The 54,755-nt window shown below is 71.9% G+C and carries 58 protein-coding genes and 1 tRNA gene (1 of these 59 running past the window's edge); 26 read left to right on the top strand and 33 right to left on the bottom strand.

Annotated features, from left to right (window positions below; genetic code table 11):
- The 3 genes in view from CLV70_RS29670 to CLV70_RS29660 are tightly spaced (each overlapping or abutting the next) and all read left to right on the top strand, a layout consistent with a single transcriptional unit that may run on beyond the window.
- Window positions 1–647 carry the 3' portion of a DODA-type extradiol aromatic ring-opening family dioxygenase gene (locus tag CLV70_RS29670; protein ID WP_106129918.1) on the top strand. The gene continues 220 nt to the left of window position 1, outside the view, so only the last 647 of its 867 coding nucleotides appear in the window; the start codon falls outside the window, past its left edge; it ends in the stop codon at window positions 645–647.
- The gene (locus tag CLV70_RS29665; protein ID WP_106129917.1) at window positions 644–1,003 is read left to right on the top strand and encodes a hypothetical protein; all 360 of its coding nucleotides are present in this window, start codon (window positions 644–646) and stop codon (window positions 1,001–1,003) included. The genes CLV70_RS29670 and CLV70_RS29665 overlap by 4 nt, the downstream gene beginning before the upstream one ends.
- On the top strand, window positions 1,003–1,947 hold the full coding sequence (locus CLV70_RS29660; RefSeq protein ID WP_106129916.1) for a quinone oxidoreductase family protein: 945 nt from the start codon (window positions 1,003–1,005) through the stop codon (window positions 1,945–1,947). Before CLV70_RS29665 ends, CLV70_RS29660 begins: the two co-directional genes overlap by 1 nt.
- A 3-nt stretch (window positions 1,948–1,950) precedes the next feature.
- On the opposite strand, the gene CLV70_RS29655 is transcribed toward CLV70_RS29660, so the two are convergent.
- A complete protein-coding gene (locus tag CLV70_RS29655; RefSeq protein ID WP_106129915.1) occupies window positions 1,951–2,319 on the bottom strand; it encodes a YybH family protein in 369 nt (122 codons plus the stop codon).
- 70 nt (window positions 2,320–2,389) lie between these two features.
- On the opposite strand from CLV70_RS29655, the gene CLV70_RS29650 reads away from it, so the two are divergent.
- Window positions 2,390–3,265 carry a LysR family transcriptional regulator gene (locus CLV70_RS29650; RefSeq protein WP_106129914.1) on the top strand — a complete coding sequence of 292 codons (876 nt, stop codon included), beginning with the start codon at window positions 2,390–2,392 and terminating at the stop codon, window positions 3,263–3,265.
- On the opposite strand, the gene CLV70_RS29645 is transcribed toward CLV70_RS29650, so the two are convergent.
- The 11 genes from CLV70_RS29645 to CLV70_RS29595 all read right to left on the bottom strand — a co-directional run bounded on the left by CLV70_RS29645 (window position 3,260) and on the right by CLV70_RS29595 (window position 10,167).
- Window positions 3,260–3,829, bottom strand: coding sequence for a hypothetical protein (locus CLV70_RS29645; RefSeq protein ID WP_106129913.1), 570 nt, complete (start codon window positions 3,827–3,829; stop codon window positions 3,260–3,262). The genes CLV70_RS29650 and CLV70_RS29645 overlap by 6 nt on opposite strands.
- Window positions 3,830–3,871: 42 nt before the next feature.
- Window positions 3,872–4,210 (bottom strand): VOC family protein, encoded by a 339-nt coding sequence (locus CLV70_RS29640; RefSeq protein ID WP_106129912.1) that lies wholly within the window; start codon window positions 4,208–4,210, stop codon window positions 3,872–3,874.
- Between the two features lies 1 nt (window position 4,211).
- Window positions 4,212–4,514 (bottom strand): GNAT family N-acetyltransferase, encoded by a 303-nt coding sequence (locus CLV70_RS29635; RefSeq protein WP_106129911.1) that lies wholly within the window; start codon window positions 4,512–4,514, stop codon window positions 4,212–4,214.
- 37 nt (window positions 4,515–4,551) lie between these two features.
- Window positions 4,552–5,154: a hypothetical protein gene (locus CLV70_RS29630; protein ID WP_106129910.1), complete on the bottom strand. Its 603-nt coding sequence runs from the start codon at window positions 5,152–5,154 to the stop codon at window positions 4,552–4,554.
- Window positions 5,151–6,491: a hypothetical protein gene (locus CLV70_RS29625; RefSeq protein ID WP_106129909.1), complete on the bottom strand. Its 1,341-nt coding sequence runs from the start codon at window positions 6,489–6,491 to the stop codon at window positions 5,151–5,153. The genes CLV70_RS29630 and CLV70_RS29625 overlap by 4 nt, the downstream gene beginning before the upstream one ends.
- A complete protein-coding gene (locus CLV70_RS29620) occupies window positions 6,488–7,288 on the bottom strand; it encodes an ABC transporter ATP-binding protein (RefSeq protein WP_106129994.1) in 801 nt (266 codons plus the stop codon). Before CLV70_RS29620 ends, CLV70_RS29625 begins: the two co-directional genes overlap by 4 nt.
- Window positions 7,289–7,324: 36 nt before the next feature.
- Window positions 7,325–8,125, bottom strand: coding sequence for an anti-sigma factor family protein (locus tag CLV70_RS29615; protein ID WP_106129908.1), 801 nt, complete (start codon window positions 8,123–8,125; stop codon window positions 7,325–7,327).
- A complete protein-coding gene (locus CLV70_RS29610; protein WP_106129907.1) occupies window positions 8,122–8,673 on the bottom strand; it encodes an RNA polymerase sigma factor in 552 nt (183 codons plus the stop codon). The genes CLV70_RS29615 and CLV70_RS29610 overlap by 4 nt, the downstream gene beginning before the upstream one ends.
- 83 nt (window positions 8,674–8,756) lie before the next feature.
- Window positions 8,757–8,829, bottom strand: a tRNA-Arg gene (locus CLV70_RS29605).
- A gap of 28 nt (window positions 8,830–8,857) precedes the next feature.
- Window positions 8,858–9,502 carry a hypothetical protein gene (locus CLV70_RS29600; protein WP_146164202.1) on the bottom strand — a complete coding sequence of 215 codons (645 nt, stop codon included), beginning with the start codon at window positions 9,500–9,502 and terminating at the stop codon, window positions 8,858–8,860.
- Between the two features lie 32 nt (window positions 9,503–9,534).
- Window positions 9,535–10,167: a TetR/AcrR family transcriptional regulator gene (locus CLV70_RS29595; RefSeq protein WP_106129905.1), complete on the bottom strand. Its 633-nt coding sequence runs from the start codon at window positions 10,165–10,167 to the stop codon at window positions 9,535–9,537.
- Between the two features lie 53 nt (window positions 10,168–10,220).
- Between CLV70_RS29595 and CLV70_RS29590 the strand changes: the two genes are divergently transcribed.
- The gene (locus tag CLV70_RS29590; RefSeq protein WP_106129904.1) at window positions 10,221–11,138 is read left to right on the top strand and encodes an ABC transporter ATP-binding protein; all 918 of its coding nucleotides are present in this window, start codon (window positions 10,221–10,223) and stop codon (window positions 11,136–11,138) included.
- Complete coding sequence (locus CLV70_RS29585; protein ID WP_106129903.1) at window positions 11,135–11,893, top strand: ABC transporter permease; 759 nt, start codon at window positions 11,135–11,137, stop codon at window positions 11,891–11,893. The genes CLV70_RS29590 and CLV70_RS29585 overlap by 4 nt, the downstream gene beginning before the upstream one ends.
- 4 nt (window positions 11,894–11,897) lie before the next feature.
- On the opposite strand, the gene CLV70_RS29580 is transcribed toward CLV70_RS29585, so the two are convergent.
- The 5 genes from CLV70_RS29580 to CLV70_RS29560 form a co-directional block, all read right to left on the bottom strand.
- Window positions 11,898–13,793, bottom strand: a complete 1,896-nt coding sequence (locus CLV70_RS29580; RefSeq protein WP_106129902.1) for a DUF2075 domain-containing protein — start codon at window positions 13,791–13,793, stop codon at window positions 11,898–11,900.
- Window positions 13,794–13,909: 116 nt separating this feature from the next.
- A complete protein-coding gene (locus CLV70_RS29575; RefSeq protein ID WP_425440242.1) occupies window positions 13,910–14,278 on the bottom strand; it encodes a nucleotide pyrophosphohydrolase in 369 nt (122 codons plus the stop codon).
- Window positions 14,279–14,314: 36 nt separating this feature from the next.
- Window positions 14,315–14,770: a hypothetical protein gene (locus tag CLV70_RS29570; protein WP_245908539.1), complete on the bottom strand. Its 456-nt coding sequence runs from the start codon at window positions 14,768–14,770 to the stop codon at window positions 14,315–14,317.
- Window positions 14,767–15,360, bottom strand: coding sequence for a hypothetical protein (locus CLV70_RS29565; RefSeq protein WP_106129901.1), 594 nt, complete (start codon window positions 15,358–15,360; stop codon window positions 14,767–14,769). Before CLV70_RS29565 ends, CLV70_RS29570 begins: the two co-directional genes overlap by 4 nt.
- Before the next feature lie 285 nt (window positions 15,361–15,645).
- Window positions 15,646–16,182, bottom strand: coding sequence for a hypothetical protein (locus tag CLV70_RS29560; RefSeq protein WP_106129900.1), 537 nt, complete (start codon window positions 16,180–16,182; stop codon window positions 15,646–15,648).
- A 291-nt stretch (window positions 16,183–16,473) separates the two neighbouring features.
- On the opposite strand from CLV70_RS29560, the gene CLV70_RS41320 reads away from it, so the two are divergent.
- Window positions 16,474–16,854 carry a hypothetical protein gene (locus tag CLV70_RS41320; RefSeq protein WP_245908538.1) on the top strand — a complete coding sequence of 127 codons (381 nt, stop codon included), beginning with the start codon at window positions 16,474–16,476 and terminating at the stop codon, window positions 16,852–16,854.
- Complete coding sequence (locus CLV70_RS29550; RefSeq protein ID WP_245908537.1) at window positions 16,746–18,671, top strand: carbohydrate-binding protein; 1,926 nt, start codon at window positions 16,746–16,748, stop codon at window positions 18,669–18,671. The genes CLV70_RS41320 and CLV70_RS29550 overlap by 109 nt, the downstream gene beginning before the upstream one ends.
- On the opposite strand, the gene CLV70_RS39870 is transcribed toward CLV70_RS29550, so the two are convergent.
- From CLV70_RS39870 to CLV70_RS29540, 3 genes are read right to left on the bottom strand one after another with little or no spacing between them, the layout of a single operon-like run.
- Complete coding sequence (locus tag CLV70_RS39870; RefSeq protein WP_158277850.1) at window positions 18,668–18,835, bottom strand: hypothetical protein; 168 nt, start codon at window positions 18,833–18,835, stop codon at window positions 18,668–18,670. The genes CLV70_RS29550 and CLV70_RS39870 overlap by 4 nt on opposite strands.
- Window positions 18,835–19,932: a helix-turn-helix transcriptional regulator gene (locus CLV70_RS29545; RefSeq protein ID WP_245908536.1), complete on the bottom strand. Its 1,098-nt coding sequence runs from the start codon at window positions 19,930–19,932 to the stop codon at window positions 18,835–18,837. Before CLV70_RS29545 ends, CLV70_RS39870 begins: the two co-directional genes overlap by 1 nt.
- Before the next feature lie 23 nt (window positions 19,933–19,955).
- The gene (locus tag CLV70_RS29540; RefSeq protein ID WP_106129899.1) at window positions 19,956–20,189 is read right to left on the bottom strand and encodes a helix-turn-helix domain-containing protein; all 234 of its coding nucleotides are present in this window, start codon (window positions 20,187–20,189) and stop codon (window positions 19,956–19,958) included.
- Between the two features lie 383 nt (window positions 20,190–20,572).
- Between CLV70_RS29540 and CLV70_RS29535 the strand changes: the two genes are divergently transcribed.
- Window positions 20,573–21,391: a M15 family metallopeptidase gene (locus CLV70_RS29535; RefSeq protein WP_245908535.1), complete on the top strand. Its 819-nt coding sequence runs from the start codon at window positions 20,573–20,575 to the stop codon at window positions 21,389–21,391.
- Here the strand turns inward: CLV70_RS29535 and CLV70_RS29530 are convergent.
- Together CLV70_RS29530 and CLV70_RS29525 are read right to left on the bottom strand one after the other, a co-directional pair.
- Entirely contained in the window at window positions 21,378–21,887 is a 510-nt protein-coding gene (locus tag CLV70_RS29530) for a class I SAM-dependent methyltransferase (RefSeq protein WP_106129989.1), read from the bottom strand. The two genes, CLV70_RS29535 and CLV70_RS29530, sit on opposite strands and share 14 nt — an antisense overlap.
- Before the next feature lie 141 nt (window positions 21,888–22,028).
- On the bottom strand, window positions 22,029–23,471 hold the full coding sequence (locus CLV70_RS29525; protein ID WP_106129898.1) for an LVIVD repeat-containing protein: 1,443 nt from the start codon (window positions 23,469–23,471) through the stop codon (window positions 22,029–22,031).
- 125 nt (window positions 23,472–23,596) lie between these two features.
- Here CLV70_RS29525 and CLV70_RS29520 point away from each other — a divergent pair, with 125 nt between their 5' ends.
- From CLV70_RS29520 to CLV70_RS29505, 4 genes are all read left to right on the top strand, one after another.
- A complete protein-coding gene (locus tag CLV70_RS29520) occupies window positions 23,597–24,265 on the top strand; it encodes a DUF305 domain-containing protein (protein WP_106129897.1) in 669 nt (222 codons plus the stop codon).
- Between the two features lie 78 nt (window positions 24,266–24,343).
- On the top strand, window positions 24,344–24,721 hold the full coding sequence (locus CLV70_RS29515) for a hypothetical protein (protein ID WP_146164201.1): 378 nt from the start codon (window positions 24,344–24,346) through the stop codon (window positions 24,719–24,721).
- 81 nt (window positions 24,722–24,802) lie between these two features.
- On the top strand, window positions 24,803–26,050 hold the full coding sequence (locus CLV70_RS29510) for a hypothetical protein (RefSeq protein ID WP_106129895.1): 1,248 nt from the start codon (window positions 24,803–24,805) through the stop codon (window positions 26,048–26,050).
- Between the two features lie 5 nt (window positions 26,051–26,055).
- Window positions 26,056–26,952, top strand: coding sequence for an ATP-grasp domain-containing protein (locus CLV70_RS29505; protein ID WP_106129894.1), 897 nt, complete (start codon window positions 26,056–26,058; stop codon window positions 26,950–26,952).
- 15 nt (window positions 26,953–26,967) lie between these two features.
- On the opposite strand, the gene CLV70_RS29500 is transcribed toward CLV70_RS29505, so the two are convergent.
- Window positions 26,968–27,702, bottom strand: coding sequence for an SDR family oxidoreductase (locus tag CLV70_RS29500; protein WP_106129893.1), 735 nt, complete (start codon window positions 27,700–27,702; stop codon window positions 26,968–26,970).
- Between the two features lie 104 nt (window positions 27,703–27,806).
- Between CLV70_RS29500 and CLV70_RS29495 the strand changes: the two genes are divergently transcribed.
- Window positions 27,807–28,481 carry a TetR/AcrR family transcriptional regulator gene (locus CLV70_RS29495; protein ID WP_106129892.1) on the top strand — a complete coding sequence of 225 codons (675 nt, stop codon included), beginning with the start codon at window positions 27,807–27,809 and terminating at the stop codon, window positions 28,479–28,481.
- Here CLV70_RS29495 and CLV70_RS29490 read toward each other — a convergent pair.
- From CLV70_RS29490 to CLV70_RS29475, 4 genes are all read right to left on the bottom strand, one after another.
- Window positions 28,471–29,631 carry a Gfo/Idh/MocA family protein gene (locus CLV70_RS29490; protein ID WP_106129891.1) on the bottom strand — a complete coding sequence of 387 codons (1,161 nt, stop codon included), beginning with the start codon at window positions 29,629–29,631 and terminating at the stop codon, window positions 28,471–28,473. The two genes, CLV70_RS29495 and CLV70_RS29490, sit on opposite strands and share 11 nt — an antisense overlap.
- Before the next feature lie 63 nt (window positions 29,632–29,694).
- Window positions 29,695–31,701: a glycosyl hydrolase family 28-related protein gene (locus tag CLV70_RS29485; RefSeq protein ID WP_106129890.1), complete on the bottom strand. Its 2,007-nt coding sequence runs from the start codon at window positions 31,699–31,701 to the stop codon at window positions 29,695–29,697.
- Between the two features lie 123 nt (window positions 31,702–31,824).
- Window positions 31,825–32,730, bottom strand: coding sequence for an LLM class flavin-dependent oxidoreductase (locus CLV70_RS29480; RefSeq protein ID WP_106129889.1), 906 nt, complete (start codon window positions 32,728–32,730; stop codon window positions 31,825–31,827).
- Window positions 32,727–34,913 carry an LLM class flavin-dependent oxidoreductase gene (locus tag CLV70_RS29475; protein WP_106129888.1) on the bottom strand — a complete coding sequence of 729 codons (2,187 nt, stop codon included), beginning with the start codon at window positions 34,911–34,913 and terminating at the stop codon, window positions 32,727–32,729. The genes CLV70_RS29480 and CLV70_RS29475 overlap by 4 nt, the downstream gene beginning before the upstream one ends.
- Window positions 34,914–35,001: 88 nt before the next feature.
- Here CLV70_RS29475 and CLV70_RS29470 point away from each other — a divergent pair, with 88 nt between their 5' ends.
- Window positions 35,002–35,445, top strand: coding sequence for a MarR family winged helix-turn-helix transcriptional regulator (locus CLV70_RS29470; RefSeq protein WP_106129887.1), 444 nt, complete (start codon window positions 35,002–35,004; stop codon window positions 35,443–35,445).
- Here the strand turns inward: CLV70_RS29470 and ileS are convergent.
- The 3 genes from ileS to CLV70_RS29455 form a co-directional block, all read right to left on the bottom strand.
- Window positions 35,414–38,548, bottom strand: a complete 3,135-nt coding sequence (gene ileS / locus CLV70_RS29465) for an isoleucine--tRNA ligase (protein WP_106129886.1) — start codon at window positions 38,546–38,548, stop codon at window positions 35,414–35,416. The genes CLV70_RS29470 and ileS overlap by 32 nt on opposite strands.
- 297 nt (window positions 38,549–38,845) lie before the next feature.
- Entirely contained in the window at window positions 38,846–39,466 is a 621-nt protein-coding gene (locus CLV70_RS29460; RefSeq protein WP_106129885.1) for an L-threonylcarbamoyladenylate synthase, read from the bottom strand.
- A gap of 99 nt (window positions 39,467–39,565) precedes the next feature.
- On the bottom strand, window positions 39,566–40,426 hold the full coding sequence (locus tag CLV70_RS29455; protein WP_146164199.1) for a DMT family protein: 861 nt from the start codon (window positions 40,424–40,426) through the stop codon (window positions 39,566–39,568).
- A 209-nt stretch (window positions 40,427–40,635) separates the two neighbouring features.
- Between CLV70_RS29455 and CLV70_RS29450 the strand changes: the two genes are divergently transcribed.
- Entirely contained in the window at window positions 40,636–41,379 is a 744-nt protein-coding gene (locus CLV70_RS29450; protein WP_106129988.1) for an alanyl-tRNA editing protein, read from the top strand.
- 11 nt (window positions 41,380–41,390) lie between these two features.
- Here CLV70_RS29450 and CLV70_RS40535 read toward each other — a convergent pair whose 3' ends face one another.
- Together CLV70_RS40535 and CLV70_RS29440 are read right to left on the bottom strand one after the other, a co-directional pair.
- A complete protein-coding gene (locus CLV70_RS40535) occupies window positions 41,391–43,148 on the bottom strand; it encodes a hypothetical protein (RefSeq protein ID WP_211303935.1) in 1,758 nt (585 codons plus the stop codon).
- A complete protein-coding gene (locus tag CLV70_RS29440) occupies window positions 43,148–44,188 on the bottom strand; it encodes an NAD-dependent epimerase/dehydratase family protein (RefSeq protein ID WP_245908534.1) in 1,041 nt (346 codons plus the stop codon). The genes CLV70_RS40535 and CLV70_RS29440 overlap by 1 nt, the downstream gene beginning before the upstream one ends.
- Window positions 44,189–44,321: 133 nt before the next feature.
- On the opposite strand from CLV70_RS29440, the gene CLV70_RS29435 reads away from it, so the two are divergent.
- The 9 genes from CLV70_RS29435 to CLV70_RS39270 all read left to right on the top strand — a co-directional run bounded on the left by CLV70_RS29435 (window position 44,322) and on the right by CLV70_RS39270 (window position 52,579).
- Entirely contained in the window at window positions 44,322–44,981 is a 660-nt protein-coding gene (locus tag CLV70_RS29435) for a glycosyltransferase family 2 protein (RefSeq protein ID WP_106129882.1), read from the top strand.
- Complete coding sequence (locus CLV70_RS29430) at window positions 44,978–45,592, top strand: TIGR04282 family arsenosugar biosynthesis glycosyltransferase (protein ID WP_106129881.1); 615 nt, start codon at window positions 44,978–44,980, stop codon at window positions 45,590–45,592. The genes CLV70_RS29435 and CLV70_RS29430 overlap by 4 nt, the downstream gene beginning before the upstream one ends.
- Window positions 45,589–46,239 (top strand): methyltransferase domain-containing protein, encoded by a 651-nt coding sequence (locus tag CLV70_RS29425; RefSeq protein WP_106129880.1) that lies wholly within the window; start codon window positions 45,589–45,591, stop codon window positions 46,237–46,239. The genes CLV70_RS29430 and CLV70_RS29425 overlap by 4 nt, the downstream gene beginning before the upstream one ends.
- Window positions 46,212–47,528, top strand: a complete 1,317-nt coding sequence (locus CLV70_RS29420) for a molybdopterin-dependent oxidoreductase (protein WP_106129879.1) — start codon at window positions 46,212–46,214, stop codon at window positions 47,526–47,528. The genes CLV70_RS29425 and CLV70_RS29420 overlap by 28 nt, the downstream gene beginning before the upstream one ends.
- Before the next feature lie 50 nt (window positions 47,529–47,578).
- Window positions 47,579–48,016 carry a hypothetical protein gene (locus CLV70_RS29415; RefSeq protein WP_146164198.1) on the top strand — a complete coding sequence of 146 codons (438 nt, stop codon included), beginning with the start codon at window positions 47,579–47,581 and terminating at the stop codon, window positions 48,014–48,016.
- 17 nt (window positions 48,017–48,033) lie between these two features.
- On the top strand, window positions 48,034–48,750 hold the full coding sequence (locus CLV70_RS29410; protein WP_245908533.1) for a response regulator transcription factor: 717 nt from the start codon (window positions 48,034–48,036) through the stop codon (window positions 48,748–48,750).
- Window positions 48,743–49,852: a sensor histidine kinase gene (locus CLV70_RS29405; protein WP_106129876.1), complete on the top strand. Its 1,110-nt coding sequence runs from the start codon at window positions 48,743–48,745 to the stop codon at window positions 49,850–49,852. The genes CLV70_RS29410 and CLV70_RS29405 overlap by 8 nt, the downstream gene beginning before the upstream one ends.
- A 287-nt stretch (window positions 49,853–50,139) precedes the next feature.
- Window positions 50,140–50,634: a hypothetical protein gene (locus CLV70_RS29400; RefSeq protein WP_106129875.1), complete on the top strand. Its 495-nt coding sequence runs from the start codon at window positions 50,140–50,142 to the stop codon at window positions 50,632–50,634.
- A 301-nt stretch (window positions 50,635–50,935) separates the two neighbouring features.
- Window positions 50,936–52,579, top strand: a complete 1,644-nt coding sequence (locus CLV70_RS39270; RefSeq protein WP_146164197.1) for an MAB_1171c family putative transporter — start codon at window positions 50,936–50,938, stop codon at window positions 52,577–52,579.
- Between the two features lie 88 nt (window positions 52,580–52,667).
- On the opposite strand, the gene CLV70_RS29390 is transcribed toward CLV70_RS39270, so the two are convergent.
- A complete protein-coding gene (locus CLV70_RS29390) occupies window positions 52,668–53,087 on the bottom strand; it encodes a helix-turn-helix domain-containing protein (RefSeq protein ID WP_106129874.1) in 420 nt (139 codons plus the stop codon).
- Between the two features lie 283 nt (window positions 53,088–53,370).
- Between CLV70_RS29390 and CLV70_RS29385 the strand changes: the two genes are divergently transcribed.
- Window positions 53,371–54,648, top strand: coding sequence for a cytochrome P450 (locus tag CLV70_RS29385; protein ID WP_245908532.1), 1,278 nt, complete (start codon window positions 53,371–53,373; stop codon window positions 54,646–54,648).
- Window positions 54,649–54,755: the final 107 nt, after the last annotated feature.

The raw sequence follows: 54,755 nt of genomic DNA, 5'->3' as shown, positions 1-54,755 counted from the left end.
TCGGCAAGGCGCCCTTCTACGACGCCAACTGGTACAACGAGGAGCGCGAGTTCGGCCTGCCGAAAATGCTGCTCAAGGGCCAGGAGGACCTGTCCGCGCACATCCTGCGGGCCGGCCTGGACGAAGGCTTCGACCTGGCATTCAGCAACGAGCTGCGGATCGACCACAGCGTGACCTGCCCGATCATCACGCTGCGGCCCGAGGCGGACCTGCCGATCGTGCCGATCTACACCAACATCTTCGCCCCGCCGCTGCCCCAGCCGAAGCGCTTCGTGCAGCTCGGCCAGGCGATCCGGGAGATCGTCGAGTCGTGGCCCAGCCACCTGCGCGTGGCGATCATCGGCACCGGCCACCTCTCCCTGGAGCTGGGCGGCCCCCGGCAGTTCGGCCCGCACGGTCCCGACCCCGAGTTCGACCGGAAGGCCGTCGAGTGGATCGCCACCGGCGACCTGGACCGCTGCCTCGCCGAGGTGACCCTGGACAGCCTGCACTCCCCCGGCAACGCGACCCACGGCTTCATGGACTTCATGCTGATGATGGGCGTCGCCGGCGCCGGCCGGAAGGCCGACTACGTGGACAGCCTCGACCTGTTCCACACCATGGAGGCGTACTTCACCTGGTACCCGAACGGAGTGCCGACAGCATGAGCAAATACCTCGTGGACAAGTTCCTGTTCACCATCGACCGCGACCCCGAGCTCGTCGAGCGCTACCGCGAGCAGCCCCGCGAGACCGTGGAGTGGTGGGAGGCCGAGCGCGCCAACGCGGTGCTCAACTGCCACGCCGGCGAGGCCTCGACCTGGCTGCGTTTCACCGAGGAGGAGCGGGACGCGCTGGCCAACCACGACCACGTCGCCCTCTTCGCGCTCGGTGCGCACCCGTTCCTGACGCTGACCCTGTTCATCGCGATGTTCGAGCGCGATCACGGGCCGCTGGAATACCAGAAGGCGTTCGGCGCGCGGCTCGCCCACTTCCAGATGCCGTACCCGGACATCGCGACCTGATGCGCGCCGCGCTGCTCCACGAGTGCGGCGCGGCGCCGGCCGTCGGGGAACGCCCGCTGCCCGTGCCGGGCGACGACCAGCTCCGGGTACGGGTGACAGCCGCGTCCATCACCCCCCTCGACCTGCTCTGCGCCACCGGCACGTCCTACTTCGGCCGGCCGGCGACCCCGTACGTGCCGGGCGTGCAGGGCGTCGGCGTCCGCGACGACGGGGTGGCCGTGTGGTTCCCGACCAGCGCGGGCATGCGCCCGGGCGACGGCAGCCTGGCCGAGTACGCGACCGTCCGCGCCGCCGACACGGTCGTGCTGCCGCCCGGCCTGGACCACGGGCTGATCGCGGCGCTCGGCCTGTCGGCGGTCGCCGCGCACCTGGCGCTGACCTGGCGGGGCTCCTTGCAGGCCGGGGAGCAGGTGCTCGTCCTCGGTGCGGGCGGGGTGGTCGGGCAGGCCGCCGTGCAACTCGCCCTGCTCTGCGGCGCGCGGCGGGTGGTGGCGGCCGCCCGTTCGCCGCAGGCCCGGGCCCGCGCGGCGCGGGCGGGTGCGGCCGCGGTCGTACCGTTGACGGACGGTCAGGGGGTCGCCGAGCTGGCGGCGGACCTGCGGGCGGCCACGGACGGACCGGTCGATCTCGTGCTCGATCCGCTCTTCGGCGTGCCCGCGGCGGCGGCGCTGCGCACGCTGCGGCCGGGCGGGCGCCTGGTCAACCTGGGCAGTTCGGCCGGCGAGACCGCGCCGCTGGACTCGGCGACGCTGCGGGGCGGCTCGTTGCAAATCCTCGGCTACACCAACAACTCGCTCACCCCCGCGCAGCGAGCCGCGTCGCTCGAGCTGGTCGCCGCCCACGCGGCCGCGGGCCGGCTCACGGTCGACCACGAGACCGTACGCCTCGACGACATCGCCGCCGCCTGGTCCCGCCGCGACCGCCGGATGGTCGTCACCTTCTGAGGGTCAGCCCCGCTCCGGGTGGATGAACTCGGGCTGGTCGAGCACCCGCAGCCAGGTGCCGTCCGGCTGCCGGCGGACGACCTGCGCGCGGGCCCCGGCGCCGTCCCTGGGCGGCGTCGAGGTCAGCGCCAGATCCCCGCTGACCAGTGTGGGTAGTGGCATCTCCGGTTCGAAACCGGGCAGATGGGGCAGCGCCTCGGCCCAGAGCCGTCGGATAGCCTCCCTCCCGACGGTCTGACGCCCCGGCGGGTACGCCATGACGGCGTCCTCCTCGTACAGCAACGACAGGCCCTCGGCGTCCTTCGCGTTCGCGCGCTCGACGAACAGGCGGGTCAGGTCCTCGGGCCGGCGTGCCTTCTCTCGTTCGGTCATGCCTCCACGGTTCCCCTGCCGGGGCGACAAGTCCAACAAATAGTTCTTGACCCAACTATGATCGGTGCTCATGGACCTGCGGCAGCTCGAATACTTCGTCGCCGTGGCCGAGGAAGCCAACTTCACCAAGGCCGCCGAGCGCGTGCACATCACCCAGTCCGGGGTCAGCGCCCAGATCAGGCAGTTCGAGAAGGAACTCGGCGCCGACCTGTTCGACCGCTCCTCGCGGATGGTCCGGCTCACCGCCGCGGGCGCCGCCGCGCTCCCGCACGCCCGGCAGGCCCTCGCCGCCGCCGAGGCGGTACGCCGGGCCGCCGACGAGGTCACCGGCCTGGTCCGCGGCCGGCTCCGGCTCGGCATGGTCACCGGTTGCACGGTCACGCCGCTGTTCGTGGCGCTGGCGTCGTTCCACCGGGCGTTCCCGCGGATCGAGGTGGCGCTCAGCGAGGCGAACTCCGACGTCCTGATGGAGGACGTGCGCGGCGGCCACGTCGACCTCGCCCTGGTCGGGGCGGCCGGCGGGCTGCCCGGGGACCTGTCCTCGCTCACCATCGTCAGCGAGGGGCTGGTCGCGCTGGTGCCCGCGGGGCATGCCCTGGCGGCGCGGGGCGAGGTGACGTTGCGGGGGCTGTGCGCGTACCCGATGGTCTGCCTGCCCCCGGGCACCGGGATCCGTGGCGTGCTCGACCAGGCCTGCGCCGCTCAGGGGCTGCGGCCGAAGGTCGCGTTGCAGGCGACGGCGCCGGGCGCGGTCGCCGGCCTCGCCGCCCGCGGGCTCGGGGTGGCGGTGCTGAGCGCCTCCATGGCCGGCGAGCACCCGGACCTCACCGCGGTCCCGGTCTCCGGCGTGGGGCTCTCCGCGCTGCTCGCCCTGGTCTGGCGCAAGGAGGAGAGCACGGTGCTGCGCGCGCTGCTGCCGCATTGCCGCCGCGCGTTCGGGCTATAGCAGGGCGCCGTCGCAGGCGGCCTTCACCTGGTCGTTCCACCTGGTGCCGTCCAGCACCGCGACGGTCGTGCGTTCCTGCTCGTCGTTCGTGCGCACGGCCAGCTCGACCGACAGCCGCCCGATGGGCAGCCCGCCGGCGCACCGGACCCGGATGTCGGCGTCGGCGTGCACCGACCGCCCGGGGCCGATCCACCGCTGCTTCTCGTCGGACCGGACGCTGAGCCCGTCCCGCACGAAGCTCATCCGGTGCACGTTCACCGGCAACGGACCCGCGTTGACCAGCGTGATCCCGCGGGTCAGCGACGCGTTCACCACCCGGCCACCGGTGACGACCCCGCCCACGCCGGCGTCGTTGGCCTCCGGCCCGGTGTCGGCGAGAACCACCACGGACACCTCGCTCTCGCGCGCCCGGTCCGCCTTCGACCGGACCCACACGGACGTCGCCGCGCTGCCCAGAAGGGCGCCCACCGCGAGCAGCGCGACCCCGGCCGCCACGGTGCCGGCGCGCCGGCGGGGAGGCTTCGACCGTACGGTGGCGGGCCGGTCCAGGTCGATGAGGCTCATGGCCCGTCAAACGCGGCGGCAACCGTTCGGTGATGGTGCGGCCTACGCCTCCACACAGAATTCGTTCCCCTCGGGATCCTGCATGACGGTGAGTTCGCCGTGCCGCTCGGCGACGGTGGCGCCCAGCGCGGCCAGCCGGGCCACCTCGTCCTCGACCGTGCCCGGGGCCCGCAGATCGAAATGCATGCGGTTCTTCGCCGTACGGGGCTCCGGGACGCGCTGGAACCACAGGTTCGGCCCGCCCCACCCGGGCGCCTCGACGAACGCCTTCTCGGGGGTGGACTCCTCGTCCACCTCACCGCCCAGCGCCGCGGCCCAGAACTCGGCCACGACCAGGGCGTCCCGGCAGTCGAACGTCACGCTCTTCACGTAGGTCGGCACGTCACTTGATCTTCCGCGTCGACCGGGCCACGAGCGGCTCGTACGCCGGGTGCTTGTCGAGCCACCCGCTGACGAACGGGCAGATCGGCACCACCGTCCGGCCCCTGTCCCGCGCGTCGTCCATGGCGGCACGGGCAAGCGCCGAGCCCGCCCCCTTACCCTCGAAGGCGGGCTCGACCCTGGTGTGCGTGTAGGCGACGACGGTGCCGGTCAGCTGGTAGGTGAGAACGCCGGCCAGTTCGCCGGTCTCGTCCCTTGCTTCGAACCGCTCCCGCTCGGGGACGTCGGTAACCGCGAACTCCACCCCACCATCCAACCACGGCCGGCCGGTCGTGGCCGGTCTACAGCTGGGCGGCTTCCGCCGGGGCCTTCCGGGCCGGTCCGGCCAGCCCGTACGCGATCAGCCCGGCCAGGGCCAGCACCCCGGCCATCACCGCCGAGGCCTTGCTCTGCGGCGCCTGGGACTGCCAGGTCAGCGCCTCGCCGAGCGCCCCGTCCTGCGGGAACAGGACGGCGGCCATCGTCCAGCCCAGCGGCAGGAACCAGGCGCGGGCCGCGCCGATCGTCGCGACGCCCAGGGCGGTCAGGCCCAGCAGCCCGCCCGCGTCGCGGATCACCATCTCGCCCGGGCCGAAGTGGGCCCCCGTCGCCAGGCTGAGCAGCGGCAGCACCGTGATGAGCAGGAACGCGCCCAGCAGGTGCGCCAGCCGGCGCGGCGGCCACCGCAGGGCGGCCGTGCTCTCCAGCGCGTCGTCCGGGCCCGCCAGGGTGGGGGTCACCGGGATGACCAGCAGCAGCACCGTCAGGACGACCATCTGGAAGCCCGCCTCGCGGGCGTCGGAGAAGATCGACCACAGCGCCCACATGAGCACCCCGCAGCCACCGGTCGCGGCCATCGCCATCGGGGCCCGCCGGGAACGCAGGTACAGCTCCAGCCACCTCATGGCTTGCCCGTGGAGAGGGAGTTCTCGCCGACCGCGCACTTCTGCGCCGCCTTGTGCAACGCCGCCACCCGCTTGTCCGCCTCGGCACGGGGGAGCTGACCCAGGTCCCGCCACAGCTCCTTGGCCTCGGCGACGTAGTCGACGTAGTCGCTGTCGGGCTCCACCGGCTCGCGTCCGATCAGCCAGTACGCGGCGGCCATCCGCTCCACCCCGATCGGGTTCTTCTCGCACCCGGGGGGACCCGAGAACGCCTCGGCGACGATGCTCGCCGCCAGGTTCTCCTTGTCCCGCACGTGGCCGTCGTTCCCGACCTCGAGGGTGAACAGGACGGTGTCCTTGTTCCACTGCGGATAGACGTCCGGCAGGTACGTGCTGGTGTCGTCGTGCACGCGGGTCGGCGCGTCCGGCAGCTTCGCCAGCACCGTCAGTGCCTCCTTCGCCGCCGGGGTCACCTCGGACAGCAACCCCGAGTGGATCCGGCTCACGCAGACCTGGGGTGCGTCCTCGGCGCAGACCAGCTCCTTGGCCACCGGGTCGGTCGCCCGGCTGATGACCCGGTCCGTGTGCGGCATGACCGTCATGGCCAGGGCACCGCCGAGCACCAACGGCAGCAGCGCGGCCACCCGGGCGGCCCGGCTGCTCAAGGTGACGAGCATCAGCCCGGCGAGCGCCAGGCCGATCAGCCAGATGGCCTGGGCCGCGCTGGCCCGGCCGGGAACGGCCTGGTAGTCCGTGGGCATGTTCATCTCGTAGATCGGCGAGAGCACCGTCGCGATCCACCCCTGGTGCTGCGGAAGGAAGGGCAGCCGCAGCATCATGGGAATCGTCAGCAGCAGCGCCAGACCCGCCACGCCCAGCGCCGGGGCGGTCGCCGGCGACGGCACCATGCGGCCGATCCCGAGCCCGACCCAGACGGCCCCGATCAGCGACAGGAGGCCGACGGCGGTGACGGCGAAGACCGACATGGGCAGGTAGCGGGCGGTGCCGATGATCCAGGCACCGCCGGCGACGCCCATCAGCAGGTAGCCGCACACCACGCCGATGGCGAGCGCGGCCAGCGTCGGCGCCGAACGCTGCGCCCGCGGCCGGGGGGTGCTGGCGAACAGCTCGGCGACCTTCGCCCGGTCCTCCCGGCGGGCCTGCCACGCGCCGGCGGCGAGCGCCAGCGGCCACAGCAGCCCCAGGTAGAGCCGCTGGCTCATGGCCAGTTGCAGCCATCCGGCCTCGAACTCGATCTCCTCGGCGAAGAAGAGCAGGAGGGTGCCGATCAGCATGGTGGCCAGACCGGCGCCGAGCGCGGCGGAGCGGCGCAGTTCGATGCCCAGGATGCGGCTCATCGGCCCTCCCCCGCCCGGTGCCGGCGCAGCAGTGCCGAGTAGCCCCGCTCGGCCGGGCTGTCGCCCGCGTCGCCCTGGCCGCCCTGCCTGGTCAGATCGTCCGGGGTGCCCTGGTAGACCAGCTTGCCCTCGTTCATCAGCACCACGTCGGTGCACGCGGCCACCACGTCCTCGACCAGATGCGTGGAGACCAGGACGCAGCTGTCCACGCCCAGGTCGCGCAGCAGCTCGCGGAAGTCCAGGCGCTGTTCCGGGTCGAGGCCGACGGTGGGCTCGTCCAGCAGCAGCACCGCCGGGTCGTTGACGATCGCCTGGGCGATGCCGGCCCGGCGCAGCATGCCGCCGGACAGGGTCTTCATCCGGGCGTCCGCCTTGGCCGTGAGGCCGACCCGGTCGATCGCCCGCTGCACCGCGCCGCCCACCAGGCTCTTCGGCATCTCCTTGAGCCACGCCATGTACTCGACGAACTCCCGCACCGTGAACCGCGGGTAGAAGCCGAACTGCTGCGGCAGGTAGCCCAGGCCGCGGCGCACCTGGCGCAGGTCGGCCCGGTCACCCACCCGCTCGCCGAGCAGGGTCAGCTGCCCACCGGCCGGCTTGATCACGGTGGCGAGGCCCCGCATCAGCGTGGTCTTGCCCGCGCCGTTCGGGCCGAGCAGGCCGTGGACGCCGGTGCCGAGGGCGAGATCGAGCCCGTTGACGGCCAGGTATCGGCCGGCCTTCACCTGCAGGCCCTCGGCATGGACCGCCCAGGGATAGGTCGTCGGGGCCGTTTCGGCCGCGCTTACCGTACGCATCATCATTCCTCCGAGAACGGGCAGCAGCCCGGACGATCAGTTGTGGCTGGACAGCCGGCGGAAGTCGCCGGCCCGAGCCGCGGCGAAGCCGGCCAGAGCGACGGTGAGCAGGGCCCACCCGGGCAGGCTGCCCTGGTGCAGGAAGACCGGCAGGTCGGTGGTGATCACCGCGGGCGTCACCACGAAGGCGGCCCAGGCGGTGCCGAGCACGAGAGCGGCGCGTCGCACGCCGATGAAGGCACCCAGGGCGATGGTCCCGGCCGTGAAGGCCAGGCTGGGCAGCAGCGTCAGAGCGAGGGAGATTCCGGTACGCGTACTCGCCAGCGCGAGCGCCGGTACGACCACGACCAGCACCGCGGCCGCACGCCGGAGCAGCATCGTCAGCCCCGCCGCCGGCATGCCGGCGATGAGCTCCCAGGCCGGATCGTGGCGCTTGCTCCAGGCGATCGCCACTCCGGGCAGGGGCGCCAGCGGGGCGAGCAGCGCCACCACCGAGGGCAGAAAGGACTGGAGCGTGTCCAGCAGGACCGCGCAGCCCAGCGCCCCCACCGTCATGATGAGCCAGGGGACGAGGTGCCAGGCCATCCAGCGGTTGCCCGCCATCAGCCAGCGCCGCCGCCGCACCGGGGCCGGTCCGGCGGAGATGCCCTCGTCGAGGCCCGCGGCGACCCGGGCGAGCAGGGCGTGGCTGTCGTCGGTGGTCCGGTCGGCCACCCGGGAACGGCACTCCGCGCAGTCCTCGAGATGCACCTCGACCGACCACGCCGTGACCTCGTCGAGCTCCGCCGCCCAGTCGGCATAGCGGGCGATGACCGCAGGAGTCGGATGCGGGCTCATGACAGCGCCTCCCGAAGTGCGATCCGGGCCCGCCGGGCCCGGGATTTCACGGTGCTCTCGGGCACCCCCAGCAGCAGCGAGGTCTCCCGCACCGACAACCCGTCGAGCACCATTGCCCGGAGCACCTGCCGCGCCTCCGCCGGGAGCACGAGCAGGGCCTGTTCCAGTTCCTGACCCACGTGCACGGCCATGACCTCGTCCTCGGCGGCCGGCGCGACGGTGTCGACGACGGTCACCGTCGGCACCTGACTCTGCCGGGCCCGGCGGCGGAACGCGTCCACGAGCCGATGGGCGGCGATGGTCCAGAGCCAGCCGACGGCCTTGCCCGAGGTGGCGGAACCGGCGAAGGTCCCCGCGGCCCGCCAGACGGCCAGGTACGTCTCCTGCATCACGTCGGAGACCACGTCGTCATCGGCACACCGGCGGCGCAACCGAGCGAGCAGCCACGGCGACGTACGCCGATACAGCTCGTCGAACGCGCGCCGGTCACCGGCGGCGGTGCGGCGCACGAGTTCGTCCTCGTCGGCCGCGTCCAGGCTTCGTTTCACACCCAGCAAGACGAAACCTTGATCGCTTCGGGTTCTTCCCCGCCTGTGACATGAGTCACAAACGGCGGGGAAGGCCTCTTCGGTGGCCCAGGCGCGATTCGAACGCGCGACACCCGCTTTAGGAGAGCGGTGCTCTATCCCCTGAGCTACTAGGCCGTTAGGGGCAGGCTACCAGTGTGCGCCATCAGGCCCGGACCGGCCGCGCACCGTTGCCCGCGCGGGCAGCCCGCCAGGCGAGAAGGGCGCAGAGGATGAGGCCAGTCAGAAGGGCGAGGAGCGCCGCGTCGGCCGGCCAGCCGGGTGCGACGCCGGTCCGGGTGATCGCCGCTCCGGCCGCCAGCGGTGGGAACAGCGGCAGGAGCCAGGTCGGCGTGCCGCTGAAGAGCAGGCCCGCCAGCCCCGACAGCCACCACACCAGCACCATCAGGGCGATCACGCCGCCACGGTCGCGGCGGCCCGCGAGCCACGCCGCCACGCCCAGGCCCACGATCGCCCAGAGCGGGTACGCGAGCAGCTCCACCACCAGCAGTTTCGCCGGCACCGGCGGGGGTGCGAAGGCGGAGGACCGGGCCAGCGGGATAGCCACCGCGACCGTGACCAGCGCCAGCACCGCCGCCAGGGCGGGGGCGCTCCAGCGGCGGCGGCCACCGAGGAAGAGCCCCGACGCGAACGACAGGAACTGTCCGCAGAGGACGCCCGAGGTGTACCGGAAGGCCCACGTCGTCATGCCGGCCTCGCGCAGCTGTTCGGGCGTCTGCGGGTCGTCGTAGATCCAGAAGCTGTAGAAGCCGTCGTTGAGCGGCTTGAAGGCCACGACGAGCGCGATCATCAGGAGGACTAGGAGCGCCCGGGCGGCGGGGATCACCGGTACGCCCGGAGGAACGCGTCCACGCCGTCGGCGATGATCTTCAGGATCGCCTCTTCCCGTACGCGCGCACCGGGGTTGGCATTGAGGGCGTCGAGTGCCAGGCGGATCGTCAGGGCGGTGAAATGCCTCGCCGCCGTGCCCGGGTCCGACGTCGCGATGACGCCCTCCGCCGCGAGCTTCGCGAACCGTTCCTCGAGGAGCAGTTCGGGGCGGTCGCGCACCGGCTCGGGCAGCTGCGGAAGCGCCCACTGGCGGGACGTCAGCCGCTGATAGGTCACGTAGTCCGAGGACGGGAACGTCTCGGTGGCGACCCGTCGCGCGAAGGCGGTCAGCGCGTCGCGGGGCTCCCGGCCCGCCGTCAGCTCCTCGTCCAGGGCCGTACGGATGGTGGCCACCAGGGCGTCGCCGACCCGTTCGAGCACGCGCAGGAACAGCGCCTGCTTGTCGCCGAAGTGGTCGTACACGGTCCGTTTCGAGACCTGCGCCCGGGCCGCGATGGCGTCCACGCTGACCCGTTCGTAGCCGTCGGTGACGAAGAGGGCCTCGGCCGCCGCCAGGATCGCGGCCCGCTTGCCTTCGGAGCGCCGGCGGCGGCCGGGGGTCTGCTCCTCCGCTGCTGTCGCCATGGCCACAGCATACTGGAGGGCAAAGTTAGACTGCACGGTGTAGTGTACTTTTCATGGACACCGGAATTCGAGCACGCGGGCTGACCAAGAGGTACGGCCACCGGGTCGCGGTCGACGACCTGTCCTTCACGGTGCGACCGGGACTCGTCACCGGCTTCCTGGGGCCGAACGGCGCCGGCAAGAGCACCACGATGCGCATGCTGCTCGGCCTGACCAGGCCCACCCGCGGCACGATCACGATCGGCGGCCGGCACATCACCGACCTCGACGACCCGGCGCACACGGTCGGCGCCCTCCTCGACGCGCGCGCCGTCCACCCGCTGCGCACCGCGTCCGACCACCTGCTCGCGTACGCGCAGACGGCAGGCCTCGGCCGCGCCCGGGTCGCCGAGGTCCTCGAACTGGTGGGGCTCGCGGACGCCGCCGGCCGCCGGGCGGACGAATTCTCCCTGGGCATGCACCAGCGACTCGGCATAGCCACGGCGCTGCTCGGCGATCCGGGCGTCCTCGTGCTCGACGAACCCCTCAACGGCCTGGACCCGGAAGGCATCCGCTGGATGCGCACGCTGATGCGGGACCTCGCCGGCGAAGGCCGCACGATCCTCTTCTCCAGCCACCTCATGTCGGAGATGGAGCTGACCGCGGACAACCTCATCGTCGTGGGCCACGGCCGGCTGCTCGCCGAATCGACCCTGGCCGAATTCGTGCGGGCGAACACGACCCAGGCCGTCACCGTACGCACAGAGCAGCCGGACCTGCTCTCCCACGCCCTGCACCGGGCCGGCGTGCCCTTCGAGCGCGCCCCCGACGCCTCGCTGCTGGTCACCGGCACCGAATCCGGCACGGTCGGCAGGATCGCCGCCGCCGAGGGCATCCCGCTCGACGAACTGACCCGCGTACGCGAATCCCTCGAGGACGTGTTCCTGCGTTTCACCCACGACGACACCGACTACGAAGGGCGGGCGGCATGAGGATCCTGCGCTCCGAATGGACCAAACTCCGCAGCGTACGCAGCATCTGGATCACCATCCTGAGCACCGTGGCGGCCGGCACGGCCCTCAGCGCCCTCGGCGTCTCCGACCTCCTCGGCGGCTCCCCCGCCGACCTCCCCGACCCGTGGGACCCGACGGCGACCAGCCTCAAGGGCTTCCTCTTCGCCCAACTCCTCATCGGCATGCTCGGCGCCCTCAGCATCACCCCCGAATACGCCACCGGCATGATCGGCACCAGCCTGTCCCACGTGCCCGCCCGCTCCCGCCTCCTCGCCGCCAAAGCCACCGTCATCACCGCGATAGCCCTGGTGACGAGCCTGGTCACGGCGCTGCTGAGCTTCACGGTGGTCCAGGCCCTCTTCGCGGGCGCGGACCTGCCGTCGGCGGGCCTCACCGACCCGGGCGTCCCGCGAGCCCTGACCTCGGCCACCCTGTACCTCACGCTGATCGCCCTGATCGGAGTCGCCGTCGGCACCCTGACCCGCTCCACCACCGGCAGCCTCGCGGTCCTGGTAGGCGGCCTGCTGCTCGTACCGGCCATCGCCCCGGGCCTGCCGGGCGGGCTCGGCGACTGGTTCGGCGACTACTGGCCCAACACGGCGGGCCAGGCCGCGTACGCCGTCATCCGCACCGAAGGCATGATCGCCCCGGGAACCGGGCTGGCGGTCCTGACCCTCACGGCGCTCTGCATCGCCGCGGCGAGCCACCTGGCTTTCCGCGTACGCGATATCTGAGGTCCTACCGGTAGACCGTCTCCGGACCACGCTGGACGCGGACCAGATTCGCCAGAAAATCGCGGGTCCCGGGATCGACCGCATAGAGCACGGTGCCGCGCATGCCCCGGGTCATCAGCACCTTGTACGTGTTACGGATGAGCCGATCGGCCTCGGCGTCACTGACTGTCCTGCGGCTGCGGAAGTTGGGATCCTTGAACTCGTCGCGGTTGGTGACGAGCCGGCCGTCGCGGGCGACCAGGTCCGGCCCGACGATGACGCCCGACCATTCGTACTCGAAGCCCTGGGCGGTGTAGACGCAGCCGACCTGCCCGAAGCCGTTCGGATCGGTCGCCCAGAAGGGACTGCCCGGCGCGTCGCCCACGCTGCGGTCGCTCCTGACGTTCCACGGCCGCGACCAGCCGCCGACCCGCACGTCATGGACCAGCGAGCCGTCGGGCCGGGGATCGCTCCACGGCCAGCAGTAACCCGCGGTCATCCTGGCCGTCTCGCCGGCCGCCTGCCGGGCGGCGAGAAAGGCCTCCATCTCCTCCGGCGACCCGGCGACCCGCAGGTCGAACCGGCCGTCGCCCTCCCACACCCCGGGCGGTCCGCCGTCGAGGCCGAGGAGGCGCAGAACCCACCGCTCGTAGGCTTCGCTGCCGCCGCACCGGAACTGGTCGTGCAGCGAGACCACGTCGACCTCGAGATTCAACTTCTTCGCGTACGCGGTGATGATGTCGACGTTGCCGAGCTCACCGGGCTTGACCACCTGGTGTTCGTCGAGGAGGAAGACGGGGACCCGGGCGGCGGCGAGGAGTTCCTCGAGCTGGGAACGGGCGCCCTGGCGCTGGGCGGCACGGGTGAACCGGTTGACGGACGTCTCGCGGATCCGGTGCGCCTCGTCGCAGATGAGCACGTCGATGCCGTTGCGGTCGGCGGTCATGAAGCTGTTGAAGTACAGGAACAGGCTCTTCAGCCGGGTCGAGCCCTTGCCCGCGTACCGGCGCAGGGTCTGGGTGAACGACTTCGACCCGGTGGCGTGCAGGGCGGACCGGCCCTGCCGGGCGAGCTCGCCGAGCAAGCTCAACGCGATGACGCTCTTGCCGCTGCCCGGTCCCCCGGAAACCACGACCACGCTCTTGTGGTCGGCGGCGCGAGCGCGTTCCACGGCGTGCAGGACCAGCTCGTACGCCACCCGCTGCTCGTCGAGCAGGGTGAAATGGGAACGCTCCCTCAGCTCGCTCGCGGCGTACGTGAGCAGGTGCCGGCTCGGGCGTACGGTGCTCTTCATGAACCGGTCCGCGGCGGGCGCCCCCGGCCTGCCCGGGTCGAACGAGGCCCGCAGGTAGTCCAGGAAATCGCCGCGGCGTTCCTTGGTGAAGATCCGGCTCTGCTCGGTGACCGGACGTGCGAACAGCTCCGCGATGTCCCGGTCGACCGCGTTGTGCAGGTAGGCGGCTCCCCGCACACCGGTGCGATGCTCGGCGAGCAGTCCCAGAAAATCGATGAGGTACTGGCAGTAGTCGCCCACCTGAATCCCCGGGTGCAGCCGAGGACCGGCGGCGTGTTCCACGTCCACGAGCGTGTCGGAGTCCTCGTACCGGGTGGCGTACGACCACTGCTTGAGCTCGATGACGACGAAGGAATCCTCGCCGGTCCGCGGGTGGACTCCCGCCAGCACCGCGTCGATGCGCCGGCTGGTCAGCGGCAACTGGTACTCGACCAGAACCTCGACGTCCGGAAGACTGGCGTCGGCCAGATCCTGGGCGAGCACGGACAGGCTCCGCGACCAGGATCTGCGTTCGGCCGGACCCACGCCGTGCCCGCTCATCCAGACCTGTTCGGCGACGCGGTCGGCCAGGGTGCCGTCGGTGGCGAGGCGGAGAAGACCGGCCGCGGAAACGCGGAACGCCGACATGGATTGCCCCCGGGCAGCACGAATCGATCGTGCGGATGGGAGGCATATCCGGTTACAGGAAGCCTGTCGGACCGCTTACGGACAACGCAGACTGTAGCGACACGGTGATCGTGTGGCTATGCGCCGGGTGGGTGACCGCCGCCGATCTTCGAGGCCGACCCGCGGGCGGCCTCCACCGTGTAGCGGCGGGCCGAGTCGTCGAGCTTGTCGAGGGCGGCCCGCACCAGGTCGATGCCGAGAACGTCGGCCAGCCGCGCCAGGTAGATGGCGACGTCACCGATCTCGGCGCGCACCCGAGGCCCCAACTCCGGATCGGCCATGACCGCGGCCGACTCCTCGGGCGTGAGCCACTGCAACTCGGCGAGCAGCTCACCCACCTCCCCGGCCAACGCCATAGCCAAATTCTTCGGCGTGTGGAACTGCTCCCAATCCCGCTCCCGCGCGAACTCCCGCACGCGTTCGGTCAACTCCGCGATCGAGGACAACTGTTTCTCCACCTCACGTCGAAGGGGGCGTGCGGGTCACCAGGTCTTCGCCCAGTCGGGTGGCGGCACCACCCGCAGGCCGGGCTCGCCGATGATGGGTTCCAGGGCGTACAGAACGGTCAGCTCGTCGCTGTCCGGGTCGGTCTGCACGCGACCGTAGCTGCCGTCCGACGCGACCAGCAGCCAGTAGTCGGGGGCCGGGCTGCCGTCGTCCAGCAGCGCCCGGGTGCGCGCGACCCGGCAGATCCCCTGGGCGAGTTCGAGCTCCGTCGCGCCGGTCAGCTCACGCAACCCGTCGCCCGCGCTGAACTCGTGGGCGAACTGACCGCCGGCGGGCGTGATCAGGGCCACCGGGTCCGGACCGGGATGATCGTTGAGGGCCTCGGGCGGCCCGGCGTACACGAGGTCGGCGGGCACGTTGTAGACCGCGTGCAGCGCCTGACGTATCGCATCCGCGGACACGGAGCCGTCGAAGTAGATCCCGTACGTCATGCCCCGCCCTTGTAGCTCTTGTGATGCCGGAAGACGTCGAGCGCTGGGCGCCAGTCGGCGTCGCCGACGCTCGGATCGCGCCGCAAGGCCTCCCGCGCCGCGCCGATGTCGCCGTCGGATCCGATCAGCTGCCTCAGAACCTTATATTCGGACCGCGACAGATTCACGAGACCGGGCCCGGACACCGGAAAGACCGTGCCGCTCGCTTCCACCGCGTACGTGCGGCCATTGACCTCGTAGCGGTTCACCTCCGGCCGCCACGTGCCGCGACCGGCGGAGATGTCCGCCAGATCGCCCGCCACGTCCGTGCCGGGCAGCACGACGGTGTTCCTGTCCTTGGCGGGATTCTTCGGCCGGATGCTGTCGAGGTTGTGCCGGCTGTTCGGCGGCCTCAGCGGAATCGTCGCCGCCGGGCCCTGTACCTGCCCCGCGCCCGTGGAAGAGGAACCACCGCCTGCCCGGCCCGACCGGGAAGCCTCGCCGATCTGCTCGTGGGCCGCGGCGACGCTCCGCGCATCACCGCCGTCGGCAGCGGACGGCCGCCGCGCCGGACCGTCGCCGCCCGAGGGGTGGTTCCGAGGTTTGGCCACGCTCGCCCGCCGTCCGCACGTCCACCGCAGTTCTGACGACAATATCGACGGTGGACGGGCAGGCGCTGTCCCGGCGGCGGCTGGAAGAGCTGTCAGGTCCGGGAAAGCTCGCGACCCTCGGAGACGGTGCAGCCGCTCAGGTCGCGCGGCGCCCGGAACTTATGCGCCCGATCGTGGGCCGCCGCGGCCCTCCAGGATCTGGGTGTTGCCGTCGTCGTGGTGGAACTCCCGGAGACCGTGCGGGAGAACATCCGAGCCGCCCAGCGTCGGCAATATCGCTGAATCTCAGGGGCCGCTCAGCTGGTCGAGCGGGGCGGGGCCGTTGTCGATGAGGGCGTACGTCGTCCTCAGTGGGGTTTCCAGGGTCAGTTCGCCCGTCGGGGTGGGCTGGAGGAACGCGCCGCCGTTGCTGATCGCGTACGTCTGGGGCGGGGTTTTCTGGGGGGTGATGGTGAACAGTTGGGCGTCGCGGGCCGGGTCGCAGGGGGCCGTTCTGATGGTGCGGGTGGGGGTGACCTCGGCGCAGGTGCCGTCCGCCGCCCTGATCAGGTGGTGGGGGCCGGCCGGGGTCAGGACGAACAGGCTCAGGGGTGGTTCGCCGTCGGTGGTGGTGAGGCGGCCCCGGGTGTCGACCGTGACGACCGTGGTGGTGGGCGGGGCGGGTTTGATGACCAGTCGGCGGGCGCCGGTCAGGGGGTCGGTCGGGACGGTGAACGCCACCGGGCGGTTGGTGTGCCGGTTGACCGGGGTGCAGGCCTGCTGGGTGAGGGTCAGGCCGGCCGCCAGGATTCCGGTGAGCACGGTGGCGCGGGTGGGGTGCACGGGATTCCTCCGGGTCGATGGGTGGCGACCCGGGCCATGCTGGTGAGCCTCGGCGGGCCACGGTGCGTGTTGCGCGCACCGTGGCACGAATTCTGGAGGTGGTTCCTTAGACGGCCGTGAGGAAGGCGAGGACCCGTTCGGTGAGCAGGGCCGCCGCCTGCGGGTCGTACGACGGCAGGCTGCTGTGGCCGGTGCCCGGGTAGCTGAAGAGCCATGCATTTATTTTACGCCTTGACTTAAGGGGTGCGGGGTGACAAGGCTGCAAACCGTCGAATCCCTTGAGGAGGCTCTGTGAGGCGCTCTCTGACCGCGGCCCTGGCGGCCCTGACCACGGTGGCGGCCGTGGCCGGCCCCGCCGGACCGGCCACCGCCACCCACCGCGGCGAACCCGTCACCGGCACATACGCCGCCGGGTCGCCCAGCTGGAGGTCCCTGCCCACCACGTACGCCGGCAGCGACGCCGGCGCACCCACCGACGCCACGGTCGTCGTGGATCCGAGCCAGGTCCGGCAGCGCTACGCCGGCATCGGCTTCTCCATCGACGAGACCAGCGTCTCCAACCTGTGGAAACTCACCCCGCCAAGCGCGAGGAGGCCATCCGCCTGCTCGTCGACCCGCGCACCGGGGCCGGCCTCGACCGGTTCCGGCTCACCATCGGCAGCCCCGACCTGATCGAGCACCTGCCGTTCTGGTCCTACGACGAGTTGCCCGCCGGGGTGACCGAGGACTTCAAGCTCCGGCATTTCTCCATCCAGCGCGACCTCGACCTGCACATCGTCGACACCGTCAAGCTGATCCAGCGCTACAACCCGCGGGCCACCTTCTTCGCCTCGGCGTGGAGCGCTCCGGCGTGGATGAAGACGAACAACCGGTTCACCGGCGAGGTGGCGCTGCTGCCCGGCAGCACCACGGCGCACTACCAGGTGGGCAAGCTGCGGGACGACTGCATCGACGTGTTCGCCCGGTACTACGTGAAGTATTTGCAGGCGTACGCGCGGCACGGGATCCACGTGGAGGCGCTGACCCTGCTGAACGAGCCGGGCATGGACGTGGTCTATCCGGCCATGGACATCAGCGTCGCCCAGCAGCAGAGGCTCTCCGTCGCGATCAAGCGGGAGCTGGCCGCCGCCCGCCTGCGGACCTCGCTCTACGTGCACGACTTCAACTTCTGGGACTGGCGCGACCCGAACAGCACCGAGACCAAGAACTACCACCGGATCTTCGACGACCCGAAGGCACTGCGGGCCGCGGACGGGATCGCGTTCCACCCGTACTGGGGCGATCCGGCGGTCATGCGGGAGGCGTACGAGCAGTACGGCAAGCCGGTGCACCTGACCGAGACCAGCGACCTCAACCCGGCGACGATCCTGAACTACTTCCGGCTCGACGCGAGCTCGTACGTGATGTGGGCGCAGACCACCGACCAGGACGGCGGCACGCTGCACTGGACGGACAAGCGGGACAACAACGTGGACTGGGAGGAGGTCGGCCGCACCACCAAGTGGCCGAATCGCCTGGTCAAGGTCGACACCACGACCCGCGATTTCACCGTACGCGACGAGCTCTACGCGATCGGCCAGTTCGCTCGCCACCTGACGCCGGAACACGTGCGGGTCGAGTCCAGCGCGAGTTCCGCCGGGATCAGCAACGTCGTCTACCGCGACCACAACGACTACGTCGCCATCCTGGGCAACACCAACACCGCCGATGCGACCGTACGCGTGCAGCTCGCCGGCCGTTCCTTCGTGGTGAAGGTCCCGGCCGGCGCGTACGCGACGTACCGCTGGACGGCCGCGGTGCCGCCGAGGCGCAACCACGCACCGGTCCTGCGGGACGTGCCCGCGGTGACGGCCGACCAGTACGGCACCGCCCAGGTACGGCTGTCCGCCACCGACCGGGACCGTGACCGGCTCGCGTACTACGCGGTCGACCTGCCCGAGGGCGTCTCGGTGGACGCGGCCACCGGCGTGATGACCCTGCGCCCGACCACCGCCGGCAGCCAGGATCTGACCTTCTACGTCACCGACGGCCGGGCCCGCGACCAGGTCACCGTGCACGTGACGGTGACCCCGCGCGGCGCCCCGGCCGGCGTACGCGTCGAGGCCGAGGCGTACGCCGGCCAGCACGGCTGGACCGACGGCGGGGCCAACTTCGTCGAGAACAACCCGTCGGCGAGCGGCGGCCGCAACGTCGGCTGGACCGCGCCCGGCAACTGGCTGACCTACCGGGTCGACCTCGCCGAGCCCGGCACCTACGACCTGGAGCTACGGGTCGCCAACGGCACGGGCGCCGCCGCCCCGGACGCGGTGTCCTTCCGGGACGCGGCCGGCACGGTGCTGGCCACGGTCACGGCGCCCGACACCGGCGGCTGGGGCTCGTACCAGTCGGTGCACGCGACGGTCGAGCTGGCCGCGGGCGACCAGCTCGTCACCGTCTACTGCGAGACCGGCGGCTTCAACCTCGACTATCTCCGCCTCTCGGACCTTTAGACGCAGCTGACGCAGGTGCCGCCCGGTCCGTCCGGCGGCGGGACGGCCGCGACGACGCGGTCGGGCGCGCCGCCGGGGGTCGGCGCGGTGCCCGCGTAGGCCCCCACCACGAGCGCCAGGGCCGCGACGACGGCGAGAACGACGGCGTAGAACTTCGATGACATCAGGACTCCGGATCGTGATCGTGGGACGGATCGGATGTGAGGGATGGCGGCGCCACGACTCGCAGGGAGCCGAGCGCCAACCCGAGCTGGAACCGGTTCTCCACGCCGAGACGGTCCATGAGGTGACGCATGATGCCGGTTACCGAGCGGGCGCTGATCCGCAGCCGCTGGGCAGCCGTGTGGTCGGTGTGGCCCGCGGCGAGCAGGGTGATCAGGCTCCGCTCCCGGTCGGAGAGGACGATCGGCGCGACGCTGGGCTGCGGTGCCGTCGCGGCGTCGGTCCAGTGCCGATCGAAGAGACTTGTCAGTGCCCGAGCGACGGCGCCGCCGGCCTCCACGTAACCGCGTTCGAGGTCCTGCGGATCGGCGGGGAAGAGCGCCAGCCGCCGGTCCACGAGGATCAGTTTCAACGGCACCGCGGGGCTCTCGCGGCGCTGGAACGTGGTGCCGTTGATCAGGTGCCCGCTGATGTCCAGCGGATCCCCGTCGGCCGGCGGCATCGCCAGCAAGCGCATGTGGACACCGCGCTGGTGCATGTCCATGTCCAGCGGTGCGCCGGCGCGGGCGGAGGCCGCGTCGATGACCTGCTCGTTGCTCATCGTCAGGACCTCCCGGATCGGCCCGCCGAGCACCTCGGCGACGCGGACCCGGGTGAGCTCACGGGAGGGCAGGTAGCGCAGGTCGTCGGCGAAGGTGCCGGGCAGGCCCGGCAGGGTGCCGACCGGCAGGGAGGCGGCGACGCCGGCGGTCTTCAGGGCGCGGACGACGCCGTGGTGGGCCTGCGCCCTGGTGGGCGCGTCGACGAGGCGCAGCCGCCGCGAGCGCAGCATCGTGACCACCGCGGCGGGCCGCCGGGCGGTCCAGATGCGGGTAGTGGTGCGGGAGTCGTCCGTGGACACCGCCGCGCCGGACTCCCGCAGCTCGGCGAGCGCCTCGGCGGTGCGGCGGCCGGGCAGCCCCAGCTCGACGGCGAGGGTGCGCTCGGTGCGGGGACCGAACGTCACGAGGGTGCGGAAGACGAGGTCGGCGTCGCTGGTGAGTCCCCAGCGGACCAGGGAGGGTACGGCGGCGCCGAGGGGAACCGGGGTGCTCGTCACTCCATCGATTCTCATCGACAGCGTCAACCATCGCTTCCCACGGACGGACCCGGAACGTTGGCCTTGCGGAGGAAGCCGAGAGCCAGGCCGAGCTGAAAGCGGTTGTCGACGCCCAGCCGGTCCATCAGGCTGCGCAGAATGTTCGTCACGGACCGCGCGCTGATGCCGAGCTGCTCGGCCGCGGAGACGTCGGTGTGCCCCTGTGCCAGCAGGGCCACCAGCTCACGCTCGCGGTCGGACAGGATGATCTTCGGCAAAGCTGCTGCTCCGTTCGGGTGTACCAGTCACGGCCGCATGCAACCACAGCGCTTCGGCGGCGGTCCAGGGCTCCCCGGGCGCGCGGCGCGCGATTGCGCAAAACCGCACCCGCCCAACTTCCGGATCCCGCAAATTTGCGGTCGGGCAACAGTGGTCCGTTGACCAACCCGCGGCCTGCTCCGCACTCTGGCTTGGCACGGGGACGGGACGATCGGTCCGCCTCCGCGCCCGGTGGGTCCGGGCCCCGCACCTCGCCGCCACGGGTACGGGCAGGACACGTCGCAGGGCCGGCTCCGACGTTCGACGGGGGACGTCGGAACCGGTCCGCCCGGTTTGCCGATTCCCGCCCATGATCATGCTCCGCCGGGGCGTAATGGTGGGGATGAAGACGTTCGTCGTAATTCTCGCCGCCCTGATCATGCCTGTCTGTCCGGGGATTCCGGTTCAGGCCTCGCCCCGGGCACCGGCCTCACCGGCCGCGTCCACGCCGCCCTACCACGTCGTGCGGCCGGGCGAGACGATCAAGAAGATCGCCGCCGTGTACGGGGTCAGACCGGCCCAGCTGCGCGCCTGGAACGGCATCGTGAAGCCCAACCAGCCCAGCGTGGACGGCGTGCTGCACGTGGGCAGGCCGCCGGCACCGCTCACCGGCTGGCGATCCCGGGTGGAGCCGGTCACCCCGGCGGCGGTCAACTGGGATCCGCGCAAGAAGTGCCCGGTGCTGCCCGCCGACCTGCGCAAGGTGTGGGTCACGTACATCGACTTCTACGGCGTCGCCCGCACCGGCAGCATCGTGGTGCACGAGACGATCGCCCGCCGGGTGCAGCGCGCGTTCCTCACGCTCTACCGGATGCGCTTCCGGATCATGGGGATGAGCCCGATGTCGATCAACGCGCCGTGGATCACCGACATGGCCACCGTCACCTCCGGCTACAGCTGCCGGGCCGTGGCCGGGAGCAAAACGCTGTCACAGCACGCGTACGGGCTCGCCATCGACGTGAACCCGGTGCAGAACCCGATGATCCGCGGCTCGTACATCGACCCCCGGTCGGGCGCGGGCTTCCTCGCCCGGACCCCGTACCGCCGGGGCATGATGCACGCGACCGGCGCCGTACGCGCATTCACCGCCAACGGCCTCGCCTGGGGCGGACGCTGGCGCACGCTGAAGGACTACATGCACTTCAGCACTACGAACAGGTGAGCACCGCGACGAGGAAGTCCGAGTCCTCGGTGAATGGGCGCAGGTCCCAGGTGCCCAGCTGGAGGGCGGGGGCCAGGCCGGCGGAGGCGGCGTCGGTGCGGAAGTCGGCGAAGTCGTAGCCGCGGCCGGCGCCGAAGCCGATCACCAGCCGGCCGCCGTCGGCGAGGTGGGCGCGCAGCCGGCGGAGGATCGTGACGCGGGTGGAGGGCGCCACGAAGGTCATCACGTTGCCGGCCGAGACGATCACGTCGAAGCGCTCCGGGAGGTCGAGCTCGGCCAGGTCGCCGACCAGCCAGCGCGGGCCCGGGTGGTCCTCGTGGGCGGCGGCGATCAGCTGCGGGTCCAGGTCGACGCCCGTGACGTCGTGGCCGGCGGCGGCGAGGTGGGCGCCGACGCGGCCGGTGCCGCAGCCCGCGTCCAGGATGCGGGCGCCGCGCGGGACCATGGCGTCGATCAGCCGCGCCTCGCCGGCGAGGTCGTCGCCCTTCGCAGCCATCGCCCGGAAGCGCTCGATGTACCACTTCGAGTGGCCGGGGTTCTCGGCGATCTTCTGCAGCCAGAGGTTCTCCACGCCTCGAACCCTGCCAGACGCGCACAGGTCCGGCCCCGATAGGGACCGGACCTGTGACTCAGGTCGTCACCAGTTGCGGTAGTTGTCCTGCGACTGGGCGTTGAACTCATCCGTGTGCGCCCGGCGGGCCGCATTGGTCCGGATGTCCTTCAGCTCCAGGACGTCGACGCCCTTGGCGATGTCGTTGGAGTAGATGAAGCCGTTGTACCAGTACGCCGACCACGAACCGCCGCTCACGAACTGGGTGGCCGAGATCGGGCCGCGCTCCCAGTACGCGAGCTCCTTCGGGTTGGACGAGTCGGTGAAGTCCCAGACCGAGATGCCGCCCTGGTACCACGCCTGCACCATGATGTCGCGGCCCGGCACCGGGATCAGCGAGCCGTTGTGCGCCACGCAGTTCTCGGTGTCGGTGTTGGTGCGCGGGATCTTGAAGTAGCTGCGGAACTCCAGCTTGCGGTTGTTGCCGCGGCCGACGATGTCGTAGATGGCGTCGGCGCCGCGCTCCGGGCCGATCTCCGGGTTGCAGGTCGCCGCGCCGCCGCCGCCGAGCTCGTCGGTGAAGACGACCTTGGTGGCGTTGTTGTTGAACGTCGCCGAGTGCCAGAAGGCGAAGTTCTCGGTGTCGCGGACGGTGGTGATCACCTTCGGCGCCGAGCGTACGGAGATGTCGAACAGCACGCCGTCACCCATGCAGGCGCCCGCGGCGATGTCCTTCTCCGGGTACGCGGTGATGTCGTGGCAGCCCGTCGTCGCCGACTGACCCTGGGAGCCGCCGGGGTAGCCGCCGTCCGGGAACAGCACCGGGGTGGCGACGACCGACGCGGCCTGCGGGTCCGCCCGGGGCACCCGCACGATCGAGATCTTGTCGTGCGGCAGGGCGCAGTTCGGCTGGTCCGTCGCGGCCAGGTTGTACGACGACACGTACAGGTAGACGGAGTTGTCGCCCGCCTTGCCCGGCACGAGCGTCTGGGTGTGCGAGCCGCACGTGGTCTTGACCGACTTCAGGTACCTCGGCGTCACCGGGTCGCTGATGTCGAAGACCTTGATGCCCTCCCAGCGGTCGCCGGGGGTGGCGTTCGAGGAGGCGGAGTTGTCGCAGGAGTCGTTGGTGCGCTGCGAGTCCGTGCCCAGGAAGAGCAGGTTGCCGTAGACCGAGATGTCGTTCTGCGAACCGGGGCAGAGCACCTGGGTGGCGACCACCGGCGCCTTCGGGTTCGTGATGTCGTACACCGCGAAGCCGTTGTAGTTGCCGCCGAACGCGTAGTTGCCCTGGAACGCCCAGTCCGAGTTGGTGGAGGTGGCGAACGGGCCGGTCTTCGGGAGGTACGCGACCTGGTTGAGGTTGGGCGTGCTGGCGACCTCGTCGACGCCGGGCGGCGTGCCCGGATCGGCCGGGGCGGCCTGCGCGGCACCGCTCGACGGCGCCGCGAGCAGCCCGGCGACGACCGTCGCGGCGCCCAGGCACGCCAGGCGCTTGAGCCGCCGCCCTCGTGGGGCTGAGTGCTTCATGGAGCTCCTTCCGGCTGACGCACCGGGATCAGGATGGTGTACGGCCGATGCGCATTCACGTCCATCGTTACGATAGTGCTCAGAGGTGAACCGGGGAACCACGTTCTCCAGGCCGGGAGGAATCGATGGGTCGGCAGAGGACATTGACGCTGGTCATCGCGGGTGCGGTGGTGCTGGGCGCGGGTGGCGCCGCGGTCGCCGCGCGCTCGGGCGGCGACCGGTCGGCCGCGGCGCCCCGGCCCTCGGCCGGTTCGGTGGCGCCCGAGCGGGTGGTCCTGCCGGGCAAGCCGGGCGACCCCGCGGTGGTCACGGACTCCGACAAGGTCAGGCCGCCGGACGCGCCGACGTACAACGCGATCGACACGACGTTCGTCCAGATGATGATCGTCCACCACGGTCAGGCGATCGAGATGGCGAAGCTGGCACCGGAGCGGGCCGGCGACGCCCGGCTGCGGGCCCTCGCCGCCCGCATCGGCGCGGCCCAGGCCCCCGAGATGCGGTGGATGCAGGGCTGGCTGCGCGATCGCCGGCTGCCGGCCGGCGCCGGGCACGATCACGGCACCATGCCCGGCATGCAGTCCGACGCCGACATGGCGGCCCTGGCCGGGCTCGACGGCGCCGCGTTCGACCGGAAGTTCGTCGCGATGATGACAGCCCATCACCGGGGCGCGATCCGGATGGCCGGCGATGTGCTCGGCGGCGGCAGCGACCAGCAGCTCCGTGAGCTGGCCAATGAGATGGCGGTCGAACAAGGCAGCGAGATCCGGCGGATGGCCCAGCTCGCGATCCGGTGAGCCCGCGCGCCGTTGCGTCGATCACGGTCCGCCCGCCGGAGGTGCGCCGACCAGGCATTCTTCGATAGGTTGTCCGGTGTGGATGTGAGGGGTGTGCTGCGGCGGACGCGCTTGTCGCTCGTCGCGTCCCTCTTCCTCGCCCTCCTCGGCGGGGCCGGCGTCGCCGCGGCCGGCGAGCCGACCCCCGCGCCCGTCACCGCCGTCAGCACCGTCAGCTCCGTCACTGCCGTCAGCTCCGTCGTCGCGGCCCCCGCGGTCGCGCCGGCCGCTGAGGTCCTCGCCGCCGGCCCCGGCTCACCGTCCTACTCCCTCGCGCCGCTGACCGCCGGTCCGGCCGTTTCCGTCCCGCCCGCCGCGGTGCCGCCCGCCGTCGGTGCACCGGCCCGCAACACCCGTCTGAACAGCCAGTTCAGCGGCGCCGCGGCCGGGCCGCGAGCGCCTCCCGCCTCCGCCTGATCGACCGGCAGTCCCCCGGTCCGCGTCCGCGAATCGGGGTAGATCGATTAATGGCGCTCGTTGGTGGAAAAGGAACAGGACATGGAATTCGCGTTCGATCTCCTCGTCGGCAACAGCGGCCGGGTGGCCGTCATCTGGCTCGGACTCATCGTGCTGGCCGTCGTCGCGCTCGGCGGCCTCGCCCTGCCGAACGGCGTACGCCGCCCGCGGCAGATCAGCGCCTGGCTCGCCGACTCGGCCGCGCAGAAGCGCGCCGACATGCTGGGCCGGGCCGCGGAGGCGCAGGAGACCGTCCGGTACGCGGAGGAGATCGCCGTGGCCGCCCGGGGCGCCGCCGCCACCGCGGAGCGCCGCCGGGAGGAGTGCCAGCAGGCGCAGGCCGCCGTGGAGCAGGCCTGGCAGGCGTGGCAGGACGCGGACGCCGCCCTGGAACGCGCCCGGCGCGCCGCCGCGTACGCGACCCCCGGGAGCGAGTCCCCGGCCGACGAGCGGGACGACCGGGCTCAGGCGCTGCGCCGGGCCGCGCAGGCCGCCCACCGCCGCGGCGACCTCTCCGACGATCAGCTGCTGGACGCGCTGACCCACCGCAACGGCTGGGACCCGGAGCTGCACCCGGTGGAGCAGGAGCTCGTGCTGGCCCGGGCCGCGGTCAGCCACCGCTTCGCGGCGTACCAGAAGGCGCTGGACGCCGAGGACGCCGCCTGGAAGGCCGCCGACGTGGCGACCGCCGCCATCCGGACGCTGCGCACCGAGGTCACCGCCGCCCAGGCGCTCGCGGACGCGGCCCGGCAGGCGCTGCCGGAAGCGGCGCGGGAGATCCTCGACCGGGCCATCCGGGACAAGGTCGTGCTGAGTGCGGTCCCGATCGCGACGGTGGCCGCAGAGGCGGGCGACGCCGCCGGGCTCGCCGGGCTCGGCATCGGCGACGACGGCTCGGCGGTCACCCAGCCGGTCCCGGCGGGCGCGATCGAGACGGCCACCACGCAGCCGGTGCTCGGCGTCGCCCGCGAGGCGGACGCGACCCAGGTGGTGCGGACCCAGGCGGACGCGACCCAGGTCGTGCGGGCCCAGGCGGACGCGACCCAGGTGGTGAAGACGCGGGTGCCCGCCCAGCGGGTGCCGGGCCAGGACGAGGTCACGCAGGTCGTGCCGGCCGGGGCGATGGCCGCCGAGGCCGACGCCACCCAGGTCGTGCCGCTGCCGGCCGCCGTCGAGACCACCCAGCCGGTGGTGACGCAGGAGGTGCGGACGGGCCGGTCCGGGCGGCGCGAGCTGCCGTCCTGGGCCCAGCCGACCGCCGGGCGGCCCCGGATCGCCGGGGCACGCTGAGCACCATGCGGATCGCCCTGGTCACCTCGCGCGGCTTCCCCGACCCGCTCTGGCGGGACGCCGACAGCCCGCTGGTGGCCCGGGAGCTGCGGGACCGCGGCGCCACCCCGGAGATCGTCAACTGGGACGGCGGCGAGCGGGTGGAGTGGGCCGGCTACGACGCCGTGGTGCTCCAGTCGCCGTGGAGCATGTGGGACGACCTCTCCGCCTTCGACGAGTGGCTGTGGGCCCGCGAGCTCGACGGCACCCGGCTGCTGAACCCGCTCGACGCGATCGCGCTGGGCTCGAACAAGCGCTACCTCTCCCGGCTCGGCGACGCGGGCGTGCCCATCGTGCCGACCACGCTGGTCGAGCGGCCCGACCCGGACGCGCTCCGTGACCTCTTCCGGACGGTGGACGCCGCCCGGCCCACGGTCGTGGCGAAGCCGATCGCGGCCGGCGGCACCCTCGGCGCCCGGGAGTTCACCGTGGAGCAGGTGCCGGCGCTGGCCGCGTACCTGCGTGAGCTCGGCACGGCGATCGTCCAGCCGTACGTGACGGCGATCGACACGCACCGGGAGCTCGGCGTCGTCACCCTGGACGGGGCCATCTCGCACGCCGTGACGAAGGCGGCCATCCTGCGCCCCGGCGACCAGGCCCGGGCGTTCCACCCGGACCCGCAGCCGTATCCCGGGCTCACCGCGCAGCAGGAACGCGTGATCCGCCAGAGCTACCACGAGCTGCGCAACCTGCTCTCCAACGAGCCGCTGTCCGTACGCCTCGACTTCATCATCGACCCGGCGTCGCCGTCCGGCCTGCTCCTGCTCGAGGTGGAGATGGTGGCGCCGGTGAAGTTCTTCCCGCTGTTCCCCGCGCAGTGCGCGCACTACGCGGAGGCGATCATCGCCCGCGCCTCCGCGTGACCGGGGCGGGACCCGTCAGGCGGCGCCGCCGTTGACGTAGACGGTCTGGCCGTTGATCCAGCGGGCCGGGCCGGCCAGGGTGGACACCACCTCGGCGATGTCCTCGGGCCGGCCGAGGCGCTGCATCGGGTTCTGCCCGGCGATCTGCTGGATCTGCTGGTCGCTCTTGCCGTCGAGGAAGAGCGCGGTCGCCGTGGGCCCGGGAGCCACCGCGTTGACGGTGATGTCCCGGCCGCGGAGCTCCTTGGCGAGGATCGGGCTGATCGCCTCCACCGCCGCCTTGCTCGCCGCGTACGCCGAATAGGCCGGCAGGTGCAGGCGGGTGACCGAGGTGGAGAAGTTGATGATCGCGCCGCCGGCCCGGACCCGCCCGGCCGCCTCCCGGGCCACCACGAAGGTGCCGCGGATGTTGGTGCGGTGCATCCGGTCGAGGGCGTCCAGGTCGAGCTCGGCGAGCGGGGACAGGATCATGATCCCGGCCGCGTTGACGACCACGTCGACCCCGCCGTACCGCTGCTCGGCCGTGTCGAAGAGGGCGCCGACCGCGGCCGGCTCGGCGACGTCGGCCCGGACCGCGACGGCCCGGCCGCCCGCCTTCCCGATGGTCTCGACGGCCGCCTCGGCCTCCGCCTGGTTGCCCGCGTAGCCCACCACCACGGCCTGGCCGTCGGCGGCCAGGCGCTCGGCGACGGCCCGGCCGATGCCGCGGGAGCCGCCGGTGACGATCGCGACGCGCTGGTTCTCGGTCATGGTTCATCTCCTCACTGATTGCCAACGTCGCTAACGTTGCCACGGTAGCGGCGCTAACGTCAAGCCGCTAATGGGTGAGTGTTATCGTCGTTACCGTGCAGGGAATGACGGGAACCCGGGAGCGGATCATCGAAGCCGCCGCCACGCTGCTCACCGCGGGCGGCCGGGAGGCGGTGTCGACGCGGGCGGTGTGCACCGCGGCGGGCGTCCAGGCACCGGCCATCTACCGGCTGTTCGGGGACAAGCAGGGGCTGCTCGACGCCGTGGCGAGCCACGGGTTCGAGGCGTACCTGCGCGACAAGAGCAGCATGGCGAAGACCGACGACCCGGTCGACGACCTGCGCCGCGGCTGGGACCTGCACGTCGGGTTCGGGCTGGAGAACCCGGCGTACTACGCGCTCATCTACGGGGAGCCGCAGCCGGGCGCCGAGTCCCCCGCGGCCCGCGCCGCGGCGGACATCCTCGCCGGCCAGGTGCGCCGCATCGCCGAGGCGGGCCGCCTGCGGGTCAGCGAGGAGCGCGCCGCGCACCTGATCCACTCGGCCGGAGCGGGCATCACGTTCGAGCTGATCGGCCTCCCGCCGGAGCGGCGCGACCCGGAGCTCTCCCGGCTGGCCCGTGAGTCGATCATCGCCGCGGTGACCACGGACGCGCCCGCCGGTGCGGACGGCGTCGTCGGTCCGGTCGTCGCCCTCCGGGCCGCCCTCCCCCGCCTCGACGCGCTCTCCGCTGGGGAGAAAGCCCTGCTCAGGGAGTGGCTGGACCGGCTCAGCGGGTAGCCAGGGTCACCCAGGACCCGGACTCGGCCGACGCGGCCATCGCGTCCAGGGCCTCCGCGCTGCGGACCGCGTCGTCGAGGGTCGCGCCGTACGGCCTGCCCTCCGCGATCGACCGCAGGAAGTGCGCCGCCTCGATCACCTTCAGATCGTCGTAGCTCATCGCGATGCCGGCACCGGGTTGGAAGGCGGCGTACTCGCCGTGGCCGGGTCCGACGTGGACCGTACGCGTGGGCTGGTCCTGATAATCCCCGCCGGAGCTGACCGCGAGCTCGCCCATCCGCCGGAAGTCCCAGGCGACCGCACCGCGCGTGCCGTGCACCTCGAAGCCGTAGTTGTTCTGGTCGCCGACCGCCACCCGGCTGGCCTCCAGCACGACCCGCGCCCCGGACGTCAGCCGGAGCTGGGCGGACACGTAATCCTCGTTCTCCACGGCTCCGCGCTCCCCGCCGGCGGCCCGCATGTGCCCGGCGGTCGCCCCGCTGGGCCGGGGCCGCTCCGGCACGAACACCGCCGTGTCCGCCACCAGCGCGCCGATCTCGCCGAGCAGGTGGCGTACCAGGTCGACGCCGTGGGCGGCCAGGTCGCCGAGCACCCCGCTGCCGCCACGCGCCCGCTCGAAACGCCAGCTCAGCGCGCCGTCCGGGTGGGCCGCGTAATCGCTGAACAGGCGGAAGCGGGCGTGCGTGACCGCGCCGAGCTCGCCGGCGGCGATGAGGTCGCGGGCGGCGGCCACGGCCGGGGCGTTGCGGTAGTTGAAGCCCACGGTGCCCCGCACGCCCGCCGCCCGGACCGCGTCGGCAACCGCCCGCGCGTCCGCCGACGTGAGGCCGACCGGCTTCTCGATCCAGATGTGCTTGCCGGCGCGCGCGAACGCGACGCCCATCTCGCGGTGCAGGAAGTTCGGCGCGCCGATGCTGACCGCCTCGACGGCCGGGTCGGCGAGCAGGTCGCGCCAGTCCCGGGTGGCGGTCGCGAAGCCGTACCGGTCGGCGGCCTCCTCCGCGCGCCCGGGGACCTCGTCGGCGACGGCGCGCAGCCGCGGGCGTACGGGAAGATCCGGGAAGTGGTGCGACACCCGCAGGTAGGACTGGGTGTGGACGCGACCCATCCAGCCGAATCCGGCGACGGCGATGCCCAGCGAGGTCCTCATGCGCGCAGCGTAGAAGCGCCGGGGCGGGCGGCCAAGGCCGCCCGCCCCGTCAGCGGGACCCCGTCACCAGGTGGCCGGTGGCGGCGGCGGGACGACCGGCGGCCGGTCGTCGCAGGTGATCGTGTTGGGCACGTACGGCCCCAGCCAGCCCCCGTCGTTGCCACCCCGGTCGTCCAGGCTGAACTCCGATCCGGCCGGCGTGAAGTGGAACGAGCCGCAGTTGTTGACCCCGACCGCGCCCACGTGCCGGGCGTCGACGTTCTCGAAGGACGCCGATCCCTCGGCGCGGGCGCTGACGACGGAGGTGCCCGTACCGTCGACCCGGACGTCCTTGAAGGCCACCCCGCGGATCTGGTACAGGTCCTTCACGCCCCACTCGCTGACCAGCATGATCGCGTTGTACGTGCTGTCCAGGTAGTGGTCCCCGGTCACCCGGATGTCCGCGTCGATGCTCCGGTCGAGGGCGTAGAACCAGATCGCCCCGAGCCCGATGTTCCAGTTCAGCTCGTACGTGCCGGCCCGTACGACGGTGTTGTCCCTGATCGTGAGCCGGCCGGCGAACGGCTCGGCGCCGAACCGCGAGCCGGCGTGGATGCCGCTGCCCTCGCGGATCGGGTCCGCGATCAGGTTGCCCGACACGGTGTTGCCGGTGCCGCCGTAGATGGCGATGCCGTTCGCCAGCGTCGGCGTCTGCACGGTGTTGTGGTCGAACGTGTTGCCGGCGTCGGCCGTCTTCTCCGACCACATGGCGAGGCCGTCGTCGCCGGTGTTGCGGACGAAGTTGTGGCTCACCACCGAATCCGTGACGCCGGTGTGGAAGTTCAGCGCGTCGGCGATCTGGTCGACGATGACGTTGCCGGTCACCCGCAGGTTGCGCATCGGGCCGTCGAACCACATGCCGACCTTGGTGTGCCGGAGGTGCAGCCCCTCGATCGAGGAGTCGCTGAGCGCCCCGCCGACCCCGTTGACCTGGTCGGTGTCGATGCGCTCGCGGACGTCGCCCTCGATCGCGAAGTCGCGCAGGTGCACGTTGCGGCTGCCGCCGTCGGCGGCGTCCCTGCCGTAGAAGCCGACGCCGGTGTGCACGGACCCGTCGGGCGCGGGCCGGTCCAGGGTGACCTGCCGGCCCTTGAAGATCGTGTACCAGCTGCCGGCGCCCTCGATGGTGACGTCGTCGACGACGATGTGCCGGTCCACCCGGTACGTGCCCGGTGGCACGTAGACCCTGAGCTTCGCCTTGCGGGCGAACGCGATCGCCCGGTCGACGGCGCCCGCGGAGTCGCGCCGGCCGGTCGGGTCGGCGCCGAAGGCGAGCACGTTCGCGGCGACGAGGCGCACCTTCGGCGGAGCGACCAACTCGGAGTCGAGCAGGTCGATGACCGTCCAGGCGGCGCCGGCGGAGGCGGTCAGGCGCACCTTGTCGCCGGCCCGGTAGGTGCGGCCGAGCAGCAGCCGCTGCTCGTCGTAGAAGTGCATCGGCCGGAACGGCTTGCCGATCACCGGCGCCGGGGTGGTGGCCGCCGGCACGCAGGCGCATTCGGTGATCCACCAGTCCGGGTGCAGCAGGTCAGCGCCCGGGTCGTTGGTGAACGGGTACTGGTTGTAGAGGTACGCGTACTGCGACGTGAGCGTCATCGTCCTGCGAGCCTTGCCGCCCACCGTCACGCCGAGCGGTGCGGTGATGCCCCCGCCGCCCGGGGCGTCCGGCAGGGCGTAGCGGACGGTGATCGCGTTCGCGGCCCTGGGCAGCGTGAACTCGACGTACTGGCCGGGGGTGAGGCGCACCGCCCGGCGGCCGGACGCCTCCGCGGGCAGGGTGTAGGCGGCCCGGTCGGGGCCGATCACGGAGCCGGTGGTGCGGGCGTTCTCCGCCTCCTGCTCCAGGAAGCCGACCGTCGCGCCGCGACCGGAGACGAGAGCGGGATCAAGACCGGCCCGGGTCACGGGTACGGACCCGGCCGCGCCGGCCGCCCCACCGGGAACGACGGCGAGTCCGAGCCCGACGAGGGACGCGGTCGCCACGACGGCCCAGCGCGGTGGAACGCCGGCCCGCCTCGGATGAGGTGACATCGGGGACTCATTTCTGTGAGGAGCGTGAGGTGACCTTAGGTCGCCTGTGACAAACCCCACAAGAGCCAGTCGACTATTTTCGTCTTTCTGCCGTCTTCTTGCGCCCCATCCCGCCCATCATGGTCATGACCTCGCGCTCCGCTCGGCGGCGACCAGCTCCCGGGTTGCCGGCGCGACCTCGGCGGCGTAGCGCTCGATCGTCGCGGCGTCGTCGGTCGCCAGGATGAAGGCGCTGACGCCATGCTCGAGGGCCAGCCCGGCCAGGTCCTCGGCCCACTGCTCGGCCGGGCCGTCCAGGAAGGACGTCCCGGTCGGCGCGAAGCGGCCACTCACGTTGAGCAGCCGCCGCACCGCCCGCGGATCCCGGCCCGCGGCCACCGCCCCCGCGTCGACGTGCTCGTTGAGCGCGGCGAGATCGTCCGCGCCGCCCGGCAGGTACGCGAGCGACGGCAGGATCCCGTCGGCGGCCCGACCGGCCAGCCGCAGCATCCGGGGCTTGTACGCGCCGACCCAGATCCTGATGTCGTGCGCCGGCGCCGGGCCCCGCTTCGCGCCGTGCACCCGGTAGTGCTGGCCGTCGACGCGTACCGGGCCGGCCTTGTCCGCGGCCCAGATCTCGCGGATCACCTCGATGCCCTCCTCCAGGGCGGCGACCGACTCCCCCGGGCTGAGGCGGCGCACCCCCATGGCCTCGATCGCGTCCCAGAAGCCGCCGGCGCCGAGGCCCAGCTCGATCCGGCCGCCGCTGAGCAGGTCCAGGCTCGCGTGGCTGCGGGCGAGCACCGCGGGCGGGCGCAGCGGCAGGTTGAGCACGTTGCCGCTGAGGTGGATGCGCTCGGTACGGGCGGCGGCGTACGAGAGCAGAGTCCAGGTGTCGTGGAAGCGTGGCTGGTACGGGTGGTCCTGGAAGGTGGCCAGGTCCAGGCCGGCGCGGTCGGCCACCACGGCCAGATCGACGGCCTGGTGCGGGCGCTCGGCGGTCGGCGTGAGGAACGCGCCGAAGAGCAGATCGTGGCCGTAGTCGCTCATCGCGTCTCCTCCTGCGGGTCGACGGTGAAGTTGTCACGGAACAGGGTGCCCGGGTCGTACCGGCGTTTCAGCTCCCGCAGGCGGGCGAGGGTGGCGGGCGGGAACGCGGCGGCGACCTTGTCGGGGCCGGTACCGGTCTCGAAGTTGAGGTAGAGGCCCTCGACGTGCCCGGCCATCCCGGCCCAGGCGGCGTCGAGACGGCGTTCCACCGAGCCCATCACGACCAGCGAGAAGTTGGCGGAGCGGTGGGCGTACGCGGTGGCGTCGGGCGGGACGTCGGAGACCGCGCCACCGACCGTACGGATCTGGAACCAGTGCACCGCGCCGCCGGCGAGCAGGTCGGCGGCGGCCCGCGCGACCTCCGGTGTCAGGTGCTCGATCAGCCCCGACCGGGACACCGGCTCGCCCTGGCCCTGGTGGTAGCCGTCGGCCGCGTTGGCCATGACCCCCGCGTACGGGATGAGCACGACGTTCTGGTCGTAGAGCGGCCCGACGCTCGCCAGGGGCCGCAGCCGCTCGATGATCGTCTCCGGCTCGCGGGCGTCGACGACGGCCATGAGCTGCGCGACGTGCGGCCGGCCGGGACGCGGCCGGCCCATGATGAGCTGTCCGCTGACGTCCCGCGGCGAGGCCTCGATCGCGGCACCCCACCGCACCAGAAGCTCGGCCGGGTCGTCGGCGCCCACCACGAGCTGCGCGAACCCGACGTCGCCCACCTCGTCGACCTGGAACTCGAACGACGTCACGACGCCGAAGTTGCCGCCCGCGCCGCGGACGCCCCAGAAGAGCTCGGCGTTCTCCCGCTCCGAGGCACGCACCACGGAACCGTCGGCGAGCACCATCTCCACCGCGCGCAGGTGGTCGATGGTCAGCCCGTGCTCGCGGGCGAGCCATCCGACGCCGCCGGCCGTCGCAAGCCCGCCGACCCCGACACCGCCGTAGTCACCCGAGCTCAGGGCCCATCCGTACGGAAGCAGCGCGGCCGCCACGTCCGTCCAGCGCGCACCCGGCCCGACCCGGACGAGCCGCCGGTCCCGGTCGAGGACCTCCACCGAGTTCAGGGCGGCGACACTCAGCACGATGCCGCCGTCGTTGGTGGACCGGCCGCTGATGCCGTGGCCGCCGCTGCGGACGCCGAACGGCAGGTGCGGATGGGCACGGACGAAGGCGAGCGCGTCCACGACCTCGGCGACGGTACGCGGGCGCAGCACGAGCCCCGGGGCACCGCCACGCAGGTACGTCGACCGCACCCGCGCGTACTCCAGGTCCCCGGGCTCCACCGCGGTGTCCGCGAGGGACGGGGGCACGCTGTCGTAGTCGATGCCGGCGCGGCGCTTCGCGCGTACGGACGCGGGCCGGACGACGACCGGAACGGCAGCGGGCAGATCTCGCAGGTCCGCCGCGAAGCGGCGCAGCACAGCGGCGTCATCGGTGCTGATCACGAAGGTGTCCACCCGCTCCTCGGCGGCCAGGGTGCGCAGGGCGGACGGGTCGGCATCGGGGCCGACCACGACGATGCGGCGGACCTCGGCGGGCTCGCGGCCGGCCTCGCGCGCCGCCTCGTCGACCAGCTTGCCGGCCGCGGCGAACCCGTCGGGCGGCAGCTCCGCGAGCGTCGCCACCCAACCGCCGGCCTCACGACCGGCGAGTCGCAGCAGCTCCGGCTCGTGCCCGCCGACCCAGACGGGGATCCGGTGCGCGGGCAGCGGGCCGCGCTGCACCTGCGGGATGCGGTAGTGCTCGCCGAGGTGACGCAGCGGCCGCGGCTCGCCCGCGTCGAGCACCCCGCGCACGATGTCGATCGCCTCGCCGAGCGCCGCGACGGCCTGGTCCGCGCCGAGCCGCCGGGCGCCCATGGCCTCGATCGCGTCCCACGCGGAACCGGCGCCGAGGGCGAGCTCCAGCCGGCCGGCCGAGAGCAGGTCGAGCCCGGCGGCCGCGCGGGCCAGCGCCGCCGGGTCCCGCAGCGGCAGCTCGAGCACGCCCGGCGCCAGCCGGATCCGTTCCGTACGCGCGGCCACCCAGCTCAGCAGCGTCCAGGCGTCGAGCAGGCCCGGCTCGTACGGCCGGTCCGGAACCATGACCAGGTCGTACCCGAGCGCCTCGGCCGTGCGCGCCAGTTCCACCACCGCCTCCGGCGCCTCGATGCCGGGCGTGAGCAGTACGCCGAACCGCACGTTCATCGCCGTGCCCCTTCCCGAACGGGTTGATACATCAACCGTTGATACATCAACCAGAGGGCAATCCGCAAACGGACGTAATATTCGTCGCGTGACCGCCGACGTCTCCGCCGCCTGGCAGGCGTACCAGCGCATGCGCGTGCAGCTGAACGGCCGCATCAACCGGGAGCTGACGCGCTCCACCGGCCTGTCCGAGGCCGACTTCGACATCCTGTTCTTCCTGGAACAGTCCGGTGAGAGCAGCGTGACCTCCCTCGCCCTGCGCTGCGGCCTCGAATGGGAGAAGTCGCGCTTGTCACACCAGCTGCGCCGGATGGAACAGCGCGGGCTGGTCGTCAAGGAGGCACCGGGCGCGGTGATCCGGCTCACCGACCGGGGCCGGGAACAGATCGCCGCCGCCCGCGCCTGCCACGAGGCCGCGGTCCGGCGCTATTTCGGCGACGTGCTCAACGCCGAACAGCTCGCCGCGCTCACCGCGATCTCGGACCAGGTGGTCGCCCGGCTCACCGAGGATCGGCACGCAACCAGAAGGTGAGGCCCAGGCTCTCCTCGGCGAACGGGACACCCCACGACGGCTCCCCCGGCCCGAACTCGGTGGCCAGTACCTCGTCCGCGATCAGCTGCCGGTGCTCCGCCAGCGCCGCCGCGGCCTCGTCGTCGGTGGCGGCGTACCGCAGGACGATCCGGTCGGAGACCTCCAGGCCGCTGGACTTGCGGGCCTCCTGGATCAGCCGGATCACCTCCCGGGCCAGCCCCGCCCGGCGCAGCTCCGGGGACAGGCGCAGGTCGAGCGCCACGGACGCGCCCGCCTCCGCCGCGACCGCCCAGCCCTCGCGCGGGGTCTCGGTGATCACCACCTCGTCGGCGGAGAGTCGCACCGGCTCGCCGTCGACGGTGACTGTGGCCGTACCCGCGGCAAGGTCCTTCTTGAGCGCCGCCGCGTCGGCCGCCGCGATCGCCCGGGCCACGTCCTGCACGGCCCGCCCGAACCGCTTGCCCAGCGGCCGGAAGTTCGCCTTGGCCGAGGTCTCCACGAGCTCCTCACCCGCGGTGCCCACGCCGTGCACCGCGCCGACGTTCAGCTCCGCGGCGACCTCGGCGAGCAGTTCCGGGCCCAGCTCGGCGAAGCCGTGCGCGGAGGCCAGGGCACGGGCCAGCGGCTGCCGGGTCCGCACCCCCGAATCCGCGCGGGCCGCGCGGCCGAGCTCCACCAGCCGCCGGGCCAGCGCCATCCGCCCGGTCAGCGCCGGGTCGATCAGGGCGTCCTCGGCCATCGGGTACGCGGCCAGATGCACCGACGGTGCCGCGGCCGGCGTCACCGGCACCACCAGATCCCGCCACACCCGCTCGGTGATGAACGGCGTGATCGGCGCGAGCAGCAGGGTCACCGTCGCCAGCACCTCGTGCAGGGTCGCCAGCGCCGCCCGGTCACCGCGCCAGAAGCGGCGGCGGCTGCGGCGCACGTACCAGTTCGAGAGGTCGTCGACGAACGCGGCGAGCAGCTTGCCGGCCTCGTGGGTGTCGAACGCGGCCATCGCCTCGTCCACCGCCCGCACGAGAAGGTGCAGCTCCGACAGCACCCAGCGGTCCAGCACCGGGCGGTCCGCCGGCGCCGGGTCCGCCGCCGACGGCGACCAGCCGGCCGTACGCCCGTACAGCGACTGGAAAGCGGCGGTGTTCCAGTAGGTCAGCAGCGTCTTGCGGACCACCTCCTGCAGGGTGGCGTGCCCGACCCGCCGCGACGACCACGGCGACCCGACCGCGGCCATGAACCAGCGCACCGCGTCGGCGCCGTGCCGTTCCATCAGCGGCATCGGCTCCAGGATGTTCCCCAGGTGCTTCGACATCTTGCGGCCGTCCTCGGCCACGATCAAACCCAGACAGACCACGTTCTCGTACGCGGACCGGTCGAAGACCAGCGTCCCCACGGCCATGAGCGTGTAGAACCACCCCCGCGTCTGGTCGATGGCCTCGGCCACGAACTGCGCCGGATACCGCAGCTCCTTCGTCCGGTACGGGTAGCCGACCTGCGCGAACGGCATCGCGCCCGAGTCGTACCAGGCGTCGATGACGTCCGGCACGCGGGTGGCGGTGGCGCCGCACTCGCACCCGAACGTCACCTCGTCGATGAACGGCCGGTGCGGGTCCAGGCCGGACAGGTCACGCCCGGCCCGCTCGCCCAGCCCGGCCCGCTCGCCCAGCCCGGCCCGCTCGCCCAGCTCGGCCAGGGAACCGACGCAGGTCAGATGCCCGTCGGGGCAGCGCCAGATCGGCAACGGGGTGCCCCAGTACCGCGAGCGGGACAGCGCCCAGTCGACGTTGTTGGTCAGCCAGTCGCCGTACCGGCCGTGCTTGATCGTCGCGGGTTGCCAGTTCGTGCGCTCGTTCTCGCGCAGCAGCCGGTCGCGGATCGCGGTGGTGCGGACGTACCAGGACGGCTGGGCGTAGTAGATCAGCGGGGTGTGACAGCGCCAGCAGTGCGGGTAGCTGTGCTCGTACCGCTGCTCCCGGAAGAGCAGACCGCGGGCCTCGAGGTCGGTCACCAAAGGAGCGTCAGCGGCCTTGAAGAACAGACCACCGACCATCGGTACGCCGGGAGTGAACGTGCCGTCGGGCCGCACCGGATTGACCATGGGCAGCCCGTACGCCCGGCAGGTGGCGAGGTCGTCGGCGCCGAACGCGGGCGCCTGGTGCACCAGCCCGGTCCCGCTGTCCGCGGTCACATAGTCGGCGAGCACGACGAAATGCGCGTCCGGGATCTCCACCAGATCGAACGGCCTCCGGTACGCCCACCGCTCCATCTCCTTGCCGCTGAAGCTCTCCCCGGTCGGAGCCCAGCCCTCCTCCACCAGCGTGTCGGCGACGACGAGCCGCTCGGTGCCGTCGGTGACCACCACGTAGGTGAGCCCGGGATGCACGGCGACGGCGGTGTTCGACACCAGCGTCCAGGGCGTGGTCGTCCACACCAGCAGCGACGCCCGGCCGGCGAGCGGGCCGGAGGTGAGCGGGAAGCGCACGTACACGGAAGGGTCGACGTCGGTCTCGTAGCCCTGCGCCAGCTCATGGTCCGACAGCGCGGTCTGGTCCCGCGGGCACCAGGGCGCCACCCGGAAATCCTCGACGAGCAGCCCCCGCTCGAAGATCCGCTGCAACGACCACCACACCGACTCGATGTACGCCGCATCCATGGTCCGGTACGCGTCGTCCAGGTCGACCCAGTAGCCCATCCGCTCGGTCAGCGCGGCGAACGCGTCGGTGTGCCGGGTGACGGACTCCCGGCACTTCGCGTTGAAGGCGGCCACCCCGTACGCCTCGATGTCGCCCTTCCCGGTGAAGCCCAGCTCCTTCTCGACGGCCAGCTCGACCGGCAGCCCATGACAGTCCCAGCCGGCCCGCCGGTCGACGTGGAACCCCTTCATCGTCTTGTACCGGGGGAAGATGTCCTTGAAGACCCGGCTCTCGATGTGATGGGTGCCGGGCATGCCGTTCGCGGTCGGCGGCCCCTCGTAGAAGACCCACTCGGGCCGACCGGCGGTCTGCTCAAGACTGCGCGCGAAGACGCTGTTGGCGTGCCAGAAGTGCAGCACCTCATGGTCGAGGGCGGGCAGGTCGACCTGCGCGGGTACGGGCCGGTACATGGGCTCTCCTCCGTCGGCTCGGCTCCCGAGTCCGCCAGGGGTTCCCGGCGGTTTCTTCCGCCGGAGGGACGAGGCTCTCGCCCCGCGGTACCACCCTCCTTGGCCGCGCCGCAGCACCGCCCACTCATCAGGGTCGCCAGGCTCCGGGGGTGATCTTCGCGCCGCGCACACCTCCGGGCTCCCACCGTCCCCGGTCGCTCTCAGGCCGCGTGCGGCGTTACTCTTCCCCGTCAACGCCTCGCGAACCGAATGCTAGCCAGCCGCCCGCACCCACCGCACCCGTTTATCGGGGCCGCCTCATTCGAAACGCGACGGATCCCCGGCCCCCACCCGCAGGATCCGGGGCTCACCCTCGGAAAGATCGATGACGGTGGTCGGAACGGTGCCGCACTCCCCCGAATCGATGACGGCATCCACCGCATGATCGAGCCGCTCCTTGATCTCCCACCCCTGGGTGAGCGGCTCCTCCTCGTCGGGCAGCAGCAAGGTGCTGGACAGCATCGGCTCGCCGAGCTCAGCCAGAATCGCCTGCGTCACCGCATTCTCAGGAATGCGCACCCCGACCGTCTTCTTCTTCGGATGCAACAGCCGCCGCGGCACCTCACGCGTAGCGGGAAGAATGAAGGTGTAGCTTCCGGGAGTGGCCGCCTTGACCGCCCGGAAAACCACGTTGTTGATCTGCACGAACTGCCCGAGCTGAGCGAAGTCCCGGCACACCAGCGTGAAATGATGCCCGGCCCCGAGATGCCGGATGTCCCGGATCCGATCGATCCCGGAAGCATTCCCGATCCGGCACCCGAGCGCATAACAGGAGTCGGTCGGGTACGCGATCAGCCCGTCATCGTTCAAAATCCCGACGACCTGCCCGATGGCCCGAGGCTGAGGATTGTCCGGATGCACATCAAAGTACTTGGCCACCCCCGAAGCCTAGATCGTCCCGCTCCCCCACACCCATCCCTCGTCCGCCTGTCCTCAACCTCGGCCAAGTGCCCGACCTCAGGCATCACACCCCGAGCGCTATGCCGCGTAGGCCTTGTCCACCGGCACCGCGACGGTCTCCACCGACCGGCTCCGCGCCAGCAGCCCGACTCCCAGGCCGGCCCCCACCGCACTCACCAGCGCAACCGCGGCACCCACCGTCCCACCGGCGATCTGCTCGCCCAGCAGAACCAGCCCGATGGTCGCCGCCGCCACAGGGTTCGCGAGGGTGCTGACGGCCAACGGCGCGGCAAGCCCGTCCCGGTACGACCGCTGCGCGAAGACAAGCCCGGCGCTGGTGAGCGCGACGATCGCCACCCCCGCCAACGCCACGGTGGGCCGGAGCAACGCAGCCACCCCGCCCTCGCCGACGTGCACCGCGACGGTCTGCGTCAGCGCGGACGACACCCCGAAGGCGACACCTCCGGCGGCGGCCGCCCACAGCCCGGAGGCGCCCGGCACCGCACTCCACCCGCCGAGCGCGGTGAGCAGAGCCCCGGCGACCAGCAACAGCCCGATGAGCGGCCCGGCCCCCAGCGCCCCGATGTCCCCCGCGGCGCTGACCAGCGCAAGGATGCCCCCGAGCCCGAACACGGTCAACGCCATCCCGTGCCACTCGACCCGGCCCACGGCCCGCCGCGCGACCACGGCCCCGAGCGGTACGGCGAGCACCAGCGTGAGCACTCCGAGCGGCTGCACGAGCGACAGCGGCCCGTACCGCAACGCAAGAACGTGCAGCAGCGCCCCGGCACCGTTCAGCCCGATCGCCGCCCACCACGTCGGCATCCACACGAGCACACTGATGGGCCGCCCAGCCACCCGTTCCTGCACGACGGCAGCCGCCGCGTAAGCCACGGCGGAAACGAGGCTGAGGACCAGCGCGACCCACGGCAGTTCCACAGCGATCACCGTACGCGCGTCCTGTCCACCGCGGCGTCCTCCACCTGCGGTAACAAGGTGATCCCCGCTACCACATCCGTAGTACGCCCCGCCGGCCCACGCCTTCCTCCTCACATGACGCAGCACCCCCGAACCCGGCGGGCAATTCCCGGCGGTGCCGGCCCCACATGTCCGGCAGCAGCAGCTCCGCCGAGGGCTACGCTGCCCGCATGGCTTTCGAGCAGCACGGGCACACGCACCGCCTGGACTGGGTCGACCCGACCCTCCGCGAGTGGGATTGCACCGTCGTCTGGTCCGACCCCTCCGACCCGGAGGCCGGCATCGTGCTCGACCGGTCCGCCTTCTACCCGGGCGGCGGCGGCCAGCCACCGGACCACGGCGTCCTCCTCTGGCAGGGCGTGCAGACCCGCATCGTCGACACCCGCAAGGGCGACGACCCCTACCTGATCCCGGCGCCCGGCGACCCGATCCCGCCCGCCGGCACGAACGTCCGCGGCGCGATCGACGACGACCGCCGCAGCACCCTGATGCGCACCCACTCCGGCCTGCACATCCTGTGCGGCACGGTGTTCCGCGACTTCGGCGCCCTGGTCACGGGCGGCAACATGCAGCCGGGCGAGGCTCGCATGGACTTCAACCTCCCGGAGGTCCCCCCGGGCTTCAAGCAGGCACTGGAGGACGCGGTCAACGCCGAGATCGCCGCCGACCGCAAGATCGTCGCCCGGATCCTCCCCCGCGACGAGGCGCTCGCCATCCCCGATCTCGTCCGCACCCAGGACGCCCTCCCGCCCCTCGACAATCCCGAGATCCGAGTGGTGGACATCGTCGGCCTGGACGTCCAGGCCGACGGCGGCACCCACGTCGCCTCGACAGCCCAGGTAGGCCGCGTCCAGGTGGTCAAGGTCGAGAGCAAAGGACGACAGAACCGCCGCGTACGGATAAAGCTCGCCTGAAGCCCTCACCGCTACCAGCTCGTCAGCAGCAGATGATTGACGAGTAGGGCGACCGCAGCCTGCCCCACCAACCAGACACGCCGGCTCCGCACCGGCACCAGCACCGCCCCGGCCGCGAACCACACCGTGAACGGCAACCAGATCCGCTCCGTCTCGGCCTTGCTGAGCCCGGACAGATCGGCGAACAGGATCGCGACCCCCGCGGCGACGGGCAAAAGACACGCCGCCCCGAGCCCGCCCCCTCGCAGCAACTTCCCTCCGCGCTCCAGGACCCGCCGCACGCCCCCGCCCCGGCCACCAGCGGCCCCATCGCTCCCACCACCGCCGCCAGAGATACCAGCGCCAGCCGGGACGCCACCGCCAGCCGAGACACCACGCCCAGCCGAGACACCACCGCCAGCCGAGACGCCACCGCCAGCCAAGACGCCACGCCCAGCCGAGACGCCACCGCCAGCACCATCACCAGCACCAGCACCAGCTCCGGCCGAGACCCCGCCGATCGCATCGAGTCCTCGGCCCGGGCCCGCTCCGCGAGCCGGGGCGCCGGAGCTCACATCGCGCCCGCCGGCCGCGGCTTCGCGCTCCGAGGCGCCGTGCCCTTCACCAGAACGCGCCCCCACCAGCCGTCCTACTGCGCGCCGGAGAATCACCGCGGCCGCAGGGCCACCACTCGCCACCACGGCGGCGAGGTTCGCCCACACCCAGTAGGCATACGGCCGCACACTGGCCACGCCTTGGTAGTACCGCTCGACCACCAGGTGATATCCGTCGAGCCACCAGAACCCGGACGCCGTGAAGGCGATGACGACCCCGGCTCCACCCAGCGCGGCCCACCCCACCCGCCACCACGCCCGCCGCAGCATCAGCACCACCACGACGACAGGTAGCAACAGAACAAGCCCATACGACAGATAGATGCCGAAAGTGAGGAGCACACCGCCTGCGACCGCCGACAGCGCACCTCGGCGGGCGAGGAGCATGACGCCCACGGCAGTGACTCCGGCGAACAGACCGTCCGCCGAGGCTCCGATCCATACCGCGCCGGGAAACAGCACCGCGAACGGTACGGCAGCACGCGCCGCCTCGTCGTTCCCACTCAGCAGGCGCACCGTCTCGGGAACGGCAACGGCCGCTGCCGCTCCGATCAGGACGCACGCGATGGCGGCCCACCCACCTCCGCCGAGCCCGGCCCGGTCCAGCCACACGAAGACCAGCAACGCCCCGGGCGGATGGCCGGCGACATGGGTGGTCCACGAGTCGGGCTGGAAGTCCAGGATCCGACCGCTGAAGCCTCGGACCGCCGCGGACACATCCGTGATGCCCGGCACCTCATGGAGGTACTCGTGGGTGGTCGTGAGCCGCTCGGCCAGACCTCTTCTCCAGCCGTCCACCAACGCGAGACCCAGGGTCCAGCCGACGGCCGCGGCATATCCGACGGCCCGGAGGCTGCGCCACGACAGCCGCCTGGACAGAACCGGCCCGTACCAGATGACCAGGGCAGCGACCGCGAGCGCGAGCGGCGTTCCCGGGCCGGCATGCGGCAGCCACCGCGCGTAGAGCGGTGCCGCGCTCGCCTCCACCGGTCTGCCCGCCAGATACAACAGACCCCCGACGAGCGCGGCCGCCGCGAGGAGCACCATCGCCGCCCCGGCAGTCACGACATCGCCGCGATGCACAGCGCGCCGATCGAGGCTCGGCTCCCGCTCGCCCGGCAGCGGCGCCGATCGGGCGGGCGCACCGTCCTCGGTCTGTTGCGATGCGCGCGTCATCAGCGCAACGCAGCCCGCGCGAAGTCGATCATGCCGGCCGTGATGTCGATCTCGGCGCGGAAACCCAGCTCGTCGGCGGCCCGTTGCGGCGACGCGACCACGTGCCGCACGTCGCCGAGCCTGAACTCACCCGTGGTGACCGGCTGCGGTCCCCCCATGGCACCCGCCAGAGCCGCCGCCATCTCGCCGACAGTCGCCGGGCGCCCCGAAGCGACGTTGTACGCGACCATCCCGCCGGGATCCGCCTCCACCGCGGCCACGTTCGCCCGCGCGACATCGGAGACGTGCACGAAGTCCCTTCGCTGGCCCCCGTCCTCGAAAACCCGAGGCGCTCGTCCCGCTTCCAGCGCCGACCGGAAGATCGCCGCCACCCCGCTGTACGGGGTGTCGCGCGGCATGCCGGGCCCGTACACGTTGTGATAGCGCAGGGCGACCACGGAGCCGCCGGATTGCCGGGCCCACGCGGCCGCCAGATGCTCCTGAGCCAACTTGGTGGCGGCGTAGACGCTGCGAGGCTCCAGCGGCGCGTCCTCCGACACGAGGGCGGGGCGCAGCGTCTCACCGCAGACGGCGCAGGCCGGGTCGAACTCCCCGGCGGCAAGGTGCGCCACCGAACGCGGCATCGGACGTTGCGGCCCGTGATGACCGCATTCATAGGCGCCTTCCCCATAAACGACCATGGAGCTGGCCAGAACCAGCCGCGCGACCCCGGCCCGGTGCATTTCGGCGAGGAGCACGGCCGTGCCCAGGTCGTTGTTGCCCACGTACTCGGGAAGATCGTCGAGGTCGACGCCCATCCCGACCATGGCGGCCTGATGCACGACGACGTCGACCCCCGCGAGCGCGCGGGCCACTGCCTCCCGATCGCGCACATCCCCCACCGTGACCGGGGAATCCGCCACCTCCGAGGGAAGCGGGCCCTGATGGGCCGCCGGGTGGCCACTGTCCAGGATGGACACCTTGCAGCCCGCGGCCGCGAGTGCCGCGGTCACGTGCGATCCGATGAAGCCGGCCCCGCCGGTAACGAGAACATGGGTCACGAGGCCGAACCTATGCCCGGGTCCGGCCTTCCCGGAACGGATCCGGCAAGCCGTCAGAGGATTGTAAGAAGTGCGGAAACCGTCGGAAGTTTGTAAGGGTTTCCCGGCGGGATCCAGCGATAGCTTCCCGTTCATGACCGATGTCGTGCTGCCTTGCCTGAACGAGGCGCCTGCCCTGCCGTGGCTGCTCACGCGGATGCCAGCCGGCTTCCGCGTGATCGTCGCCGACAACGGGTCCACCGACGGCTCCCCCGGCATCGCCCGTGCACTGGGGGCTCGCGTGGTGTCGGTGTCCCAGACCGGATACGGCGCCGCCGTCCATGCCGGGCTCATCGCCGCCGACCCGGACGACGGTGTGGTGTGCGTGATGGACGCTGACGGCTCCTTCGATCCGCGGGTGCTACCTCGGTTCGCCGGCCCCGTGCTCGCGGCCGAGGCGGACCTCGTCGTGGGACGACGCCGGCCGACCACCTGGGGCGCTTGGCCCGTGCACGCCCGCGTCGGCAATGCGCTGGTCGCCAATCGCGTGCGGCGCAAGACCGGGCTGCATGTCCACGACATCGCCCCCGTCCGGGCCGCCCGCCGCACCGACCTCCTGGGGCTCGACCTGCAGGATCGCCGGTTCGGCTATCCCTTGGAGCTGCTCGTGGCCGCGGGCCGCGCGGGATGGCGGGTTACTGAGCTGGACGTGCCCTATCTGCCCCGGGCCGAGGGCACAAAATCCAAGGTCACCGGGACCGTACGGGGAACAGCACGCGCGATCCGCGACATGCGGGCGGTGCTGGCCCGATGACTCAGTTCCTGGTTCTCGCCAAGACCCCGGTGCCGGGAAGGGTCAAGACCCGGCTCTGCCCTCCGTGGGATCCGCGGCAGGCGGCTCGCGTGGCCGCCGCCGCCCTGTCGGACACCATCGGCGTCGTGTCGGAGGTCCCTGCCTCGCGCAGGGTCCTCGTCGTCGACGGCGACTACCCGGCGCCGCCGGGGTGGGAACGCGTCGCCCAGCGCGGAACGACCCTGTCGGAACGCCTCGTCAACGCGTTCGAGGACACAGCCGGCGCGCCGGCCGTACTCGTCGGGATGGACACGCCGCAGCTGACCGCCGACCACCTGCGACGGGCGGCGGACCTGGCCGCGGCGGACGCGACGCTGGGCCTCGCCGAAGACGGAGGCTGGTGGGCGCTGGGCCTGCGCGACGCGCGGGACGCCACGGTGCTCGGGTCCATCGAGACCTCGACCAGCGAGACCGGCGAGCACACGCTCACGGCCTTGCGTCGTCGAGGCCTGCGAGTGCATCTCCTGCCCGTACTCCGCGATGTCGACACCGTGAGCGACGCGCGCTCCGTCGCCCTCATGTGCCCGGCGGACGGTCTCTTCCGGCGGACGGTGGAGGCGATGCCCGCATGAGCGCCGAGGTTCTGAGCCTGTACGACGAGGCTCTGCGGGCGGCGGAGCAGCGACGCGGCGCCGAGTTGATCCTGCGGGACGCGCTCGGCGGAGAGCGGGTCATCGACGCGGCCGCGTGGTATCGGGACCGCCTGCCGGGCGATCGGGGACTGCTGGACCGCTGCTCCGGTCCGACCCTCGACGTCGGTTGCGGCCCCGGCCGCCTCACCGTGGCCGTCGCCAACCGCGGGTATGCGTCGCTGGGGGTCGACATCAGCGGCACCGCGGTGAGCATCGCCCGCCGGCGCGGGGCCGCGGTGTTGCGGCGCAGCGTGTTCCAGCCCATCCCGGGCACCGGGAGGTGGCGCCACATCCTCCTCGCCGACGGGAACATCGGCATCGGGGGCGATCCGAGCGCCCTGCTGCGCCGGTGCCGCAACCTCATGAGCCCGGCGGGCCGGGTCCATGTCGAGCTTTCCCCTCCGGGTCTGCGCAGCTGGGCCGGGCGAGCCACCGTACGCGGTGCCGGCGACAGCCCCGCGGCGCCGTTCCGCTGGGCCGAAGTGGCTGCCGATGACCTTGCGACATTCTCGGGTCCGGCGGCCCTGCATCCGGTGGACACCTGGGAGGAGGCCGGACGATGGTTCGCGTCCTTGGCAAGGATGTAAGACTCCCCGACCTCGTACGGCCCGAGTCCTTCGATTCGACGCTGCGGTCGAAGCGTCTGACGAGTCAGCTCGGCATCGCCCTGGGGGTCGCGTTCGGGGTCTGTTTCATCACCGGCCTGATCAGCCACCTCATCCAGCACCCGCCCGGCTGGTTCTGGTGGCCGTCCCGCCCGGCCGGTCTCTACCGCTTCACCCAGGGGTTGCACGTGGCCACCGGGCTGACCTGCGTGCCGCTGCTCGGCGCGAAGCTGTGGTCGGTCTATCCGCGGCTGTTCGAGTGGCCACCGGTGCGTTCCGTGGCTCACGCGATCGAACGAGCGAGCATCGCGGTCCTGGTCGGCGCGGCGCTCTTCCAGGTCGTCGGCGGCGTCCTCAACATCTCCCGGTGGTACGCCGCGCTGCCCTACTTCTTCACCACGGGGCACTACTGGGTTGCCTGGTTGGCGATCGGGGCCCTCCTGACCCACATCGGCGTGAAGCTGCCGGTCGTGCGCGAGGCCCTGGCCCACCGCGAGCCGCCCACCGCACCCGAGCCTTCTGCCACACCCGAGCCATCCACCGTCCCGGAACCTTCTGCCACACCCGAGCCATCCACCGTCCCGGAACCTTCTGCCGCACCCGAGCCGTCCACCGTCCCCGAACCTTCTGCCGTTCCCGGACTTTCTGCCGGGCAGGGAGGCTTGAGCCGACGAGGACTTCTCGCCACGGTCGCCGCCGCGGCCGGCGTCATCACGGTCGCCACCGTCGGGCAGACGCTTCGGCCCCTGGCCCGGGTGTCGGTGCTGGCTCCTCGCCGGCCGGCCATCGGGCCCCAGGGACTTCCGGTCAACAAGACCGCCGGGGGCGCCGGCGTCGTTCAGCGGGCGCTCGACCCTTCCTATCGGTTGGTGGTGGCAGGTCCCGGTCGTGAGATGTCCCTGTCCCTCGCCGATCTGAACGCTCTGAAGCAACACACCGTCGTTCTGCCGATCGCCTGCGTCGAGGGATGGAGTGCCACCGGCACCTGGGGTGGCGTACGCCTGCGCGACCTCGTGGAGTTGGCCGGAGCGGCTCCCGGCACGGCCTCCGCGGAGGTGGAGTCGCTGGAGCAGGGTGGCCGCTATCGCCGGTCGACCGTGGCTCCCTCCCACGTCGACGACGACTGGACACTTGTCGCGCTCGAACTCAACGGAGCGCCTCTGCATCTGGACCACGGCTATCCGGCGCGGCTCGTGGCGCCGAACCGACCCGGCGTCCTGCAGACCAAATGGTTGAGCCGCATCACGGTTCGCACGGCGGGCGGTCAGTGATGGGGCTGCTCCGGAGGTGGAGGTCGACGGTCACCCTGCGGGGCGGGCTGATGACCGCGGGCGGGCTGCTCATGGCGTACGCGCTCTTCGGCGCGCTCACCGAGCCGGGCCTCAAGCTGGGCGGCGTGGCGCTCTTCCTGGGCGGCGTGCTGGCCGTGCACGACGGCATCTTCCTGCCCCTGGTCATCGCTTCGGGCGCTCTGCTCACCCGGGCACACCGCCTCGTCCGGGCGGCGCTGATCGTCAGCCTGGCCGTCACTGTCGTCGCGCTGCCATTCGTGCTGGGCTACGGGCGCAGCCCCGACAATCCCTCCGCGTTGCCTTTGGCGTACGGAAGGGGGCTGTTGACGGTTTTGATCGTGATCTGGACGGTCACGCTCACCGCGATCGCGCTGCTCCGTCGGCTGCCGCACGGCTCCCGGAAGTGGGGGCCGGGACGATCGTCAGAGGATCGTAAGAAGACTGACCACCCATCAGAGGCCCACTGATGGGTAGCGTCGGACTCGTGAACCATCACGTACTCGTCGTCGACGACGATCCGACCGTCAGCGACGTGGTCCGGCGCTATCTGGAGAAGGACGGTTGCCGGGTGCGGCTCGCCGGCGACGGCGAAGCCGCACTCGCCGCCGCCAACGCGGAGATGCCCGACCTCGTCGTTCTCGACCTCATGATGCCCGGCATCGACGGCATCGAGGTGTGCCGGCGGCTGCGCCGGCGTGCGCCCGACCTGCCGGTGGTGATGCTGACCGCGCTGGGCGAGGAGCCCGACCGTGTGCTCGGCCTCGAGGTCGGCGCCGACGACTACGTCACCAAGCCGTTCTCGCCGCGGGAGCTGACCCTGCGGATCCGGTCGATCCTCCGCCGCACCGGCCAGGTGCAGAAGTCGCAGCCACAGCCCCAGCCGCATTCGACGCTCGCCGACGGCGATCTGGTCGTCGATACCTCGCGGCGGTTGGTGACCATGGCCGGCGTCCAGGTGAAGCTGACCAAGGGCGAGTTCGACCTGCTCGTCTTCCTCATGAACCACGCCGGCCGGACCTGGACCCACCAGCAGCTCCTCGAAAAGGTATGGGGCTGGTCGGTGGGCGAGACCGGCACCGTCACGACGGCGATGGCACGGTTGCGCGCCAAGATCCAGCCCGATGAGGGCTTCCCCAAACGGATCCTGACCTCGTACGGCGCCGGGTACAGGTTCGAACGGGTCGGCGGCGGCCATGCGTGATTTCCTGCTGATCGGGGTCTACTCGCTGGCCACCGGCGCCGTCATCGGCATCATCGGGGAGATCTCCCTGCGGGTGCTGCGGCACCGGTCGATCATCATGCACATCTGCGTCATGCTGACGATCACGGTTGCCTCGGTCGTCGCCGGCACCGCCGCGGTGGCCCAGGCCATGTTCCTGTCGACCCACGACCTGCAGGTCGTCCTCATCACCGTCGTCGCCTCGGCAGCGGTCAGCCTCGGGGTCGGCGCCATGTTCGGCCGGCGCCTCGCCGCCGCGTCGGTCTGGTCCGTGCAGGTCCGGGAGCAGGAACGGAAGATGGAGGCGAGCCGGCGGGAGCTTGTCGCCTGGGTCTCCCACGACCTCCGGACACCCCTCGCCGGGCTGCGGGCCATGGCGGAGGCGCTCGAGGACAACATCGTCAGCGATCCGGACACCGTCGCCGAGTACCACCACCGCATCTCCGTCGAGACGGACCGCATGAGTCAGCTCGTCGACGACCTGTTCGAGTTGTCACGGATCAACGCGGGCGCGCTGCAACTCGCGCTGTCCAGCGTTCCGCTCGAGGACGTCGTGTCGGACGCCATCGCGACTGCGGCTCCGCTGGCGGCCCGGCGGGGTGTCCACGTCATCGCCCGGGACACGGACTGGCCGGTGGTCACGGCAGGGCAGGCCGAGCTGGGCCGCATCGTCGCCAACCTCCTGATCAATTCCGTGCGGTACACACCCCCGCACGGAACGGTCCGGATCGACGGGGGTGCCGACTCCCACGAGGTGTGGCTCGCGGTGTCCGACACATGCGGCGGCATACCCAAGGCGGACCTTCCCCGGGTCTTCGACGTGGCCTTCCGGGGTGAGCGGGCGCGGACCCCGCAGCCGCAGGAAGACACCTTCGGAGGCGGCCTGGGGCTCGCCATCGTCCGAGGGCTCGTCGAGGCTCACGGTGGGTGGGTGCACGTCGACAACACCGACGACGGTTGTCGGTTCGAGGTACGGCTCCCCCGCGTTGCCCCGGCGTCGGGCCCGAAGCACCGCACGCCACGGCTGTCTTCCAGGGGGCCGGCCCCGGAGCGGCAGCTCTCCTCGAGGGAGGCCGCCCATTGACCAGCGCCGCCCATCGATCAGCGCCGCCCCTCAGCGCCGAATCTGCGAGACGTGCGGCTCGTGGTCGGCTCCGGCGGGGTGCTGCGCCCCATCAGCGCCGCCCATCCGCGCCGCCCATCGATCAGCGCCGCCCATCAATCATCAAGGCAGGCGGAGGTCGGTCATTGGGGGTGGAACGCCAGCACGATGCATTTGTCAGAGCCGGAGCGCAGGCACGATGCGTCTGTCAGAGGCGCGGATCGCCGGGTAGCCTTCTGGCCGTTGGACACCGGGACCGGGGGGATCGGGTGAATCGGCTTCGCAGGCGGTGCGAACGTCACCTTGAGGGCGTACCCATTCCCCGGCCGTTCGATCTCGATGCCTTTTGTGCCGTTGTTGCCGCTCATCGCGGGCGGGCGTTGACCTTGCAGCCGATGCCCGGGCTCGCGCGCGGGGCGCCGTGCGGGCTGTGGATCTCCGTGGCCGGCGCCGACTACGTCTTCTACGACCCGGGCACCTCGCGACTGCATGCCGAGCACATTGTTCTGCACGAACTGGGTCACATGCTCAGCGGCCACACGACCGGGCTCGACCTGGACAATGCCGCGGTGGCGTTGCTCGTTCCGGACCTCGATCCTCGTACCGTGCGGACGGTGTTGGGGCGGGTCGGCTACACAACCGCCCAGGAGCGGGAGGCCGAAATGCTCGCCTCCCTGATCCGCGCGCGGGGCGGCGGCAGGGCGGCGGTTCTGCCCGGGGGAACGTTGAGCAGGGTTGCGGACGCGCTGAAGTTCCAGCCGTGAACGCCGGGACGGCCCCGGCCGGACCGGCTCGTCGGCGCCCCGGCGCCATCGCCGACGAGAGCTCCGCCGCCGTTCGCGGCGGTCGCCGTGACCAGCAGCGGCTCGTCGAGGCGGTCGGCGGGGTGGAAGACGCCCGGGGGTGTGGAGGGCGGGCCGCCGACGACCACGTCTTCGTGCTGCACCGCGCCGGCAAGGAAGACCTCGGCGACGCTCCGCGAGAACGGCCCGGTTCCTGTGCCGTTGAGGGGCGTAGTGCTCAGATTCGGTTGTGTGTCACGCGGCGTGCGTCGGCGGTGCGGCCTTGAACGGCGCGCTGACCGGGGTGGTGCTCGCGCTGGTGTGGGGCACAGTCTTGTTCCGGTTGCCCACGTTGTGGCGGGATGCTCAGCAGCGGGCGTTGTGGGCGACCCTTTTCACGCTCGCGGTGACGAAGACGGTGGCGACTCCCGGCGTCAACGGGTTGCTGCGGGACGTCGTCGGTCAGCCTCGGGTTCTTCCGCACCTGCTCGGCGTCGCGGCCGCGTTCTTTCTGCTCCGATTCATTTCGCTTCTCACGGACTACTACACGAGCAGACCGCGCGCCGCCCGGTGGCAGGGGTTGCTGGCTTTGGCGGTTGCCGGCGTACTGATGACGTTGGCGGTGGTTTCGCCCGAGGGCATTCCGACCCAGGGTTCCGAGTTGCTCCACGGGGCCATCGCGCCGGAGGTGGTGGCGTACTGGGTGGCTTTGGAGGGATATCTGGGGGCGGTGCTGGTGCTCGCCGGCCAGCTGTTCTGGCGAGTGAGCCGAACGGCGCCCGCGGGGCTGCTGCGCAACGGGCTCCGGGCCATTGCCGGCGGCACGTTGATGATTGCCACCTATGCGGCATTCAAGACGGTGCTGATCATTGTTCATGCGTTCGGGGTGGCGATTCCGGTCGAAGCCGTCGAGCCGCCTGCCAACGCATTCCGCGCGATCGGGACGATTGTGGCCGTCGTGGGCGCGGCGGTTCCGGCTTACGGAAAACTGCGATCCGTCGTACGGGCGTATCGATCGTTGCTGGCGCTGCGCCCGCTGTGGCTGGTGATGCGCCGGACCTTTCCGGACATCATCCTTTTCTCCCGGCGCCGGGCGATGGTGGAACTCGCGGGGGTCGACGACGTGCGACTGCGGCTGTATCGCCGGGTGATCGAGATCCGGGACGGGATGCTCGCACTCCGCGACTACCTGCCGGCCGACGCCCTGGACGCCGCGCGGACTTTCCTGCGCGACCGGGACCAGGGCCGGGACCAGGGTCGGGACCGGGACCGGGGCCGGGACCAGGGCCGGGACCAGGGCCGGGACCCGGACCGCGACCCGGACCAGGACCGGGACCGGGACACAGCGGCGCTGGTGGAGGCGTGTGGCATCGCCTTGGCCCTCGACCGGCATCGCCTCAACGCCCGCGCCGACGGGAGCACCGACGCGGATGGCGGGGATGACGCGGGTGACTCGCGTGACGCGGGTGACCCGCGTGACGCAGGTGGCGCGGGTGACGCAGGTGGCGCGGGTGACGCAGGTGGCGCGGGTGACGCCGGCGGCGCGAGTGACGCAGGTGGCGCGGGTGACGCAGGTGGCGCGGGTGACGCCGGCGGCGCGAGTGACGTCGATGGCGCGGGTGACGCAGGTGACGCCGGTGGCGCGGATGGTGTGAGTGGCGCGGGCGGTGGGCTGGCCGGCGCCCGTGCGGGTGGCGTCGTCGAGGTCGGCGCCCCGGTCGGTGGCGCGGAGGCGGGTGGGCGGTGGTCCGACCTTCGCGTGGCGGGTGGCGACGAGGTCGGGGCGAGCGCTGAGGAGGTTTTGGACGGCGAGATCGCTTGGTTGAGTGCGGTCAGTGCGGCCTTCCGACGCAGGGAGCCTGCCGAGTACGTCCGTCATGAACGCGCGCGGGAGGTGGCGGGACGGCTGCCGGCCCCGGAGCGATAGAGGTGACGTGAGGCGTTGCGGGCCGATCGGGATGGGCGGCGGCGCAGGAGGTGGGCGGCAGGCGGCGGGACGGCTGTCGGCTCGGGGGTCAGGTGTCGTCGCGGGTGCGGTTGCGTTCCAGTTCCCAGACCTTTCGGACCAGTTCGCCGATGGTGTTGCGGCTGCTGGGCGACACGTCGGCGGCTCGGAGGGCTATCTCGGTCACCTGGGCGTCGCGCAGGGTGCGGAGGAGTTCGAGCTGGCCGTCGATCTTGCGGGCCTCGGCGTCGTCCAGGAAGTAGGCGACCGGTACGCCGAAGAAGGTCGCCAGGGCCGTGAGGTGCTGGACCGTGGGGTTGTCGCGGCGGCCGGTGCGGAGTTGCCAGATGTACGTGTGGGAGATCTGGATGCCCTGCTGCGCCCGGATCGCCTCGGCCACCGCCATGTAGCTGATCTCGCCCTGGCCGGCGCCGCGCACCTGGGAGAACAGGCGATCCAGCTTTTCGGCGATGGAGAACTCGCGGGGCATGTCCTCTCCTCCTCGCCGAAGCCGGCGTCGAGCAGCACCCAAAGCGGTAGGCGCCTCGAGAAGCGCCGGAACACCCTCGGAGCACCCCGAGAAGCAAGCTCGCGAGGAGCCGGGCGGGCCACCACCCCGGACCGGTGCCGCTTCCGGCACGTGCCACCCGGGGTGGCGGTGCTGAGCCGCGGATCGTACGGACGAAACCGGTCGTCGATGCGATGCCCATGAGCAACCGAACGGCTGCACATCCCCCGATGTTGGACACCGTGACGACCGTAAACTCAGGTTGATGACGCTGCCGGCCGAGCGTAAACCATGGGCGACGGCGGCTCAACTCGCCGGTAGGCTCGGACCCATGGCCACCATTGTGGAGAGTTCCGAGGTATCGACGCTGCTCGACGAGTTGACGCGGATGACCGGGCGGGAAGATCCGTACCCCCGGTATCGCCGGCTTCGGGAGATCTCGCCCATCGTGCGGGCCGACGACGGGGCGCTCGTGATCACCCGGCACGCGGATTGTCTCGCCGTTTCGCGGGATTCGCGGCTCGGCCACATTCCCTCGCACATGCTCGATTTCGTCAGTCCCGGGTGGCCGGATCATCCCGCGCTCAAGCAGCTTTTCACCAGCATTCTCGCCCTCAATCCGCCCGATCACACGCGCCTTCGCCGGCTGGTCAATTCGTCGTTCACCGCGCGCCGGGTGCAGGCGTTGGGGCCCCGGATCGCCGCGATGGTGGACGAGTTGCTCGACCGGATGTCCGGCGAGGTGGACTTCGTGGAGGCGTTCGCCTTTCCGTTGCCGGCCACCGTGATCGGGGAGCTGCTCGGCATTCCCGAGCCGGACCGGGCTCAGTTCCAGGGCCTCGTGCGGGACTGGACGCAGGTGCTCGAGACGCACGCGCCGGAGGCGCTCGCGGTGGCCGATCCGGCGGCGGTGACCATTCGCGAATATCTGGCCGCCCTCGTCGCGGAACGGCGCCGCCAGCCGGCCGACGACCTGATCAGTGCCCTGGTCGCGGCCGAGGAGGACGGGGACAAGCTCACCGAGGACGAGCTGCTCACCATGGCCGGCCTGCTCTTCATCGCGGGCTTCGAGACCACCACGAACCTGCTGGCCAACAGCGTGGTCGCGCTGCTGCACCACCCCGCGCAGCTCGCGCTGCTCCGCGAGGATCCGGGTCTGGCGCCGGCCGCGACCGAGGAGCTTCTCCGGTACGACACCCCGGCCCAGCTTCTCGTCCGGGTCGCCTGGGACGACGTGGAGGTCGCGGGCGTGCCGGTGTCCGGCGGCGAGCGCATCGTCGCGTACCTGGGTGCCGGTAATCGCGACCCGGAGCGTTTCGCCGAGCCGGACCGGCTGGAGTTGGCCCGCGCGGACAATGCGCCGCTGTCGTTCGGGGGCGGCATTCATTACTGCCTGGGCGCGCCGCTCGCCCGTCTCGAGGCGCAGATCGCGCTGCCCGCGTTGGTGAAACGGTTCCCGAAGCTCGATTTCGCGGGGGTGCCGGGGCGACGGGACAGCCTGGCGATCCGCGGCTACACGAACCTGCCGATCGTCGCGGCCTGAGCCGCCGATCGTGGCTCTTCGAAGTTAAGCGGGGTTGAGGTGTCCGCGGTGTCGGCGGGTGGTGGCGGTGCGGGTGCGTAGCCGCTGGTTTTCGGGGTTGCGGAATC

It is taken from the genome of Pseudosporangium ferrugineum, assembly GCF_003002065.1.
GTDB lineage: Bacteria > Actinomycetota > Actinomycetes > Mycobacteriales > Micromonosporaceae > Actinoplanes > Actinoplanes ferrugineus_A.
The sequence above is the reverse complement of the archived record's forward strand: the minus strand, read 5'-3'. Positions and strand labels throughout refer to the sequence as shown.

What these genes read in the sequence shown, in the direction of transcription:
- CLV70_RS29665 (WP_106129917.1), top strand. Translation starts at nt 644, where the DNA reads ATGAGCAAATACCTCGTGGACAAGTTCCTGTTCACCATCGACCGCGAC.
- CLV70_RS29660 (WP_106129916.1), top strand. Translation starts at nt 1,003, where the DNA reads ATGCGCGCCGCGCTGCTCCACGAGTGCGGCGCGGCGCCGGCCGTCGGG.
- CLV70_RS29655 (WP_106129915.1), bottom strand. Translation starts at nt 2,319, where the DNA reads ATGACCGAACGAGAGAAGGCACGCCGGCCCGAGGACCTGACCCGCCTG.
- CLV70_RS29650 (WP_106129914.1), top strand. Translation starts at nt 2,390, where the DNA reads ATGGACCTGCGGCAGCTCGAATACTTCGTCGCCGTGGCCGAGGAAGCC.
- CLV70_RS29645 (WP_106129913.1), bottom strand. Translation starts at nt 3,829, where the DNA reads ATGAGCCTCATCGACCTGGACCGGCCCGCCACCGTACGGTCGAAGCCT.
- CLV70_RS29630 (WP_106129910.1), bottom strand. Translation starts at nt 5,154, where the DNA reads ATGAGGTGGCTGGAGCTGTACCTGCGTTCCCGGCGGGCCCCGATGGCG.
- CLV70_RS29625 (WP_106129909.1), bottom strand. Translation starts at nt 6,491, where the DNA reads ATGAGCCGCATCCTGGGCATCGAACTGCGCCGCTCCGCCGCGCTCGGC.
- CLV70_RS29620 (WP_106129994.1), bottom strand. Translation starts at nt 7,288, where the DNA reads ATGCGTACGGTAAGCGCGGCCGAAACGGCCCCGACGACCTATCCCTGG.
- CLV70_RS29615 (WP_106129908.1), bottom strand. Translation starts at nt 8,125, where the DNA reads ATGAGCCCGCATCCGACTCCTGCGGTCATCGCCCGCTATGCCGACTGG.
- CLV70_RS29600 (WP_146164202.1), bottom strand. Translation starts at nt 9,502, where the DNA reads ATGATCGCGCTCGTCGTGGCCTTCAAGCCGCTCAACGACGGCTTCTAC.
- CLV70_RS29595 (WP_106129905.1), bottom strand. Translation starts at nt 10,167, where the DNA reads ATGGCGACAGCAGCGGAGGAGCAGACCCCCGGCCGCCGCCGGCGCTCC.
- CLV70_RS29590 (WP_106129904.1), top strand. Translation starts at nt 10,221, where the DNA reads ATGGACACCGGAATTCGAGCACGCGGGCTGACCAAGAGGTACGGCCAC.
- CLV70_RS29585 (WP_106129903.1), top strand. Translation starts at nt 11,135, where the DNA reads ATGAGGATCCTGCGCTCCGAATGGACCAAACTCCGCAGCGTACGCAGC.
- CLV70_RS29580 (WP_106129902.1), bottom strand. Translation starts at nt 13,793, where the DNA reads ATGTCGGCGTTCCGCGTTTCCGCGGCCGGTCTTCTCCGCCTCGCCACC.
- CLV70_RS29570 (WP_245908539.1), bottom strand. Translation starts at nt 14,770, where the DNA reads ATGACGTACGGGATCTACTTCGACGGCTCCGTGTCCGCGGATGCGATA.
- CLV70_RS39870 (WP_158277850.1), bottom strand. Translation starts at nt 18,835, where the DNA reads ATGTCATCGAAGTTCTACGCCGTCGTTCTCGCCGTCGTCGCGGCCCTG.
- CLV70_RS29535 (WP_245908535.1), top strand. Translation starts at nt 20,573, where the DNA reads ATGAAGACGTTCGTCGTAATTCTCGCCGCCCTGATCATGCCTGTCTGT.
- CLV70_RS29530 (WP_106129989.1), bottom strand. Translation starts at nt 21,887, where the DNA reads ATGGCTGCGAAGGGCGACGACCTCGCCGGCGAGGCGCGGCTGATCGAC.
- CLV70_RS29525 (WP_106129898.1), bottom strand. Translation starts at nt 23,471, where the DNA reads ATGAAGCACTCAGCCCCACGAGGGCGGCGGCTCAAGCGCCTGGCGTGC.
- CLV70_RS29520 (WP_106129897.1), top strand. Translation starts at nt 23,597, where the DNA reads ATGGGTCGGCAGAGGACATTGACGCTGGTCATCGCGGGTGCGGTGGTG.
- CLV70_RS29510 (WP_106129895.1), top strand. Translation starts at nt 24,803, where the DNA reads ATGGAATTCGCGTTCGATCTCCTCGTCGGCAACAGCGGCCGGGTGGCC.
- CLV70_RS29505 (WP_106129894.1), top strand. Translation starts at nt 26,056, where the DNA reads ATGCGGATCGCCCTGGTCACCTCGCGCGGCTTCCCCGACCCGCTCTGG.
- CLV70_RS29500 (WP_106129893.1), bottom strand. Translation starts at nt 27,702, where the DNA reads ATGACCGAGAACCAGCGCGTCGCGATCGTCACCGGCGGCTCCCGCGGC.
- CLV70_RS29495 (WP_106129892.1), top strand. Translation starts at nt 27,807, where the DNA reads ATGACGGGAACCCGGGAGCGGATCATCGAAGCCGCCGCCACGCTGCTC.
- CLV70_RS29490 (WP_106129891.1), bottom strand. Translation starts at nt 29,631, where the DNA reads ATGAGGACCTCGCTGGGCATCGCCGTCGCCGGATTCGGCTGGATGGGT.
- CLV70_RS29485 (WP_106129890.1), bottom strand. Translation starts at nt 31,701, where the DNA reads ATGTCACCTCATCCGAGGCGGGCCGGCGTTCCACCGCGCTGGGCCGTC.
- CLV70_RS29480 (WP_106129889.1), bottom strand. Translation starts at nt 32,730, where the DNA reads ATGAGCGACTACGGCCACGATCTGCTCTTCGGCGCGTTCCTCACGCCG.
- CLV70_RS29475 (WP_106129888.1), bottom strand. Translation starts at nt 34,913, where the DNA reads ATGAACGTGCGGTTCGGCGTACTGCTCACGCCCGGCATCGAGGCGCCG.
- ileS (WP_106129886.1), bottom strand. Translation starts at nt 38,548, where the DNA reads ATGTACCGGCCCGTACCCGCGCAGGTCGACCTGCCCGCCCTCGACCAT.
- CLV70_RS29450 (WP_106129988.1), top strand. Translation starts at nt 40,636, where the DNA reads ATGGCTTTCGAGCAGCACGGGCACACGCACCGCCTGGACTGGGTCGAC.
- CLV70_RS40535 (WP_211303935.1), bottom strand. Translation starts at nt 43,148, where the DNA reads ATGACGCGCGCATCGCAACAGACCGAGGACGGTGCGCCCGCCCGATCG.
- CLV70_RS29435 (WP_106129882.1), top strand. Translation starts at nt 44,322, where the DNA reads ATGACCGATGTCGTGCTGCCTTGCCTGAACGAGGCGCCTGCCCTGCCG.
- CLV70_RS29430 (WP_106129881.1), top strand. Translation starts at nt 44,978, where the DNA reads ATGACTCAGTTCCTGGTTCTCGCCAAGACCCCGGTGCCGGGAAGGGTC.
- CLV70_RS29425 (WP_106129880.1), top strand. Translation starts at nt 45,589, where the DNA reads ATGAGCGCCGAGGTTCTGAGCCTGTACGACGAGGCTCTGCGGGCGGCG.
- CLV70_RS29420 (WP_106129879.1), top strand. Translation starts at nt 46,212, where the DNA reads ATGGTTCGCGTCCTTGGCAAGGATGTAAGACTCCCCGACCTCGTACGG.
- CLV70_RS29415 (WP_146164198.1), top strand. Translation starts at nt 47,579, where the DNA reads ATGACCGCGGGCGGGCTGCTCATGGCGTACGCGCTCTTCGGCGCGCTC.
- CLV70_RS29405 (WP_106129876.1), top strand. Translation starts at nt 48,743, where the DNA reads ATGCGTGATTTCCTGCTGATCGGGGTCTACTCGCTGGCCACCGGCGCC.
- CLV70_RS29390 (WP_106129874.1), bottom strand. Translation starts at nt 53,087, where the DNA reads ATGCCCCGCGAGTTCTCCATCGCCGAAAAGCTGGATCGCCTGTTCTCC.
- CLV70_RS29385 (WP_245908532.1), top strand. Translation starts at nt 53,371, where the DNA reads ATGACGCTGCCGGCCGAGCGTAAACCATGGGCGACGGCGGCTCAACTC.